The organism is Bradyrhizobium sp. INPA03-11B (assembly GCF_040446015.1).
In the GTDB taxonomy this organism is placed as follows: domain Bacteria; phylum Pseudomonadota; class Alphaproteobacteria; order Rhizobiales; family Xanthobacteraceae; genus Bradyrhizobium; species Bradyrhizobium macuxiense_A.
Map to the genome: position 1 here is coordinate 57,378 of NZ_JASGSR010000006.1, position 55,902 is coordinate 113,279.

General features: G+C 63.8%; 54 protein-coding genes and 2 pseudogenes (2 of these 56 running past the window's edge). 26 read left to right on the top strand and 30 right to left on the bottom strand.

Going from position 1 to position 55,902, the window contains the following annotated elements:
• Positions 1–723: the 5' portion of a c-type cytochrome gene (locus tag QMZ05_RS03875; RefSeq protein ID WP_353699568.1), read on the bottom strand. The gene continues 537 nt to the left of window position 1, outside the view; only the first 723 of its 1,260 coding nucleotides appear in the window; it begins with the start codon at positions 721–723; its stop codon lies off the left edge, out of view.
• A gap of 193 nt (positions 724–916) precedes the next feature.
• On the opposite strand from QMZ05_RS03875, the gene QMZ05_RS03880 reads away from it, so the two are divergent.
• Positions 917–1,156 (top strand): hypothetical protein, encoded by a 240-nt coding sequence (locus QMZ05_RS03880; RefSeq protein ID WP_353699569.1) that lies wholly within the window; start codon positions 917–919, stop codon positions 1,154–1,156.
• A 23-nt stretch (positions 1,157–1,179) separates the two neighbouring features.
• Here QMZ05_RS03880 and QMZ05_RS03885 read toward each other — a convergent pair whose 3' ends face one another.
• The gene (locus QMZ05_RS03885; RefSeq protein ID WP_353699570.1) at positions 1,180–1,398 is read right to left on the bottom strand and encodes a hypothetical protein; all 219 of its coding nucleotides are present in this window, start codon (positions 1,396–1,398) and stop codon (positions 1,180–1,182) included.
• A gap of 257 nt (positions 1,399–1,655) precedes the next feature.
• Between QMZ05_RS03885 and QMZ05_RS03890 the strand changes: the two genes are divergently transcribed.
• Positions 1,656–2,084 (top strand): hypothetical protein, encoded by a 429-nt coding sequence (locus tag QMZ05_RS03890; protein WP_353699571.1) that lies wholly within the window; start codon positions 1,656–1,658, stop codon positions 2,082–2,084.
• A 531-nt stretch (positions 2,085–2,615) separates the two neighbouring features.
• Here the strand turns inward: QMZ05_RS03890 and QMZ05_RS03895 are convergent.
• Both QMZ05_RS03895 and QMZ05_RS03900 read right to left on the bottom strand, forming a co-directional pair.
• The gene (locus tag QMZ05_RS03895; protein WP_353699572.1) at positions 2,616–3,641 is read right to left on the bottom strand and encodes a histone deacetylase family protein; all 1,026 of its coding nucleotides are present in this window, start codon (positions 3,639–3,641) and stop codon (positions 2,616–2,618) included.
• Between the two features lie 70 nt (positions 3,642–3,711).
• Positions 3,712–4,416 (bottom strand): GntR family transcriptional regulator, encoded by a 705-nt coding sequence (locus tag QMZ05_RS03900; RefSeq protein ID WP_353699573.1) that lies wholly within the window; start codon positions 4,414–4,416, stop codon positions 3,712–3,714.
• A gap of 148 nt (positions 4,417–4,564) precedes the next feature.
• On the opposite strand from QMZ05_RS03900, the gene QMZ05_RS03905 reads away from it, so the two are divergent.
• The 10 genes from QMZ05_RS03905 (at position 4,565) to QMZ05_RS03950 (ending at position 14,931) form a co-directional block, all read left to right on the top strand.
• A complete protein-coding gene (locus tag QMZ05_RS03905) occupies positions 4,565–5,338 on the top strand; it encodes a class II aldolase/adducin family protein (protein ID WP_353699574.1) in 774 nt (257 codons plus the stop codon).
• Between the two features lie 55 nt (positions 5,339–5,393).
• Entirely contained in the window at positions 5,394–6,944 is a 1,551-nt protein-coding gene (locus QMZ05_RS03910) for an ABC transporter substrate-binding protein (protein WP_353699575.1), read from the top strand.
• A 72-nt stretch (positions 6,945–7,016) separates the two neighbouring features.
• Positions 7,017–7,988, top strand: a complete 972-nt coding sequence (locus QMZ05_RS03915; RefSeq protein ID WP_353699576.1) for an ABC transporter permease — start codon at positions 7,017–7,019, stop codon at positions 7,986–7,988.
• Complete coding sequence (locus tag QMZ05_RS03920; protein WP_353699577.1) at positions 7,985–8,824, top strand: ABC transporter permease; 840 nt, start codon at positions 7,985–7,987, stop codon at positions 8,822–8,824. The genes QMZ05_RS03915 and QMZ05_RS03920 overlap by 4 nt, the downstream gene beginning before the upstream one ends.
• Before the next feature lie 3 nt (positions 8,825–8,827).
• Positions 8,828–10,447, top strand: coding sequence for an ABC transporter ATP-binding protein (locus QMZ05_RS03925; RefSeq protein ID WP_353699578.1), 1,620 nt, complete (start codon positions 8,828–8,830; stop codon positions 10,445–10,447).
• Between the two features lie 3 nt (positions 10,448–10,450).
• On the top strand, positions 10,451–11,380 hold the full coding sequence (locus QMZ05_RS03930) for a glyoxylate/hydroxypyruvate reductase A (protein ID WP_353699579.1): 930 nt from the start codon (positions 10,451–10,453) through the stop codon (positions 11,378–11,380).
• 22 nt (positions 11,381–11,402) lie between these two features.
• Positions 11,403–12,467 carry a phosphotransferase gene (locus QMZ05_RS03935; RefSeq protein WP_353699580.1) on the top strand — a complete coding sequence of 355 codons (1,065 nt, stop codon included), beginning with the start codon at positions 11,403–11,405 and terminating at the stop codon, positions 12,465–12,467.
• A gap of 4 nt (positions 12,468–12,471) precedes the next feature.
• Complete coding sequence (locus tag QMZ05_RS03940) at positions 12,472–13,743, top strand: aspartate aminotransferase family protein (protein ID WP_353699581.1); 1,272 nt, start codon at positions 12,472–12,474, stop codon at positions 13,741–13,743.
• A 271-nt stretch (positions 13,744–14,014) separates the two neighbouring features.
• On the top strand, positions 14,015–14,209 hold the full coding sequence (locus QMZ05_RS03945) for a hypothetical protein (RefSeq protein ID WP_353699637.1): 195 nt from the start codon (positions 14,015–14,017) through the stop codon (positions 14,207–14,209).
• A 215-nt stretch (positions 14,210–14,424) separates the two neighbouring features.
• The gene (locus tag QMZ05_RS03950) at positions 14,425–14,931 is read left to right on the top strand and encodes a MarR family transcriptional regulator (protein ID WP_353699582.1); all 507 of its coding nucleotides are present in this window, start codon (positions 14,425–14,427) and stop codon (positions 14,929–14,931) included.
• A gap of 115 nt (positions 14,932–15,046) precedes the next feature.
• Here the strand turns inward: QMZ05_RS03950 and QMZ05_RS03955 are convergent, their stop codons facing one another.
• Genes QMZ05_RS03955 through QMZ05_RS03985 form a run of 7 tightly spaced genes read right to left on the bottom strand, consistent with a single transcriptional unit; the run spans position 15,047 to position 21,167 of the window.
• Positions 15,047–16,204, bottom strand: coding sequence for an ABC transporter substrate-binding protein (locus QMZ05_RS03955; RefSeq protein ID WP_353699583.1), 1,158 nt, complete (start codon positions 16,202–16,204; stop codon positions 15,047–15,049).
• Positions 16,205–16,261: 57 nt separating this feature from the next.
• Positions 16,262–17,044 (bottom strand): cyclase family protein, encoded by a 783-nt coding sequence (locus QMZ05_RS03960; protein ID WP_353699584.1) that lies wholly within the window; start codon positions 17,042–17,044, stop codon positions 16,262–16,264.
• A 34-nt stretch (positions 17,045–17,078) separates the two neighbouring features.
• Positions 17,079–18,320: an SDR family NAD(P)-dependent oxidoreductase gene (locus tag QMZ05_RS03965; RefSeq protein ID WP_353699585.1), complete on the bottom strand. Its 1,242-nt coding sequence runs from the start codon at positions 18,318–18,320 to the stop codon at positions 17,079–17,081.
• Positions 18,317–19,495, bottom strand: coding sequence for a thiolase family protein (locus QMZ05_RS03970; protein WP_353699586.1), 1,179 nt, complete (start codon positions 19,493–19,495; stop codon positions 18,317–18,319). Before QMZ05_RS03970 ends, QMZ05_RS03965 begins: the two co-directional genes overlap by 4 nt.
• 24 nt (positions 19,496–19,519) lie before the next feature.
• Entirely contained in the window at positions 19,520–19,948 is a 429-nt protein-coding gene (locus tag QMZ05_RS03975) for an organic hydroperoxide resistance protein (RefSeq protein ID WP_353699587.1), read from the bottom strand.
• Positions 19,949–19,980: 32 nt separating this feature from the next.
• Positions 19,981–20,763, bottom strand: a complete 783-nt coding sequence (locus QMZ05_RS03980) for an aspartate/glutamate racemase family protein (protein ID WP_353699588.1) — start codon at positions 20,761–20,763, stop codon at positions 19,981–19,983.
• A gap of 59 nt (positions 20,764–20,822) precedes the next feature.
• Positions 20,823–21,167 (bottom strand): hypothetical protein, encoded by a 345-nt coding sequence (locus QMZ05_RS03985; protein ID WP_353699589.1) that lies wholly within the window; start codon positions 21,165–21,167, stop codon positions 20,823–20,825.
• A 224-nt stretch (positions 21,168–21,391) separates the two neighbouring features.
• Here QMZ05_RS03985 and QMZ05_RS03990 point away from each other — a divergent pair, with 224 nt between their 5' ends.
• Genes QMZ05_RS03990 through QMZ05_RS04005 form a run of 4 tightly spaced genes read left to right on the top strand, consistent with a single transcriptional unit; the run spans position 21,392 to position 26,106 of the window.
• Positions 21,392–22,543: an ABC transporter substrate-binding protein gene (locus QMZ05_RS03990; protein WP_353699590.1), complete on the top strand. Its 1,152-nt coding sequence runs from the start codon at positions 21,392–21,394 to the stop codon at positions 22,541–22,543.
• 43 nt (positions 22,544–22,586) lie between these two features.
• Positions 22,587–23,630 (top strand): branched-chain amino acid ABC transporter permease, encoded by a 1,044-nt coding sequence (locus tag QMZ05_RS03995; protein WP_353699591.1) that lies wholly within the window; start codon positions 22,587–22,589, stop codon positions 23,628–23,630.
• Positions 23,627–25,396, top strand: coding sequence for a branched-chain amino acid ABC transporter ATP-binding protein/permease (locus QMZ05_RS04000; protein WP_353699592.1), 1,770 nt, complete (start codon positions 23,627–23,629; stop codon positions 25,394–25,396). The genes QMZ05_RS03995 and QMZ05_RS04000 overlap by 4 nt, the downstream gene beginning before the upstream one ends.
• Positions 25,393–26,106, top strand: coding sequence for an ABC transporter ATP-binding protein (locus tag QMZ05_RS04005; RefSeq protein WP_279710749.1), 714 nt, complete (start codon positions 25,393–25,395; stop codon positions 26,104–26,106). Before QMZ05_RS04000 ends, QMZ05_RS04005 begins: the two co-directional genes overlap by 4 nt.
• A 130-nt stretch (positions 26,107–26,236) precedes the next feature.
• Here QMZ05_RS04005 and QMZ05_RS04010 read toward each other — a convergent pair whose 3' ends face one another.
• On the bottom strand, positions 26,237–26,851 hold the full coding sequence (locus tag QMZ05_RS04010) for a LysR family transcriptional regulator (protein ID WP_353699593.1): 615 nt from the start codon (positions 26,849–26,851) through the stop codon (positions 26,237–26,239).
• A 128-nt stretch (positions 26,852–26,979) separates the two neighbouring features.
• Here QMZ05_RS04010 and QMZ05_RS04015 point away from each other — a divergent pair, with 128 nt between their 5' ends.
• A complete protein-coding gene (locus QMZ05_RS04015; RefSeq protein ID WP_353699594.1) occupies positions 26,980–27,372 on the top strand; it encodes a RidA family protein in 393 nt (130 codons plus the stop codon).
• A gap of 50 nt (positions 27,373–27,422) precedes the next feature.
• Positions 27,423–28,136 (top strand): L-2-amino-thiazoline-4-carboxylic acid hydrolase, encoded by a 714-nt coding sequence (locus QMZ05_RS04020; RefSeq protein WP_353699595.1) that lies wholly within the window; start codon positions 27,423–27,425, stop codon positions 28,134–28,136.
• A 112-nt stretch (positions 28,137–28,248) separates the two neighbouring features.
• Here the strand turns inward: QMZ05_RS04020 and QMZ05_RS04025 are convergent, their stop codons facing one another.
• The 4 genes from QMZ05_RS04025 to QMZ05_RS04040 form a co-directional block, all read right to left on the bottom strand.
• Positions 28,249–28,731: a lipocalin-like domain-containing protein gene (locus tag QMZ05_RS04025; protein WP_353699596.1), complete on the bottom strand. Its 483-nt coding sequence runs from the start codon at positions 28,729–28,731 to the stop codon at positions 28,249–28,251.
• A gap of 600 nt (positions 28,732–29,331) precedes the next feature.
• A complete protein-coding gene (locus QMZ05_RS04030) occupies positions 29,332–29,994 on the bottom strand; it encodes a DedA family protein (protein WP_353699597.1) in 663 nt (220 codons plus the stop codon).
• Between the two features lie 161 nt (positions 29,995–30,155).
• On the bottom strand, positions 30,156–30,875 hold the full coding sequence (locus QMZ05_RS04035; RefSeq protein ID WP_353699598.1) for a metallophosphoesterase: 720 nt from the start codon (positions 30,873–30,875) through the stop codon (positions 30,156–30,158).
• On the bottom strand, positions 30,865–31,671 hold the full coding sequence (locus QMZ05_RS04040) for a hypothetical protein (RefSeq protein WP_353699599.1): 807 nt from the start codon (positions 31,669–31,671) through the stop codon (positions 30,865–30,867). The genes QMZ05_RS04035 and QMZ05_RS04040 overlap by 11 nt, the downstream gene beginning before the upstream one ends.
• A 232-nt stretch (positions 31,672–31,903) precedes the next feature.
• Between QMZ05_RS04040 and QMZ05_RS04045 the strand changes: the two genes are divergently transcribed.
• The 3 genes and pseudogenes from QMZ05_RS04045 to QMZ05_RS04055 all read left to right on the top strand — a co-directional run bounded on the left by QMZ05_RS04045 (position 31,904) and on the right by QMZ05_RS04055 (position 33,939).
• Complete coding sequence (locus QMZ05_RS04045; protein WP_353699600.1) at positions 31,904–32,272, top strand: nuclear transport factor 2 family protein; 369 nt, start codon at positions 31,904–31,906, stop codon at positions 32,270–32,272.
• Positions 32,273–32,520: 248 nt separating this feature from the next.
• Positions 32,521–32,787, top strand: a pseudogene (locus QMZ05_RS04050) (transposase); the annotation flags it as partial.
• 171 nt (positions 32,788–32,958) lie between these two features.
• A complete protein-coding gene (locus tag QMZ05_RS04055; protein WP_353699601.1) occupies positions 32,959–33,939 on the top strand; it encodes an ABC transporter substrate-binding protein in 981 nt (326 codons plus the stop codon).
• Between the two features lie 188 nt (positions 33,940–34,127).
• On the opposite strand, the gene QMZ05_RS04060 is transcribed toward QMZ05_RS04055, so the two are convergent.
• The 5 genes from QMZ05_RS04060 to QMZ05_RS04080 all read right to left on the bottom strand — a co-directional run bounded on the left by QMZ05_RS04060 (position 34,128) and on the right by QMZ05_RS04080 (position 38,503).
• On the bottom strand, positions 34,128–34,835 hold the full coding sequence (locus QMZ05_RS04060) for a hypothetical protein (protein WP_353699602.1): 708 nt from the start codon (positions 34,833–34,835) through the stop codon (positions 34,128–34,130).
• A complete protein-coding gene (locus QMZ05_RS04065) occupies positions 34,832–35,263 on the bottom strand; it encodes a thioesterase family protein (RefSeq protein ID WP_353699603.1) in 432 nt (143 codons plus the stop codon). The genes QMZ05_RS04060 and QMZ05_RS04065 overlap by 4 nt, the downstream gene beginning before the upstream one ends.
• Positions 35,263–36,171, bottom strand: coding sequence for a fumarylacetoacetate hydrolase family protein (locus QMZ05_RS04070; protein WP_353699604.1), 909 nt, complete (start codon positions 36,169–36,171; stop codon positions 35,263–35,265). The genes QMZ05_RS04065 and QMZ05_RS04070 overlap by 1 nt, the downstream gene beginning before the upstream one ends.
• A 44-nt stretch (positions 36,172–36,215) precedes the next feature.
• Positions 36,216–37,322 carry a cupin domain-containing protein gene (locus tag QMZ05_RS04075; protein WP_353699605.1) on the bottom strand — a complete coding sequence of 369 codons (1,107 nt, stop codon included), beginning with the start codon at positions 37,320–37,322 and terminating at the stop codon, positions 36,216–36,218.
• Between the two features lie 152 nt (positions 37,323–37,474).
• The gene (locus QMZ05_RS04080) at positions 37,475–38,503 is read right to left on the bottom strand and encodes a carbon-nitrogen hydrolase family protein (RefSeq protein WP_353699606.1); all 1,029 of its coding nucleotides are present in this window, start codon (positions 38,501–38,503) and stop codon (positions 37,475–37,477) included.
• A gap of 127 nt (positions 38,504–38,630) precedes the next feature.
• Here QMZ05_RS04080 and QMZ05_RS04085 point away from each other — a divergent pair, with 127 nt between their 5' ends.
• The 4 genes from QMZ05_RS04085 to QMZ05_RS04100 are packed head-to-tail and all read left to right on the top strand — an operon-like array spanning position 38,631 to position 43,356.
• A complete protein-coding gene (locus QMZ05_RS04085) occupies positions 38,631–40,790 on the top strand; it encodes an indolepyruvate ferredoxin oxidoreductase subunit alpha (RefSeq protein WP_353699607.1) in 2,160 nt (719 codons plus the stop codon).
• A 24-nt stretch (positions 40,791–40,814) separates the two neighbouring features.
• On the top strand, positions 40,815–42,380 hold the full coding sequence (locus tag QMZ05_RS04090; protein WP_353699608.1) for an indolepyruvate oxidoreductase subunit beta family protein: 1,566 nt from the start codon (positions 40,815–40,817) through the stop codon (positions 42,378–42,380).
• Complete coding sequence (locus tag QMZ05_RS04095) at positions 42,377–42,874, top strand: MarR family transcriptional regulator (protein ID WP_353699609.1); 498 nt, start codon at positions 42,377–42,379, stop codon at positions 42,872–42,874. The genes QMZ05_RS04090 and QMZ05_RS04095 overlap by 4 nt, the downstream gene beginning before the upstream one ends.
• The gene (locus QMZ05_RS04100) at positions 42,874–43,356 is read left to right on the top strand and encodes a MarR family winged helix-turn-helix transcriptional regulator (RefSeq protein ID WP_074127410.1); all 483 of its coding nucleotides are present in this window, start codon (positions 42,874–42,876) and stop codon (positions 43,354–43,356) included. Before QMZ05_RS04095 ends, QMZ05_RS04100 begins: the two co-directional genes overlap by 1 nt.
• 30 nt (positions 43,357–43,386) lie before the next feature.
• On the opposite strand, the gene QMZ05_RS04105 is transcribed toward QMZ05_RS04100, so the two are convergent.
• From QMZ05_RS04105 to QMZ05_RS04130, 6 genes are all read right to left on the bottom strand, one after another.
• Entirely contained in the window at positions 43,387–44,115 is a 729-nt protein-coding gene (locus QMZ05_RS04105; protein WP_353699610.1) for an SDR family oxidoreductase, read from the bottom strand.
• A 20-nt stretch (positions 44,116–44,135) separates the two neighbouring features.
• Positions 44,136–45,752, bottom strand: a complete 1,617-nt coding sequence (locus tag QMZ05_RS04110) for an ATP-dependent acyl-CoA ligase (RefSeq protein WP_353699611.1) — start codon at positions 45,750–45,752, stop codon at positions 44,136–44,138.
• 7 nt (positions 45,753–45,759) lie between these two features.
• Positions 45,760–46,236, bottom strand: a complete 477-nt coding sequence (locus tag QMZ05_RS04115) for an aromatic-ring-hydroxylating dioxygenase subunit beta (protein WP_353699612.1) — start codon at positions 46,234–46,236, stop codon at positions 45,760–45,762.
• Positions 46,233–47,573, bottom strand: coding sequence for an aromatic ring-hydroxylating dioxygenase subunit alpha (locus QMZ05_RS04120; RefSeq protein WP_353699613.1), 1,341 nt, complete (start codon positions 47,571–47,573; stop codon positions 46,233–46,235). The genes QMZ05_RS04115 and QMZ05_RS04120 overlap by 4 nt, the downstream gene beginning before the upstream one ends.
• 18 nt (positions 47,574–47,591) lie before the next feature.
• Positions 47,592–48,542 (bottom strand): PDR/VanB family oxidoreductase, encoded by a 951-nt coding sequence (locus QMZ05_RS04125; protein ID WP_353699614.1) that lies wholly within the window; start codon positions 48,540–48,542, stop codon positions 47,592–47,594.
• 373 nt (positions 48,543–48,915) lie between these two features.
• Entirely contained in the window at positions 48,916–49,560 is a 645-nt protein-coding gene (locus tag QMZ05_RS04130; protein WP_353699615.1) for a response regulator transcription factor, read from the bottom strand.
• Between the two features lie 488 nt (positions 49,561–50,048).
• Here QMZ05_RS04130 and QMZ05_RS04135 point away from each other — a divergent pair, with 488 nt between their 5' ends.
• On the top strand, positions 50,049–50,972 hold the full coding sequence (locus QMZ05_RS04135; RefSeq protein ID WP_353699616.1) for a response regulator transcription factor: 924 nt from the start codon (positions 50,049–50,051) through the stop codon (positions 50,970–50,972).
• A gap of 301 nt (positions 50,973–51,273) precedes the next feature.
• Here QMZ05_RS04135 and QMZ05_RS04140 read toward each other — a convergent pair whose 3' ends face one another.
• The 3 genes and pseudogenes from QMZ05_RS04140 to QMZ05_RS04150 all read right to left on the bottom strand — a co-directional run.
• The gene (locus QMZ05_RS04140) at positions 51,274–52,701 is read right to left on the bottom strand and encodes an HlyD family type I secretion periplasmic adaptor subunit (RefSeq protein ID WP_353699617.1); all 1,428 of its coding nucleotides are present in this window, start codon (positions 52,699–52,701) and stop codon (positions 51,274–51,276) included.
• Positions 52,688–55,360: a type I secretion system permease/ATPase gene (locus QMZ05_RS04145; RefSeq protein ID WP_353699618.1), complete on the bottom strand. Its 2,673-nt coding sequence runs from the start codon at positions 55,358–55,360 to the stop codon at positions 52,688–52,690. Before QMZ05_RS04145 ends, QMZ05_RS04140 begins: the two co-directional genes overlap by 14 nt.
• A gap of 161 nt (positions 55,361–55,521) precedes the next feature.
• Positions 55,522–55,902: pseudogene (locus QMZ05_RS04150) on the bottom strand (hypothetical protein) (its annotated part continues 823 nt past the right edge of the window); the annotation flags it as partial.

Sequence of the window (55,902 nt, forward strand, 5' to 3'; positions counted from 1 at the left end):
CGCCACCGACGTGCCGTCCGGAGAGATTGCCAGCGCGACAATAGGCCTCTGCCCAGCTTGCACTTCGCCGCTCTCGTGGCCCTCCATCGTCAGAAAGCGCAGCTTCCCATCGGCACCACCCGCAACGATCTCGCCGTCAGGCGTGACTGCCACGGCGTTAAGAGGTGGTCCCAGCGCAACGACGTTTGGAGTGCCGCCCGCCAATGGCCAGATCCTCAGCTCACGATCGTATCCGACGCTCACCAGAGATCTTCCATCGGGTGTGAATGCGACGCCGTTGACCTGCTGCGAATGCCCTTCCAGCACCTGCTGCGCGCCATCGCCCAGTGACCAGACGCGAACCGTATGGTCCCAGGAGGCGGAAGCCAGTCTTGCGCCGTCCGGCGAGACGGCGAGTGAAACGATCGGCGCGGTGTGGCCCTCGAAAACCTGGTCCGGCTGCTGCCTGCCGGGCGTCCAAATCGCGACCTTCGCATCCGCTCCGGCGGTCACCATTCGCCCATCCTTCAGGAAGGCAACCGCGTTCACCGCATCCGAATGGAAGCGCAGGACCTGCTCGGCGGATTCTGTCTTGAGCGACCATCGGATTGCGGCGGTGTCGAAGCTGCCCGACAGCAGGCTGTTGCCATCGTCGGAGATCGAAATTGCCCGCACCGGCCCGCCATGACCTGCCAATTGCGCCTGCGCCGACGCAGCAACAAGCGCCAGCAGAGCGGCGGTCATGCTCAGACTCGTGGCGGCTCCATGGGCCATTTGCACTCGCCACTCTCGTCAACGTTGGCGGCAGTTGCCCGGTTCAATGCTGCATCGCAGGACGCAACATGCACCTGCTACTCAATGCCGCAACAGTCATTGCCAGCTTGAACCGGATATAGCCTGATCCTATGCTGAGCCGTGACGCGTCAAGGATGACGTCATGCAAATACGACAAAAAACGTATCTGCATCTCATCTCTCTATGGCGATTGCTTCGCAATGCGATCTCGCCACACCGTGAGGGTGTGCCCGCCAAAGCATCGCCGGAGCTCATCTTTACCGCGATCTTGCTGGCGCTTCTCCTCGCCATTCTGGAAATAGACGCGCATCGAGGCGCACTGCAATCGCTTGGTCTGCTGGCGGGCGATCAGTCCGTCCCAGCTGCTTTCTGGAGCCCATAAGGCTTGCTGTGCGTCGTTTCCGATCAGCGTTTGGTTTCCCTCGGAAACACCAATGACCGATCCTCGAAATCCTCGGCCGGCAAATTGTCCATGCTGCGGGCGCTTTGCATGTCATGCAATGTCGATGTGCTTGCTGCACCGGCACGCCCGGTCGTCAAGCCGGAGGGTGATCGCGGGATGCCGGCCAGAGCGGCAAGCAGACCAACGGCAGCGGTGAAAGAAACAATGATCAGAAGCTTCATGCGAAACCTTCCGCTTTGAAATCCAGAAATATCGCGCAGCGATATCCCGCAGTGCTCTGACTAGCGCCAAGCACGGCACCACGGTGTGAACCGCCTCACAGCTCTCGCGATGTTGAGCTGAGCGCTCGCTGGTTCCCGATCTGGAACCGGAGCGGATCACGGGTTGAAATGCTCATGCAGTGAAGGCTCGTCAGGAACGGAGGAAAAATCTCTCCGTTACTTTCCAGGGGCAGAGCATCCGCAGAAGGATGAAGCCCATGAGGAGCCCCATCATTGTCGCCGCATTGGCAATCATGCTTGGCGGCACTACGCTTTCGTCGGCGCAACAGAATGCGCAGGGCGCGGTTGAACTGAGCAACGGCACCAAGGTGCCGCAGAATCCATCGTTACCGAAACTCAGCCTCTCAAACTCCCAGCGCGAGCAGATTCGCAAGGCCGTGCTGACCGAACGCAACGAGGTGGAATTCCGGCTGGCGACCACCAAATCCGCCAAGGACTTCACTCCTGCTGTTGGCGCCAAGATTCCAAAGGGAATTAAGGCCCAATCGTTTCCGACGCCGGTTCTCTCGCAAATGCCCGAGCTGCGTGACTACCTGTACCTGAAGATGAAGGACCAGGTGCTGATCGTGAACGGCATGACCAACAAGATCGTTGATGTGTTCTCGGAGACGCAGCCGCTTTCCTAACTGAATGGTGGCGACCTCTGCGACCCAGGATTCCTTCGCACGCCAACGGCAATCATTGCCTGAATGTCAGAGCTTGCACCGCAAGGCGGGATTAGCCGCGAGCGCCTCGAATCTCCGGACGCCAATTTTCACCGCGACTACAGATTGGGTAGCTCCTCGAAGCGACCGAACACTGAGAGCTCCACGTGAAGCCCTGCACCCTCCACGTCACAGACCAAGCCAAGAGCAACCGCCGACACTTGCACTCGATAGATATTTCTAGATCTCCCAGTGCGACAACCAGCTTGGAATTCGGCGTCCTGGCAGTGCGCCGAAACTCGCCCCTTTGCCCAGTATCTCTCGCCGTCCGGCAGCAAGCCTTGTCCCTCGAGGCGCAACATCCAGTTGATCGGATCGATTCAATCACGACACGCTGGCCGACCAGCAGTCGCCGGACCGGCGCGGAATATGTGGCGCCAACGATGGGATGAAAAGCACGATACCGAACATCCCGCGATATGAATGGCGCGACGCGTCCTTAACGCAATGGCATTAGCGCGCGGCCTCGAATCCGCCGAGCACCGCCGTCAGATTGGCGCCGAGGATGTCGGAGAGATAGCCGCCTTCCTGCACCAGCACCGTCGGCAGGCCGAAGCGGGTGAGCGCCTCGCCGATCCGGCGGAAGCCGTGGGTGGTGACGGCGAGGCCCGCCAGCGGGTCCTTCTCGGAGGCGTCGAGACCGAGCGCGACCACGAGCGCGGTCGGCGCGAAGGAACGGATCGCCTTCTCCGCCAGAGCGAGCGCCTTGATGTAGTCGTCGTCGCCGGTGCCCTTGGCGAGGGGAATGTTGAGATTGGCGCCGAGGCCGGGTCCGGCGCCGCGCTCATGCGCATAGCCCCAGACGAACGGGTAGAAGAACGACGGATCGGCGTGGATCGAGACGGTGAAGACATCCGGCCGCTCGTAGAAGATGCCCTGCGTGCCGTTGCCGTGATGCACGTCGACATCGAGGATCGCGACGCGCTCATGCTTCTGGCGCAGATGCTCGGCCGCGATCGCGCTGTTGTTGAGGAAGCAGAAGCCGCCGGCCATGTCGCGATAGGCATGGTGGCCCGGCGGACGGCACAGCGCATAAACCGCATCCTCGCCGTCGAGCACCATCTGCGCCGCGGTGACCGCGACGTCGCTCGAGGCGCAGGCGCCGGCCCAGGTGCCCTTGCCGATCGGCGCTGCGGTGTCCGCCGTGTGCCAGCCGAGCTTGCCCACGATATGGGTCGGATAGGTGGCGGCGTTGCGCACCGGGTGGATGTTCGCGATCATTTCCGGCCCGGCATCGCCGAGCGCGGACCATTCGTCCCACGCACCTTCGAGAAAGCTCAGATATTCCGGACTGTGCACGCGCGCCCGCGGCCCCTGCCCGAACTTGGTCGGCTCGATCAGCGTGTGCTTGCCGGCTTTCAGGCCCGCCAGCAGGCGGTCGGCGCGCTCGGGCTGCTCGGTGGTGCGCTGGACCACACCGCGGACCAGGAAGAACTGCGGATCATGGCTGCGGTGCAGATCACTGTAGACGGCCTTCACGGGACACTCCTGTTCGATGAATGAGTGAGATGGATCGCGCGACATCGCGCCTGAGCAAGATCACGTGCGTCTATTTCGCCGCCACTGGCCACGCCGGAATCTCACGCACCAGCCGTCCGACTTCGCGCCAGGCATGACCGATGTGATAGTCGACATGCGCGACGATGCGCTCGGGATGACCGGCTTCGATCGCAGCGAGCACCGGTTCATGGGTGCGCGCGATCTCGTGCGGATCGTCATAGAGGCGGCCGATCAGGCCGATCACCATGCGCAGCTCGGAGGCGAGGTCGTCGAACAGCCGCAGCATCCGCCGATTGCCGGCGATCTCGCAGATCAGACGATGGAAGCGATAGTCTTCCTCGACTTGCCGCGCCGGATCGTCGAGATCGGCGGTCTCGTGCAGCACGTCGATCTGCCGGCGCAGCATGTCGCGCGTCTCCGCTGTCAGGTTGCGCGCGGCGAGCACCGCGGCGTGACGCTCGACGCAGAGGCGCAGGTCGTAGATCTCGTCGATATCGTCGGCGGCGAACTGCCGGACGAAGAAGCCGCGGCGCGGATTGGCGACCAGCAAGCCCTGCTGCTCGAGCAGCCGCGCCGCTTCGCGCACCGGCGCCCGGCTCACCCCCAGCTCGCGCGCGATTCCGGCTTCGACCACCTTTGACCCGGGCGGCAGCCGCCCCTGCACGATGGCTTCGGTCAGACGACGGGCGACCTGACCGACCAGGTCCGTCTCGTTGAGGGCCGGCAAGCCGACCGGAGGGGAAATCGTGCGCATCAAAAGGGTCCGTTTCGACCCTTGTACATTATTTAATCGCCGATTGTCGACAGTTTAGACTTGATCAATTCTTAGATTGTCGACAGTTTAGTGACATGGGCATTGCGACGCAACAAAAACGGCCCGCGGACAGGGACTAGCAGCAACGATGACGACGCATGTGCGGCCCGACGCCGTGAAGGACCAGAACCAGCAATTCCGCATCGACCTCGCCGCGGCCTATCGGCTGATCCACCGGCTCGGACTCGATGACAGCATCTACACCCACATCTCGGTGCGGCTGCCCGGCAGCCATGACCGCTTCCTGATCAATCCCTACGGCCTGCGCTTCGAGGAGGTGACGGCCTCGAATCTCGTCACCGTCGATCTCGACGGCGTCGTGATCGACGATCCGCTCGGGCTCGGCATCAATCCGGCCGGCTTCACCATCCACAGCGCGGTGCATGCGGCGCGGCCGGATGTTGCCTGCGTGCTGCACACCCACACGGTGGCCGGCGTCGCGGTGTCCTGCCAGAAGCAGGGACTGCTGCCGCTCAATCAATGGTCGATGCAGTTCACCGGCTGCCTCGCCTATCACGATTACGAAGGCATCGCGCTCGATCTCGACGAACGCGAGCGCCTGGTCGCCGACCTCGGCGACAAGTTCGTGATGGTGCTGCGCAATCACGGCATGCTGACCTGCGGCCGTTCGGTCTCGGAAGCCTTCAAGCTGATGCACAATCTGGAGCGCTCCTGCCGCGCGCAGCTTGCGATCCAGTCCGCCGGCGCCGAGATCGCGCCGCTGTCGGACGCGGTCGCGCACAAGACCGCCGGTCAATACGCAACCTTCTACGACGCCATCGAGACCAACGGCGTGCCCGACACCGAGTGGGCTGCCTTCAAACGCATGCTCGCGCGCACCGATCCGGAGTTCGTGAACTAGTTGCCAGCCGTAGCCCGGAGCTGCCGCCGGGACATTCCAGCAAGAGAGATTGGACATGTTGAAACGAGTGTTTCTGAGTCTTTTGGTGGCGAGTGCCCTGAGCACCGCGGCATTTGCCGAGGAACCGAAATCCGGCGGCGTGATCAACGCGGTGATCCAGCCGGAGCCGCCGGGCCTGATGGTCGGCCTGGTGCAGAACGGGCCGACCCAGATGGTGGCCGGCAACATCTATGAAGGCCTGCTGCGCTATTCGCCCAAGCTCGAGCCGCTGCCAGGTCTCGCCGAAAGCTGGAGCGTCAGCGAAGACGGCAAGATCTATACCTTTAAGCTGCGCAAGGGCGTCACCTGGCACGACAACAAGCCGTTCACCTCGGCCGACGTCGCGTTCTCGATCGACTTCCTCAAGCAGACCCATCCGCGCGCCCGCGGCAACCTCGCCCAGCTCGACAGGGTCGAGACCCCCGACGATTACACTGTCGTGTTCACGCTGAAGCAGCCGTTCGGCCCGTTCCTCGGCATCTTCGAAGTCGGCTCGCTGCCGATGATCCCCAAGCACATCTACGAAGGCACCGACTACAAGACCAACCCCGCGAACAACACTCCGATCGGTACCGGCCCGTTCATGTTCAAGGAATGGCAGAAGGGCTCGTTCATCCGCCTGGTCAAGAATCCGAACTACTACGTCAAGGGCCTCCCCCATCTCGACGAGATCTACTGGCACGTGATCCCCGACGCCGCCGCGCGCGCGGTGGCCTTCGAGACCGGCAAGGTCGACGTGCTGCCCGGCGGCTCGGTCGAGAATTTCGATGTGCCGCGTCTCACCAAGCTGAAGAATGTCTGCGTCACCGGCGCCGGCTGGGAATTCTTCAGCCCGCACTCCTGGCTGTGGCTGAACAACCGACAGGGCCCGACCGCGAACAAGAAGTTCCGCCAGGCGCTGATGTATGCGATCGACCGCAACTTCGCCAAGGACGTGATCTGGAACGGCCTCGCCAAGATTGCGACCGGCCCGTCGGCCTCCACGATCAAATATTACACCGACAAGGTGACCACCTACGACTATGACCCAGCCAAGGCCAAGGCGTTGCTGAAGGAAGCCGGCTACAATGGTGAGAAGGTCCGCCTGCTGCCGCTGCCCTATGGCGAAACCTGGCAGCGCTGGGCCGAAGCGATGAAGCAGAACCTGCAGGACGTCGGCGTCAATGTCGAGATGATCGCAACCGACGTGCCCGGCTGGAACCAGAAGGTCGCCGACTGGGACTACGACATCGCTTTCACCTATCTCTATCAGTATGGCGATCCCGCGCTCGGCGTAGGCCGCAACTACATCTCGAGCCAGATCTCCAAGGGCTCGCCGTTCAACAACGTCGAAGGCTATTCGAACCCCGAGATCGATCAGCTGTTCGCCGACGGCGCCACCGCCTTCCCCGACTCCAAGCGCGAGGAGATCTATCTCAAGGCGCAGAAGATCCTGACCGACGACGTGCCGGTGGCGTGGCAGCTCGAGCTCCAGTTCCCGACCATCACCCGCTGCAACGTCAAGAACCTCATCACGACCGCGATCGGCGTCAACGACGGCTTCCGCGACGCCTGGCTCGACAAGTAACGACGCTTCCCGCCGCGGCGTCATCCAGCGCCGCGGCTTCCGCCAAATCCTCGAACGCACCCGACCTCACCAATGCTCGCATTCATCGCCCAGAGACTTGCCAAGGCCGTCGTCGTGCTGCTCGCGATCGTGGTCTTCAATTTCATGCTGATCCGGATGGCGCCGGGCGACCCGGCGATGGTGATGGCGGGCGAGGCCGGCGCCAGCGACAAGATTTTCGTCACGCAATTGCGCGAGAAGTTCGGGCTCGACCAGCCGCTGCCGGTCCAGCTTTATCGCTACGTCAAGGGCATCGTGACGCTCGACCTCGGCTTCTCGTTCCGCCAGCAGATGCCGGTCGCCAAGCTGATTGCCGAGCGGCTGCCGGCGACGCTGCTGCTGACCGTCACGGCCTTCGTGATTTCGCTGCTGCTCGGCGTCCTGCTCGGCACGCTGGCCGCACGCTTTGCTGGCACCTGGGCCGATACTGCAATCACGATCCTGGCACTGATTTTCTACGCCACGCCGCTGTTCTGGGTGGCGCTGATGGCGATCCTGCTGTTTTCAGTCGCGATGGATTGGCTGCCGAGCTTCGGCTACGAGACCGTCGGCGCCAATTACACCGGTCTCGCCCATGTGTTCGACGTCGGCGCCCATCTGATCTTGCCGGCGACGACGATGGGCCTGTTCTTCATGGCCACCTACGCCCGCATGACCCGCGCCTCGATGCTCGAGGTGAAGCGGCATGACTTCGTCAAGACCGCACGCGCCAAGGGCCTGCGCGACGCCGTGATCCAGCGCCGCCATGTGCTGCGCAACGCATTGCTGCCGGTGGTGACGCTGGCGGGCTTGCAGGCCGGTACGCTGGTCGGCGGCGCCGTGCTTACCGAGACCGTGTTCGCCTGGCCCGGCATCGGCCGGTTGATGTACGAGGCGCTGCTGCAGCGAGACTACAATCTGCTGCTCGGCGTCTTCGTGGTGTGCTCGGCGATGGTGCTGGCCTTCAACCTGATCACCGACCTGATCTACCGCGCGGTCGATCCCCGCATCGAGTTCGCCTCATGAGCAAGTTCTGGCGCACCATGCTGCGCAACCCCGGCGGCGTGATCGGCCTTACGATCCTGCTGCTCGCGATTGCGACCGCGATCTTCGGCCCGCTGCTGTTTCCGACCTCGCCCTGGCGTATGGTGCAGCGGCCGTTCTTGCCGCCGTTCACGGTGCCCGGCCTGCCGCTTGGCACCGATGCGCTCGGCCGCGACGTGCTTGCCGGCATCATCTATGGCGCCCGCGTCTCGCTGCTGGTCGGCCTCGTTTCGACCATGGCCGCGCTCGCGGTCGGGATTCCCGTCGGCGCCCTCGCCGGCTATTTCGGCGGAAAGGTCGGCGACGCCCTGATGCGCTTCACCGAATTCTTCCAGACCGTTCCGAGCTTCGCACTCGCCATCGTGCTGGTCGCGATCCTGCAGCCCTCGATCGTCTCGATCGTGCTGGCGATCGCGATCGTGAGCTGGCCGCCGGTCGCCCGCTTGGTGCGCGGCGAGGTGCTGTCGCTGCGGACGCGCGAATACGTCCAGGCCGCGATCGTCACCGGACAGAGCCACAGCTGGATCATCTGGCGCGAGATCCTGCCCAACGCGCTGTCGCCGGTCATCGTGCTGGCCTCGCTGATGGTCGCTACCGCGATCCTCCTGGAATCCTCGCTCTCCTTTCTCGGCCTTGGCGATCCGAATCTGATGTCCTGGGGCTACATGGTCGGCGCCGGCCGCACCGTGATCCGCCAGGCCTGGTGGATCACGCTGTTCCCCGGCATCGCGATCCTGCTCTCGGTGCTGGCGCTGAACCTGATCGGCGAAGGCCTCAACGACGCGTTCAATCCGCGCCTCAACAAGGAAGGGCGTTGACGCATGTCGGCCACACCCGCCGTCTCGATCAAGAACCTGAAGCTCGCGCTGCCGCCGGGCTCCGACCGCCCCTACGCCGTCGACGGCGTCTCCTTCGATCTCGTTCCCGGCAAGATCCTCTGCGTGGTCGGCGAGTCCGGCTCCGGCAAGTCGATGTGCGCGCATGCGCTGATGGGGCTGTTGCCGGACACCATCATCCGCGAGACCGGCGAGATCGACTATGACGGCCAGAACCTGCTCACCCTTGACGATTCCGGCTGGCTTGCGCTTCGCGGCCGCCATATCGCGATGGTCTTCCAGGAGCCGATGACCGCGCTCAATCCGTTGATGCGGATCGGCGACCAGATCGCCGAGATGTTCGAGGCGCACAATCTGCTGACGCCGCGGCAACGCAAGCAGAAGGCATTGCAGCTGCTGCGCGAGGTTGGCCTGCCGGAGCCCGAGCGTTCAATGAGCGCCTACCCGCATCAATTGTCCGGCGGCCAGCGCCAGCGCGCCATGATCGCGATGGCGCTCGCGCTGGAGCCGGCCGTGCTGGTGGCTGACGAGCCGACCACCGCACTCGACGTCACCACACAGGCCCAGATCCTCGAGCTGATCCGCGACTTGCAGCGCCGGCGCAACATGGCGGTCATGTTCATCACCCACGATTTCGGCGTCGTCTCCGATATCGCCGATCGCGTCGTGGTGCTCCAGCACGGCAAGGTGGTCGAACAAGGCGCGGCCGATGACGTGTTGCGGCGGCCGCAACATACCTACACGCGGGCGCTGCTCACAGCCGTACCCTCGATGCAGCCGCCAACGCGGACACCGCTTGCGGATCGCGCCAGGGCAGTCGAAGTCGTGGGCCTCGACAAGACTTATGTCAGCGGCGGCGGCTGGTTCCAGCCGGAACGCCGCGTCCAGGCTGCCAAGCAAGTCAATTTCGACATCCTGCAAGGCGAGACGGTCGGTCTGGTCGGCGAATCCGGCTCCGGAAAATCCTCGGTTGCCCGGCTGGTGATGCGGCTGATCGAACCCGACCAGGGCACGGTGCGTCTCGGCGACACCGACTTCACCCGCATCGCCGGCCGCGCGCTACGCAAGGAGCGCAGCCGCATCCAGATGATCTTTCAGGATCCGTTCGCTTCGCTCAACCCACGCCGCAAGGTCGGCAACATCATTGCCGACGGGCCGATCGCTCACGGCACCGACCCGGCGGTCGCACGTCAGCGCGCTACGGAGCTGCTTGGCCTTGTTGGTCTGAACGCCAGCGCGATGGAACGCTATCCGCACGAATTCTCAGGTGGCCAGCGCCAGCGCATCGGCATCGCCCGCGCGCTTGCGCTCGAGCCGGAAATCATCGTTGCCGACGAAGCCGTCTCCGCGCTCGATGTCTCCGTGCAGGCGCAAGTGCTGAACTTGCTGGAAGATCTCAAGGCGCGGCTCGGCCTATCGATGCTGTTCATCACCCACGATCTGCGGGTGGCAGCGCAAATCTGCGACCGGATCGCGGTGATGCAGCGCGGCGCGATCGTCGAGCTGAAGCCGACCGCGGCACTGTTCTCGGCCCCCGAACATCCCTACACCCGCGAACTGCTCGCCGCGGTGCCCGGCCAGATCTCCGCGTCGCGAGCGGCCTGAACCATGCGTTGCGTCCTGATCAGCAGCAGCCTCGATCTGCGCGACTATTTCGGTGCTGAACTGGCGCGCATCGCGCCGCGCATCGAGGTCGTCGATCACGCCGGCGGTGCCGCGGATATCCGTCTCGCTTTGGCCTGGCATCCGCCAGACGACGCGTTCGAACGCTATCCCGATCTGCAGGCGGTATGCTCGATCGCCGCCGGCGTCGATAACATCATGGCCTGCCCGAGCCTGCCGCCCAGTGTCCACGTGGTGCGCGTGGTCGATCCCGGGCAGGGGCAAATGATGTCGGGCTTCATCGCCTGGCATGCAATCGGGCATCAGCGCGGCTTTGCTGCCTTCAGCGCCCAGCAGCGCGACCGAGTCTGGCAACGCGGCGTGCAGCGGCGGGCACAGGATGTTCCGGTCGGCATCCTCGGCAATGGCGAAATCGGCCGGCGTGTCGCCGTCGACCTCGCCCATTTCGGCTTTCCCGTGATGTCCTGGAGCCGCACCGCCAAGGCGATTTCATCGGCGAGCCGGAGTTTTCACGGGCCCGCCGGTCTTGCCGCGATGCTCGGCGAGACCGAAGTGCTGGTCAATCTGCTGCCGCTGACACCGGAGACGCGCAACATCCTCAATGGCGATCTGTTCGACCGGATGCGCCGCGGCGGTTACCTGATCCAGGTTGGCCGCGGCGAACATCTGGTGGAAGCCGATCTGCTCGCGGCACTCGACAGCGGTCAGCTGTCGGGCGCGGCACTCGACGTGTTCGCGACCGAACCGTTGCCCGCGGCGCATCCGTTCTGGCGCCATCCGCGGATCGCCATCACGCCGCATGACGCCAGTGACGTCAGCATCAGCGCCGTTGCGACTACGCTTGCCACGACGGCGGACGCGATCCGCTCCGGACGGCGTCCCCCGCATGCGATCGACCGCGCGCGCGGTTATTGATTGCGGCACGCAGGAGTATCAGATGCAAAACTCCCGTTCGTTCGCCGATGCTGCGCACCCGCTCGACGGACTGCGCGCCGCTGGGCCGATTGCGGAGGCGCAGGCACGGACGCTGGTCAGGGAATACTACGGCATCTCGGCCGACATCCGCCGGCTCGACAGCGAGCGTGACCAGAATTTTCGGCTGCATACGCAAGACGGACGCGAATACGTCCTCAAGATCGCCAATCCCGACGAAGATCGCGCCGTCACCAATCTGCAGACCGGGGCGCTGCGGCACGTCGCGGTCCGTGATCCGCTGCTGCCAATTCCGCGCATCGTCTCCGCGCGGAATGGCGCGACCGAGCTCGAGATCGGCTTCGACGACGGCTCGATGAGGGTCGTGCGTCTGCTGACGTTCCTCGCGGGAACGCCGATGCATCAGGCACCAGCGTCGGCGGCGTTGCGCGGTGACGTCGGCCGCTGCGCGGCACGGCTCGCCGTTGCGTTGCGTGACTTCCTTCATCCCGGCGCAGGCCACAGATTGCTCTGGGACATTCAGCATGCCGCGGAGCTGCGGCCGCTGCTCGGCGCGGTGCCATCTGCCCAGCGCGAAATGGTCGAACGCGTCCTCAACCATTTCGAGGCCGACGCCGTTCCTGTGCTGGCGCAGCTTCCGCGGCAACCTCTGCACAACGATCTCAATCCGCATAACATTGTCGTCGACGCCACCTCGCAGGCCCGCGTCTGCGGGATCATCGATTTCGGCGACATGACCGCGACGGCCCGCATCAATGACCTCGCGATCGCAGCAGCCTATCAGGTAACCGACAGCGACGAGCCGCTAGCGCCGGCGCTCGATCTGATAGCGGCCTATCACGCGGTCTCGCCGCTCGAAGCGCGCGAGCGCGCCATCCTGTTCGACCTGATCGCGACCCGCATGGTGATGACGATCGTGATCAGCAATATCAGGGCCGCTCGCTATCCGGAGAACAGCGCGTATATTCTGCGCAACAACAGACAGGCGTCGGCCCGGCTCGCCCGGATCGCGACGCTGACGCGAACACAGGCTGCGCAGCAGATCGAGCGTGCCTGCCAGGGAGAGTGACACAATGCCGGCCGACACCTCGACCCAGCAGCTGATCGCGCGCCGCAACCGTTTGCTCGGGCCTGCCTACAGGTTGTTCTACGAGCAGCCTGTGCATGTGGTGCGTGGCGAAGGTGTCTGGCTGTACGACGCCGCAGGCAACCGATATCTCGACGCCTACAACAACGTCGCCTGCGTCGGCCACTGCCATCCGCATGTCGTCGAGGCCATCGCGCGGCAGGCCGCGGTGCTCAACACCCACACCCGTTATCTGCACAAGACCATCCTTGATTACGCCGAGCGGCTGCTCGCGACCTTTCCGGCCGAGCTCGGCCAGGTGATGTTCACCTGCACCGGCAGCGAGGCCAACGATCTGGCGCTCCGCGTCGCCCGCACTTGCACCGGCGGTACCGGCGTCGTCGTCACCCGGACCGCCTATCACGGCGTCACCGGCGCGCTTGCCGAGTTGTCGCCGTCGCTCGGCCTGCCCGGGCCGACTGCGCCCCATGTCCGTCTGGTGCCCGCGCCGCAATCTGCGGGCGATCAAACGGGGGAGATTTTTGCAAGCCACGTCCGCACAGCGTTCGCCGATATGGCACGCAGCGGCATTCGCCCGACCGCACTGCTGGTCGACACGATCTTCTCCAGCGACGGCGTATTCGCCGATCCGCCGGGCTTCCTGCGGCCGGCGGTGGAGGCCACGCATGCGGCCGGCGCGTTGTTCATCGCCGACGAGGTGCAGCCCGGCTTTGGTCGCTGTGGCGAGGGCATGTGGGGCTTTGCCCGGCACGGCGTGGTCCCCGACATGGTCACGATGGGCAAGCCGATGGGCAACGGCCATCCGATCGCGGCGATGGCGGCGCGACCGGAGTTGCTGAAGGAATTCGGCGCGCGCTCACGCTATTTCAACACCTTTGGCGGCAATCCCGTGTCCGCCGCCGCCGGCATGGCCGTGCTCGACGTAATCGAGCGGCAGAGCCTGGTCGAGAACGCCAGGCGCACCGGCACTTATTTGCGCGAGCGGCTCACCGCGCTGCGCGCGCGGCATGCGCTCGTGGCGGAGGTTCGGGGTGCTGGTCTCTTCATCGGTGTCGAGCTCCGCCGCGGCGACTCAGCCGCCGCGGGTGAGACGACGAAACTGGTCAATGCAATGCGCAGACGGCATGTCCTGATCAGCGCGGCCGGTCCCGGCGCGAATGTGCTGAAGATTCGTCCGCCCCTGACATTCGGCATGGAGCACGGCGATCTACTGGTCGAGGCGCTCGATCTAGCGCTAAAAGAAAATTCGATTGACTGACGGTCTCGCGGATTGCTGGTCTTCGTCGGCAGAGGACAATACCTTCATGCCGCCCTTTCGGCCTTACGCCGCTGATACCGGCCTTGAGCATTTCCGCAACCAATCACACTGCCCGGTCCGTCGCAGCGTCGATCCCGAGGCCACAGCTCATCCTGGATGGGATGAGCTTTTTCTTGATTTCTCGGTCCACACGTCGTGCACATGCGGCCATCTAACCAACTGAAAAACTTGAACTCTCACTCCAATCCATCATGGGGGCCACGGAAAACCGATGCGACAACGTATTGATGTTATTTCGCTTTATCATCCGCCGGAGAGGATTGCTGACAATATCCAGACCAGGTTCGAAAACGGCGCGGCCGACGGCTTCGACGTCATGCCGCCCTGGCTGCCCGGCTGCTTCGATCTCTTCGCCGAGCAGGTCGTGCCGACCCTGCGCGGGCAGCGCGCTCGCTCTTTATTTTAAACATGAAATATCTGCGCCCCCAGGGAACGCTGGAGCGCTCGTCGCGAAACACAGAGATCGCCTTCCGGCAGGCCGTGCACCGCAAAATTCCGTGGACCGCAGAGCCGATCCGCGGCCCCTGAACGAGCCTTGAATTTACTTTTGGCACGAACTATCTTGCAGACGACATCGAGGCCGGCACCTTCAACGGGCCCGGATGCGCCAGGAGATTCGATTTGGCAGTCGCGAAGGCGTCCCCGCCTGTTTCGCCCAAGAACGGGGGTGATCAGGAGGCCGAATACAGGGCTCAGACACGGCTTTGGCTTCGGCTGCTCGCCTGCACAACCCTGATCGAGGGCGAGCTCCGGCGCCGGTTCCGCGAGGAATTCGATTTCACGATGCCTCGCTTCGACGTTCTGGCCCAGCTTGACCGCGAGCCGAGTGGATTGGTGCTGGGCGAGCTGCCGAAGCGCCTGATGGTTTCTGCCGGAAATCTGACGCCGATTGTCGATCGGCTGGTCGAGGACGGCTTCATCACCCGCACGCCTTCAACCCTCGATCGGCGCGTGCAGATCGTTTGCATGACCGTCGAGGGCCGCAAAGCCTTCAGGCGCATGGCCAAGAGCCACGGCTCGTGGCTGGCCGAGCTGCTGGCAGGGTTTCCGGCAGACCGGCTCGATGGGTTGACCCGCGAGCTCGACGAGCTCAAGGGTGCCGTCAAGGACGCGATGCAGAAGCCGTGAGGCGACGTTCCTTTCGGAAAACCGCTCCGCACTTTTCCGGATCAGCCTTTAGCGCCGCACCCAGATGCCCGCGGCGTTTGCCTGCACGTCACTCTCCAACACCGTCCCCGCTCAATCAGGGCAGCAGTCTGTACTTTCCGTCTTCGATCTGAACCAGAATCCGCGAGCGGGCATCGACGCCGTGCCGATCCGCCGGTGTGTAGGTGTAGACGCCCTGTGTCCCCGCCAGCTCCTTGGTGGTGAACAGCGCCTGGCGAAGCGCGGTGCGGAATTCCGGCGAGCCCGGCTTGGCGCCGGTCGCCATCGCGCGCTTGGCGGCATCGACGAACACCAGCCAGCCATCGAAGGAATAGGACGAGAACGAGTCGGTCGGCGGCTCGCCGTTTGCCTTCTCGAAGGCGGCGCGGAAATCCAGCGCAACCTTCTGGATTGGATTGCTGGCCGGAAGCTGCTCGGCCGCAGTCACCGGCCCGGTCGGGCAGATGATGCCGTTGGCGGCCTTGCCGGCGAGCCGCAGGAAGTCGGCGCTGATCAGCCCGTGGTTGCCGTAGAGCGGCCCCTTGTATCCACGTTCGGACAGAGCGATCACCGGAAGCGCGCCCGGCGTTCCCGTGCCGCCGAGCATAATGGCGTCGGGCCGCGCCGCCAACGCGCGTAGCACCTGGGCGGTCACCGACGAGTCCGATCGGGCGTATCGCTCGTTGGCAATGACCTTGATGTCGGCCGCCTTGGCGCTTTGCGACAGCGAGTCGTACATGAGATCGCCGAAGGCATCCGAGAAGCCGATGAACGCGACGGTCTTCAACCCGCGCGCCTTCATGTGATCGACGATGCCCTGGACGAGAAGTGGCGTCGGTTGCGGCGTCTGCACCACCCAGGGCCCGCCATCGCCTGATGGTACCGGTGCGATCGGCGACACCGCGATCATCGGAATCTTCATCTCGATCGCGGCCGTCGCCATCGCCAGCGTCTGCGGCGCACCGGACGTGCCGATCAGGATGTCGACCTTCTCCTGCTCAACGAGCTTGCGCGCGTTGCGCGCCGACGCCGTGGGATCGGAGGCGTCGTCGAGCTGAATGACGCGGAGCTTCTCACCGCCGACTTCGCCGACATAGGCCTCACCAGCCGCGATCCCCTTTGCATTGGGAATCCCGATCGACGACACCGGCCCGCTGAGGCCGGTGACGAATCCGACGAGGATGTCGGCCTGGCCGGCCTGCGGAACGGCGACCAACAACACGGCCGAGGCCAGCAGGGTCTTCATCGAGATCATGGCACCTGTCCTTCTTGACTTGCGTTTCTTCTGTCGGGCAAGCGCCATCCGCTCGCTTCAGTTCGCCGAAACCAACGCGATCACGCGCAGCGGGCTGCCGGAACCGTTCTGGATCTTCAGGGGCGAAGCCACGATGACGGCGCCGGCGGCGGGAAGCTGATCGAGGTTGCAAAGACACTGAAGACCATAGCGGCCGGCGCCGTGCAGGAAGTGATGCGCCGGATAAGGCGGCTCGAAATGGCCGGCCTGCCCCGCGTCGGTGCCGATCGTCTCGGTGCCGAAGCCGATGATGCCGCGCTCCTCGACCAGCCATTTCATCACGGCTGGATTCGGGCCCGGCGTGTGCGCACCGTCATCCCTGAGATTGGCGTAATCGCGCCAGCCCTTCTTCGACCAGTCGGTGCGCAGCAGGACCCAGTGCCGTTCGGGAATCCGTCCGTGCTTTGCCTCCCAGGCTTCGACGAGCGGAACCGTGAGCAGAAAGTCCGGATCCTGCGCAGCGCCCGCCGAGCAGTCGATGACGCAGGCCGGCGCGATCATGTCCTTGGCAGGCATCGTGTCGACGGAATTGTTCGGCAGATCCTTGCCGGTGAACCAGTGAATCGGCGCGTCGAAATGCGTGCCGGTATGCTCGCCGAACGTCACATTGTTCCAGTACCAGGCCGGACCTCGACCGTCATAGCGCGATATCTCCTGGATCCGGACCGGGGCCGCCTGGCCGAACTCCGGCGGCAGCACGATGACCGGAAAATCCGGACTGAGCGTGAAGGTCAGATCGACGACGCGCACGGCGCCGGACGAAATCGCACCGGCCAGCTCCAGGAGATTCTTGCCTTGCATTGTGACGTCCTCCCGTTTTGTTGAGATCCTGATTTTATCTGTCGAGCTCGCGCTCGAGCGCTTTCGGATTGGCGGCAAGACGCTGCCTGATTTCCTCGGCAACGTCCCCGACATACATCTCCTCGAGCCCACCCCTGAGCCCGGACACGATCGCCTGCGCAACGGCGCGCGGCGCGACCTTGGGCGGCGGCACGGTCTGGAACCACTCGATGTCGACCGGCCCCGTGAACAGGTTCATCACCTTGACGCCACCGGGCCGCAGTTCCGCGCGAAGACAATGCGACAGCGACAGGCAGGCGGCCTGCGACGCCGAGTAGGCGCCGAAAGCAGGCCAGTTCGCCAGCGCGTAGACCGACAGGATGTTGACCCAGGCGGCGCTGCTGTTGATGCCATCCGCCCCCCGCATCCGCATCGCAGGACCGAAGGCCTGCGCAAGGTTGATGAAGCCGAGATAGGCCTGGTCGACCTCGTCGCGTGCAATGCTCGTGCCCTTGCGGTCGAGCAGGCCGCCGGGCCGCACATATTCCGTCGTGTTGACGAGGATATCGACCTTGCCCCCGATGTCAGCCGCGAGGTCAGTCGCCGACTTTTCGTCGGCCGCGTCGAGCGTCACGACCTCGATCCCCGCCTGTCCGCGCAACAGCTGCTCGCCAGCGAAAGGCCGCCACGGCTCGGACACGCCGACGAACACCGTCTTCGCGCCCGCGGCCTTCAGCGCCGCCACGGCCTCTTGGCCGATCAGGCTGCGGCCGTTGGTCACCAGCGCACGGCGGAATTTCGGATCGGCCGTCATTTCCCGCCACTGCCTGTCGTCTGCCATGTTGGGAGTCTCCCCCTCGGGTCGGGCAAAGGCCACCGCCTGACCGCTCTTGTCGAGTTGAAACGACATCAGGACGGGCGCGCCCTCGGCACAGTCGGCATGCAGATGCGCCACCATCGTCGGACCGCAGTCCATCCTGACGAGACCGATGCGCCAGGGCGCCCGCTCGCGGAAATAAACGTCGCTCGGCACGCGCGCCGTGGTTTCGGCCAGCAGCGCGCCGCGGCGCGGCGCATCGACGAAGGCAAGATCGGCCGACAGGCAGACCGGGCACGCCTCGCGCGCCGGATAGGCGAAAGCGCCGCAAGCCTCGCAGCGTTGCAGCATGAAGCGTCCTTCGGCGGCGGCGCGCGTGAACCCGTGCGATGTCCTGCTGCGCGGCCGCGGCGGCGACGCCGGAAGCCGGGTCCGGAGCAGCGGGTTCTTGCGCCGGGGTGGCTCAATCGGATCGATCATCGCGCAGGCCCTGCAAAGATCGCGGCAGCGGAGGCCAGGCCGCGGTCATAGTTGATCATACCGAAGCCGGCGGCCAGACCGAGCTTTGCATCATTGACCTGCGTCGGACCGGCTTCTCCGAGGACCTGCCGCAAGCCTTCAACCAGCCCGAGATAGGCGCCGGCGGCGCCGGCCTGCCCTGCGGAGAGCTGGCCGCCCGAGGTGTTGTGCGGGAAGTCGCCGTCTATCGTCAGATCGTGCTGACGCACGAAGGCTGCGCCCTCACCCTTGCTGCAGAAGCCGAGATCCTCGAACTGCATCATCGTGATGACCGGATAGTCGTCATAGGTCTGCACGACATCGAGATCGTCGGGCTTCACGCCGGCCATCGCGTAGAGCTCGCCGACGTCCATCGCCCAGCCGCCGCGTACCTGCATCGGATCGTCGGCGAAGGCATTGTGCCGTTCGATGGTCGACAGCAGTCGCGCGGCCGGCAAGCCCAGCGATGCCGCGGTCTCATCCCGCATCACGAGGAAGGCCTCGGCCCCGGCGCACGGCATCACGCAGTCGAACAGATGAATGGGATCGGAAATCGGACGGGCCGCCAGATACTGCTCGATCGTCAATGGCGTCTTCATCAGTGCATGCGGGTTGCGCAGCGCATTGGCACGCTGGGCGACCGCGATCCTGCCGACATCTTCGCGCGTGACGCCAAAGGTCCGCATATAGTTGCGCGCGATCAGCGCGAAGCTCGCATTGGCGCCGCCTGCACCGTAGGGATAGACCGCGTCCTGGTTGAAGCGCGAGAAATTCTCGAGCGTCAGGCGGAACGAATCGACGTGGTTGGTATCGCCGGCCACGCAGGCCACGATATCGGCATCGCGTGCCTGCACCGCGCGCGCTGCCTTTCGCAACGCCGCGATGGCGCTGGCGCCGCCAAGCGGGATCGTGTCCAGCCACCTGACGCACAGCCCGAAATGCTGCGTCAGTCCAATCCCGCTGTCAGTCCCCATGGTGAAGCTGGAGACGCACAGGCCGTCGACGTCGGACGCCTTGATACCGGCCTTCGCGACCAGCGCGCTCAGCGCGCGTCCAATCCACCATTGCGCGCTCTCGATGGAATAGCGCGCATAGGGGATCGTGACGGGAGCAGCCATCACGATGCCGTCATACGGTGTGCGCAGCGAATTTTTCACGAGCCGCCTGCCTTACCTGCCGCCTCAGATCACCGTCAGCTTCACGTCGATATTGCCACGCGTCGCATTCGAATAGGGGCAGCGCTCGTGCGCGCCCGCGACGATCTCCTCCGCCACCGCCTTCTCGACGCCGGGCAGGCTGACCTTCAGCTCGACCGCGAGCGCATAACCGACAGGGACCGGTCCCATGGCAACCTTCGCGATGACGGACGGTTCGGCAGAGGGCGCGATCTTCCTGGTGCGCGCCACGAGCTTGACCGCGCCAAGAAAGCACGCGGCATAGCCGGCCGCAAAGAGCTGCTCCGGGTTGGTCCCCTCGCCGCCAGGTCCGCCCAGCGATTTCGGCACCGACAGCGACACCGACAGCAGGCCGTCGGCACTTGCGGCCTTGCCGTCGCGGCCTCCCGTCGCCGTCACCTCGGTCTCGTACAGGATCTTCTCGGGTCTCATCATGTCTGGCTCTCCAGAACTCATCGGCGTTCGCGTTAGCGCTTGTTGCGCGTGAGCATCGCCCGGAAATCGTCGCGGGCGAGCGCGCTGGCGCGTTTGAAGCTCGGCCCGCGGCTCGGCTCGGTGCCGTTGAGCTGCCTGAGCTGCACCCACATCTCGGCGCTCTTCAATGCCACCGCCGCGCAGTTCACGACCGGCGCGTGCCCAACCTTCAGGCCATGCTCGCGCCCAATCAGCAGGCCCGGCAGCACGCCGGCGGGGATCACCACGTCGGCGCCACGCTCCACCAGCGGAAGGGCGCAAGCCAGAAAATCCTCGATCATCCGGGCATGGGCCGCCTGGTCGCCTGCGAACGCATCTGCGAAATCCTCCGGCTTGCAACCGAGGCCGGTCACGTGGACGACGCGATCACCAAGTCCATAACGTTCGGCCTGCTCGTAGTGCCAGACCTCGAAGATGGGATCGAGCGTCACGAGGCCGAGGCGCCGGCCGAGCTGCGAGGCCGCCAGCAACGTGGCCTCGCCGGTGCCGATCACGGGAATGTCGAGCGCCGAGCGGAGCTCGTAAAGTCCGGGATCCTGGAAGTGGCCCATCACAAAGGCGTCGAACCCGCTCTCTTCCGCCGCGATACCGTTGTCGATGGCCTGAACCGCACAACGCAATTCGGCGAGCCGGCCGAACTCCCGATCCGGCGGCGAAATGCCCTCGACCTGAACCGTCGTGCCGGGCGCGGCAATGCTGTTTAGATACTCCGACAGCCGCGCCATATAGGGCGCGTTCACGCTCGCATCGACGAAACTCTGCCAGAAGATGCGCATCGCCCTTCTCCTCAAGCGGTGACGGGAGCATCGGCCGTCGGCCTGCCGACGGAGATATTTCAACCATAAACTAATTGACGCGTCAAATGCGCGCGGCGGAGCCCGCCAAGGCGGCCGCTCCATCGCAGCCAGAGGGTCCGTTTTTCGGGACAAAGAAATGAAGGAAAATGGCGCGCGCGGACGAAATTGTATGCAGCAACATTTTTTTCTGACAGCCCCGTGACACGTGTTGACGGCGCCACGGAGAATACTTTAGGCTTTAAGTAATCGACCCCCGGCCGCTGCCGGTGACCATGACGATGATGTTGCAGGGCACCGATTTTGAGAAACTCAATCGCGTGGACTAGCGTCGGGCCGCAACGGCCGGCAGCAGCATCGCCGGTCGCGCGGCGCGACGGCGGCATTCGACTTCCTTCGCCTCGACAGATGTCCGCGGGCTGCAGTCGCCCCGCCCGCTATTCGAGCGGCACGCCTCGCCATGGCCGCTGACGCCCCGGCCCAGCGAAAATTCCCCTCGCCGCGCCCGGCGTCTGGCGCTGCAGCAATGCCTTCAATCGGTTCGTTCGCGGCTCGGGCTCCTGCCTGGCTTCCAGACATTCGTACCCTGCATCAACGGAGGACAACGCAAATGCGGCAAAAGACTCTGGGGTTACTCGCACTCGTCGCGGGCGTCTTCGCGGCACCGGCGGCGCAGGCCGACATCACGATCGGCTTCGTCACCTCGCTGAGCGGCAACGGCGCGTCGATCGGCATCCCCTATGGGCGCGGCATCAATGCCGCCTATGAATACAAGAAGATGATCAACGGCGAGACCATCCGCCTGATCCAGCTCGACGACGGCTCCGATCCGTCGGCCGCGACGCGCAACGCGCGCAAGCTCGTCGAGGAGGAGAAGGTCGACCTCATCATCGGCACCGCGACGACCCCCTCGACCATTGCCATGGCGGCCGTCGCCAGCGAATTGAAAGTGCCGATGATCGCGATCTCGCCCCTCGGCAAGCTTCCGGACTCGCCGGAGCAATGGGTCGTCGCGGTGCCGCAGCCGGCCACACTGCTGGTCAAGATCGTCGCGGACCGGATGAAGCGCGACGGCATGAAGAACATCGGCTATATCGGCTTCTCCGATGCGTGGGGCGACCTCGTCTACAACGGCGCGAAAGCCGCCGAGCCGACCGACGACATCAAGGTGCAGACCAACGAGCGCTATGCCCGCACCGATACCTCGGTGACCGCGCAGATCTTGAAGGTCATGGCCGCACGTCCCGACGCGGTGCTGATCGGCGGCTCCGGCACGCAAGGCGCGCTGCCGCTCATCACGCTCTCCGAACGCGGCTTCAAGGGCAATACCTACGGCACCGTGGCGCTGGTCAATCCGGACTTCGTCACCGTGGGCGGCAAGGCCGCCGAGGGCATTCAGGTCTCCGCCGGCCCCGTGATCGTGGCCGAACAGCTTCCGGACGAGCACTTCGCCAAGAAGATCGCACTCGACTTCCGCGCGGTCTACCAGAAGACCCACAACGTTCCGACCACCGACGGTTTCTCGGCCTACTCCTTCGATGCCTGGCTGATCTTTGCCAACGCCGCGGAGCGGGCGCTGAAGACCGCGAAGCCCGGCACGGCGGAATTCCGTACCGCGCTGCGCGATGCCATCCTCAGCACCAAGGAATTGCCCGGCGTGCATGCCGTCTACAACTTCAAGCCGGGTGCGGTGACCGGCGTCGACGAGCGCTCGCTGGTCGTGGTCCGCCTGACCGGCGGCGCCTGGAAGTACGCGCCGTAAGCGGAAAGATAGCGGGGGGTCAGAACGGGGGAACGGCGTCTCAATGACGAGCGATATCGCGGCCATCCTTGGGATCGACGGGATCGCCACCGGTGCAGTCTACGCGCTGGTGGCGATCGGAACCGTACTCATCTTCACGGTGACCCGGGTCATCTTCATTCCGTTCGGCGACATCGCCGCCTTCACCGCGCTGACGCTTGCGGCGCTCGATGCCAAGCGCTTTCCCGGGACCGGCGCGCTGGTCGTGGTGCTGGCGTGCCTTGCGACCCTGATCGAGATCATCTCGCTCATTCGGAGCGGCGATATCCGCCTGCTGCCACGCGCGCTGCTGTTCTATCTCGCCATTCCCTTGGCGGTGGTCGGCATCGCCTGGCTCACCATGCGCATGGACCCGCCGCTTGCGGTCCGGCTCGTGCTGGCGCTGATGCTGATCACGCCGATCGCTCCTCTGCTCGACAGGATCGTGTTCCGTCCGATCGCCGACGGCACGGTGCTGCTGCTGCTGACGGTCTCCGTGGCGCTGCATTTCGCGCTGGTCGGTCTCGGCCTGCTGTTCTTCGGCCCTGAGGGGGTCCGGACCGAGCCGCTGACCTCGTTCTCGACGGAGTTCGCCGGCGTGCTGATCTCGGGCCAGACCATGCTGATCGTGATCGCCGCGCTCGTCTTCAGCGGCCTGCTCTATCTGTTCTTTGACTTCACGCTGGTCGGCAAATCGCTGCGCGCCACCGCGGTCAACCGCACCGGCTCGCGGCTGATGGGAATCCGGCCGGCGCGGGCCGGCACCATCGCCTATCTCTTGGGCTCGCTGATGGCCGGCGTATCGGGCATCCTGATCGCGCCGGTCAATACCGTGTTCTACGATTCCGGCTTCCTGATCGGCCTGAAAGCGTTCGTCGGCGCCATCGTCGGCGGCATGACGAGCTATCCCGGTGCCGCGATCGGCGCGGTCGGGGTCGGCATCCTGGAAAGCTTCGCATCGTTCCAGAGCAGTGCGCTGAAAGACGTCATCGTATTCTCGCTGCTGATCCCGATCCTGATCTGGCGATCCCTCGCCTCGCTGCATTCCGAGGAGGAGATCGAGGAATGACGCGCCTTCACGTTCAGCTCGCTGCGGCAGCAGCGCTCGCGTGCCTCGCACTCGCACCCCTCGTCCTGAGCCCGTTCAGCGTCACGCTGATGAACTATATCGGCATCTATTCGCTCGTCGCCATCGGCCTTGCGCTGCTCACCGGCGTCGGCGGCATCGTGTCGTTCGGACAGGCTGCGTTCGTCGGCATCGCGGCCTACGCGACGGCGTGGGTCTCGGCCCTCAACGGGCAATCGCCCTGGCTCGGCCTGCTGTTCGGGGTGGTGCTGACCTGCGGTGTCGCGGCCATCCTCGGCGTCGTCACCTTGCGGCTTCAGGGCCATTTCCTGTCGCTGTCGACCGTCGCCTGGGGCCTTGCGATCGGCTTCCTGTTCGGCAACGTCGACGGGCTCGGCCGCTTCAACGGCATCTCGTCGATCCCGCCGATCAGCGTCGGCTCGTTCGCGCTCGTCTCCAGCGGGCAAATCTATTACCTGATCTGGGGCATCGTCGCCCTGGTGCTCCTGCTCGGCTACAATCTCCTGGACTCGCGGCTCGGCCGCGCCATGCGGGCGCTGCGCGGCGGCAATACGCTGGTCGAGAGCCTCGGCATCAACGCCTTCCGGATCAAGCTCGTGACATTTGTGATCGCGGCCTTCCTCGCCTCGCTCTCCGGCTGGCTTTACGCGCATATGAGCCGCTTCATCAGCCCGGGTCCGTTCGATGCCAGCATGGGCATCGAATATCTGATGATGACGATGGTCGGCGGCGCCGGCAGCCTGCTCGGCGGCGTGGTCGGCGCCGCCATCGTCACCCTGCTCAAGAACAGCGTGCAGGATTATCTGCCGCTGATCGCCAAGGGCGCATCCGGGCAGCTCGAGATCGTCGCCTTCTCGGCGCTGTTCATCCTGTTCCTGCAATGGGCGCGGCAGGGCATCGTTCCCTCGATCGCGCGCCACCTGCCGAAGATCCGGCGTGAGCGGCCAAAGCCGGCGCCGCCGCTGCCGCGCCGCCCGCAGCCGACGCCGGGCGAACTGCTTCTGAAGGTCGACGGCGCGGAGCGCCGGTTCGGCGGCCTCGTCGCGGTCAACAATGTCAGCTTCGAGGTAAGATCGGGCGAAATCCTTGCCGTGATCGGCCCGAACGGCGCCGGCAAGAGCACGATGTTCAACTGCCTGACCGGCGCGCTGCGGGTCAGCAAGGGCGACATCGTCTTCGCCGGACGCTCGATCGTGCGCGATCCGCAATCCCGCATCGCCAAGGCCGGCGTCGCCCGGACCTTCCAGCATGTCAAGCTGCGGCCGCGCATGAGCCTGCTGGAGAACGTCATGCTCGGCACCTATGGCCGAACCAGCAGCGGCCTGTTCGCCGGCGCCTTTCGTCTCAATCAACGCGAGGAAGCCAGCGCCCGCCACGAGGCGCTGATGCAGCTCGAGCGCGTCGGGCTCGGCGACAAGCCGTTCGAGCTCGCGGGCAATCTTCCGCTCGGCAACCAGCGCATCCTTGAGATCGCGCGCGCCCTCGCCGCGGATCCCGCGCTGCTGGTGCTGGACGAGCCGGCGGCGGGCCTGCGCCGCCAGGAGAAGCTGCGGCTGGCGGAGCTGCTCCGCTCGCTGCGGGCGGATCACCTGACCATCCTGATCGTCGAGCACGACATGGAGTTCGTGATGTCGCTGGTCGACCGCATCGTGGTGCTCGATTTCGGCTCCAAGCTCTGCGAGGGCGTTCCGAGCGCGATCCGCAGCGACGAGCGGGTGCAAGAGGCCTATCTCGGAGGCGTCGCATGAGCCAGATGTTGTCCATGACCGACGTCACCGTCTGCTACGACAACGTCGAGGCCGTCCGCAACGTCTCACTGTCGGTCGACGAGGGGCAGATCGTCACCGTGATCGGCCCGAACGGCGCCGGCAAGACCACGTTGCTGATGGCTGCCATCGGCCTGCTCGCATCGCGCGGCAGTATGGTGTTCCGCGGCAGCGACATCCGGAAAATGTCGGTCGAGGACCGCGTCGAGCGCAGGCTCTGCCTCGTTCCGGAGAAGCGCGAGCTGTTCTCCGACATGTCGGTTGCCGACAACCTTCTGCTCGGCTCCTACAGCCTGCGCGATCGGTCCGGCGTCCAGAAGACGCTGGACGAGGTCTATGATCGCTTTCCTCGGCTGAGGGAGCGGCAACGTCAGGCCGCTGGCACCCTCTCCGGCGGCGAACGCCAGATGCTGGCGCTGGGACGCGCGCTGATGGCAAAGCCCGCGCTGCTGATGCTCGACGAGCCGAGCCTCGGCCTCGCGCCGCTGATCGTGCGCGAGATCTTTCGCACCATCGCCTCGCTCCGCGACCTCGGCGTGTCGATCCTGCTGGTCGAGCAGAACGCCCGCGCCGCGCTCGAGACGGCCGATTACGGCTACGTACTGGAGACCGGCGAGGTCGTGCAATCAGGCCCCGCCAAGGACCTCATCCACGATCCCCGGCTGATCACCGCCTACCTCGGCGGGCACTGACACCAAAATATCGAAAACAACCCCATGCACAGTAGCCGGCGGGCGTCGAGGGCGAATTCGTTTTTTACGAAATCACCTTGACACGTCGGGCAAATCAGGAGTGTACTGCCATCATCGCAGCGCAAGTCCGCTATCCGACCAGTCGAGAGCGGTGGTTTGCGAGCGGGTTCTCGGCCATCACAGCGCGCAGCCATTCGCGGAAGCTGACGACCTCGGGACAATCTGCGGTGCCTTCAGGCACAATCAGCCAATCGCCCAAGCCGGATCCCTCGTTGACACGGTCGCAGCGATGGCCCGGATGGTGGCCAAGGCCGCGGGCTATCAGCAGGTCGACCTTGCCCTCGGCCAACTCGTGCAAGCCGGCGGGCTGCAGCACCTGCAAACCGATTTCCAGATGCGCGCTGCGAAACTCCGCCAATTTGAGGCGGCGCAGGTCGAAGCTGCCGTGGACCCCCAATTGCAGCAGCACCGCAGCTGCCGGTTTCAATTGCGCGGTCGCGTCCGCGATCTGCCGAAAGCCTTCGGAAACCCCGGCCAGATAGGCCTGACCGGCCGCGGTCAGGATCAGCTGCTTATGCAGCCGCTCGAACAACTGCACGCCGAGGCGCGCCTCCAGCGCTTTCACCTGCTGCCCCACCGCGGCAGGCGTCACGTGCAGCTCGTGCGCGGCGAGTTTGAAGCTGAGATGCCGCGCAGCGGCCTCGAAGGCGCGGAGCGCGTTGAGAGGTGGAAGGGTGTAGGTCATCGCGCGGGAGTTTGACACCGACCGGCCGTAGCCTTGCAATAGATTTTCTTGCCCTGAACCGCAGCAAACATGCTTTGCGCCGCGGCGACGCCGCCGGATACGGTCAGCCCGCAATCCGGAGACACCCGATGCCGCCAGCTCACATCGTCAGCCACAATCCCGCAACGCTCCACCCGCCCGCCGGCGGTTACTGCATGGGACTTGAATTGACGCAGCATCGCCGGCTGCTCTTCATCAGCGGCCAGGTGCCTGAGAGATCAGACGGCACCGTGCCGGATGGTTTTGAGGCCCAATGCGAGCAGGCCTGGCGCAACGTCATGGAGGTGCTCGCCGCCGCAGGCCTTCGCGTCGAGCAACTGGTCAAGGTCACCACGTTCCTGACCGGCCGGGATCAGGTCGTGCCCAACCGCACCATTCGTCGCAAGATGCTCGGCGAGCATCAGCCCGCGCTGACGGTCGTGATCGCCGAGACCGTCGACAGCAAATGGTTGCTGGAGATCGAGGCGATCGCCGCCGAATGAAACCACCAGCTTTCTCAACGTCGCAACGATCCAACCGTGTCAGGTGTCCAATGACTGAGACCATCCATCCGTTTTACGAGTCGCATCGCGGCGCAATGGAGGCCGCCATGCGCCATCGCCTCGACCTTGCCGACGCGATGTTGCGCGATCGCGCGCATCTCGCCGATATCGATCGAGTTCGGCAGGAGGTGATGGACGAATTCCAGATCGTGCTCACCCAGATACCCTATGTCGGAGGCGCGGCAAGTCGCATGAGCGATTTCTTCATGCGCCTCACCGGCTTCATGGCCATCAGCCGGGTGCTCCGGCGGCACGGCGTGCCGGTTTCCATAATCGGCGAAATCGAACGTGAAACCTACAAGGCGCAATTGCTCACGGAGCCCGAGGCGGAACGCCTTGCCTCAGGGCGTCAATTCATGTCGCCTGAGAATCAGGCTTTGCTGCGCGAACAGGCGACAGAAAGCGCTACAGAGAGTCATCGGAACGAGTTTCCCGAAGACTTCGTCTACGATTTCGTCGAACCGAGCCCGGGTGACAAGTTTGAATTCGGAATCAATTACAAGGCTTGCGGCTTTTGCAAATTCGCAGCTCGCCATGGAGACAAGGAAATCCTGCCGAACATTTGCGGGCTTGATTTCGACGCCTATGCGGCGCGAGGCATCCACCTGGAAAGAACGCAAACATTGGCTGGCGGCGCGAGCCACTGCAATTTCCGATTCTCGCGGCTTCGCCCCCGTCACCATGTCGCCAATGCTCTCAATTGACTTCCGCTTCCGGCGGCGCAGCGGACGTGACCGGACTCGCTGCCGGCTCGCCCCAGTCGCGAATGACCCGGAGCGGACTTCCGACGTCAATCTCGACTAGAGAGGCCGTCAGTCATTTGAGCTTTTCCCACACCAAGGTGATCACGCTCATTTTTCCGTCGGCCGAGAACGGCTGCGGCTTCGTTGCGTAGATCAATCGATTGCCGTCTCGCTTAATCTGTCGAATCTCAGTGGTTCCTACTCGTGTCTCGTTGCCCGCTATGTCGATGTGATGTTCAACCGAATCACCGTGGAACGTGTATGTGCCGCCGTATGTGTTCAGCGTGCGGTACTGGTCGGCTCGATCCTGGTCTGTCATGTCCGAACGCGAAGGCTTTGACCGGCCGTCGTGTGTTACTAGTACCAACATTCGGCCGTCCCGCCCGTACATGACGTAACCCTTCGGGTTCTTGCCGTATGCATCTTTAGTCTCGCCGGTTTCGACAACGGTTCGGGTAGCGCTAACAAGCTTGTAGGTGCCCGGAAAGTCATCGTCCGCAAATGCTGGGCCGACCGAAAACGCAATGGCGGTCAACGCTAAGAATAGATTGCGCATTGTAACCCCTTTGGTGAAGCCGAAAAACTTCGCCCCGAATTGCATGCTGCAGGGCCTGAACGGGGCAGAATGCCACGGTACGCCGCCCGTTCGGAGTCCGAAATTGGCCCATCGCGCGAGTGCGCCGCGACGCAGCACCATGGTCACTATCGGAGCGAAGCAGACATGAATCCCCAAGGCAAGACCGGCTGAATCGGTCGAAGATGACCCAAACCGGTGATCCCAGAAAGTCTTATAGTACTAGCTACGAGCAATTTGCCCTGGGAAGTAGCTAGGCAGGGCGCGCGTCGGGACTGTTGGCCAGCGCCTGCGCCACCGCTGCATAGGCGCTGCGGACCGCCTGGTGTTTCCACGCATCGCCGCTTCCTAGGGGTGCTCATTGCTTGTCCGCCCCGGAGTTTTGTGCCGTTCGTCATGTTCCTATCTCAACTGACGGATCATGTCTTGCCGCACCCCCGGATCCACTCCATGCGTTGCAGCGCCGTTGGGTAATCCGCGCATCCCGACACCCCGCACAAACCGCGGCGTGGCCTCCGCGTCGATCCCCTGGTGCCGCAGATCAGCGGCCACCGGAGGGAACGTCTGAGCGCGGCCAAGACGCTAGGTCCTCGGACGACGGTACCGCTGCCGCAATACGGACAAATTGCGTTCTGCCTCCTGGAGCAGTTGTTGCTCATGGTGTTTGTAGTAGCGCCACAGGTAGAAGATAGTGATCCCCGCCGCTGCGAGCGTCAGCCAGCCGAGCGGGCCCGTTACGCGACCGAAGCTGTGGCCCAACAGATACCCGCCGACGCCGAAGACTGCTGCCCAGGTGATCGCGCCCAGTGCGTTGAAGAGCAAGAATCGCCATAGCGGGAAACGATTGGCGCCGGCGAGCACCGCGGCAAACACGCGGAGCACCGCTATGAAGCGTCCGAGAAAGACGATCTTGCCGCCATGGCGCAGGAAGAGATACTCGCCCAGATCGAGCTTGCGCTGGTCCAGGCCGATCCAGTTGCCCCATTTGAGCAGCGCCTTGCGCCCGATCGTGCGGCCCACCCAATAGCCGATATTGTCGCCCAGAATCGCGGCGCCGGCCGCAGTCGCGATGATCCACCGAATATCCAGACCATGATGCGAGCCAGCGTAAATGGACGCCGCGACGAGCGTGGTTTCGCCTGGCAAGGGAACGCCGGCGCTCTCGAGCAGGATGATCGTGAAGATCGCGATGTATCCATAGGACGCGATGAGTTCGTCAGTCGCATGGTTCAGTAGGGGCAGCAAATCCAGAGGCACTCCTTCGATAACCCGGTAGGATACGAGCACGACGCCGAGGCCGGGCTGCGATCGAGGTCTGTGGCAACATGCCCGCGAGCCATCGGGTTGAACACGCAGACCCGCCACTGGCCCGTGGTTGGGTGCAACGCCCTCCGCAAAGCCGACCGCTAGACCGTAATCAGGGCATAAGGCAAGTGATCGGGCTTCTGCACGTGCACGGCGACATTGTACACGCGCGCTCCGGCCGGGGTGCGCCCCTCATACTTGCCGCGGTGTGCATGGCCATGCACCACCGCGCTCACTCTGAAGCGGTCAATGGTCTCGGCAAGGCGCGAGCATCCGAGAAACGGATAGATCTCCAGCGGTTCGCCTTCGACCGTTTCGACGATCGGCGCGTAATGCAGGACGACAACGGCACGCTGACTGTTCACGGTGCGCATCACATTTTCGAGTCGCATCGCTTCGTTCACTGCTTCAGCAACGAACGTCTTGATCGCGAGTTCTCCGAATGAACTGAGCATGCGCGGTCCGAACCCGCCCGCAAAGCCCTTTACTCCCACAAATGCCACACCATTTACTTCGGTCGCCTGCCCGTCCAGCAGGCGTAGGCCCGCATCGCAAAGAATCTGCTTCACCTCGTCGACATGCCCCGACTCGTAATCGTGGTTTCCGAGAACGCCGATCACCGGGACGGTGCACGCACGCAGATCCTCCGCCAGAACGCGCGCCTGACTCGGAGTTCCGGTATCGGTAAGATCGCCGCAAAGAACCAGTGCCCCGGCGCTCTTTGAGATTTGGCGGAATACTTCGCGAAGCGAGCCCGGCTGGCCATCCTTCACATGAAGGTCGCCCATGCTCGCGAATGTGAATGATGTGTCATTGGTCATCGTCGCATTTGCCTTTGGCTTCCAAAAATCCCCACACTTCGACGGCGTTCTGGTAATCGGAGCGCGACAACATTCGACCGCGGCATATCCTGGCTGCTGTTGGCGGAAGTTCGCGCTGCCGATTCAGTCGTTCGAGAAGCTCGTCGAGCAGCCATGACGGAATGGCATCCCGCTCACTCGGGTAAATCCATCGGAAGATCAGCAGATGAGAGAGCAGCACTTCCCAATGAGCATCGAAATAGGCCAGGAGGCGTTGCCAATCGATTCGGCTGCTCTGCTTCAATATGATGTTCGCGATATCCGAGCCATCATGGCGAGATCGCTTTTGGATAAAGGCCTTCGACCAGATGAGCTCGGTGGGATCGATAACCAGTACGCCAAGCCCCAGTACTTGAGCTTCGCGAGCGTGGTGAAACCATCCTTCCTGGACCGGAACCATGCCATTGCTCGATCCGAAGATGACATCCACGAAATACTCGCCGTAGTAGATCTTTCCGAGCCACTTATCGTCGACGATTGACACTCGGCGACCACCGCGATTCAGGTGAGCGAGCAGTCGTTGCAATTCAGCCCTGGTCGTGAAGATGTCCAGGTCCTTCGTCGGGATTCTTGCGCCAGTGTGCGCATTAACGGCGTACCCGCCCCCAACCAGGAACGGAAGCTTGGCGTCAAGCAGTTCCGCGAGAATTTCCCTGTAGAACCGCTCCGCCTGCGCTTGACGAACTCGCCTGTACTCCTTGCTATCCTCTGAAGGCTCCGAAGACCGTCTTGGAATGTAGGGATCTCGGACGCGCACGATCTCTTTTCCAGTCTCTTGGCCGACTACTCATCAATAGATGCCAAGAATAATTGATGCCAAGAACGGAAGTTCCTTCCGGGCGAGGCGCCCAGAGTTCCCGTCCACCGCCCTTGGCACTCACACTCTCGCCAGCCGCGCTACAGGTTCCGGCCGCCGCGGTGCGGTTCAGGCTCAGTTCATGCTGCCATCCTTAGCCTGCGGATGGGGCGATGGCAGAACGAGGTCGGTGATGTCGAACACATCAGAGGTTTTCGATGCTGTAGCGATCGTAGTCGATTGGCTGGACGCTTGCAGACATGTGCGCCTGCCGGACCTGCTCGAACTGTACGATGACGATGCCACGGTGGACTGCGGCGAAGGCGGCCGGTTCGAAGGACGGTGTGCGTTGCGCGCGTACTGGACGCTGAAGCTGCTCGATCAGGGCCCCGGCGCCTTCGAGATCAAGGCAGTCGTGCCGGAAACGAGCGGCGTTTGTCTCGAGTACCGCGCTTGCGGTGGGCAGACCTTTCGGATGCGCTTCCGTTTCAACTCGGCGGGAAAGATCGCTCAAACGACCTGCGATCCGCTGGTCGGCAAAGGTGATGCGTTGGCTGCCTGACGCAGCGATCCGCTGCCGGTAAATGACCCGCGAGCTCCGGTCTGCGTGTGCATTGCGGAGTTTCCAGACCGAATAACCCTGCACGGTCGGACCGAACGCGACGATCAGCGTCGCGCGCTATCTGAGCCAACTTGACACGGCCGACCGACAGGAGCCGAGCGAGGCGCTGGCCGCGAAGGTGACGAGGCTGACCGAGAAGCTAACCAAACTAAAGGAGGAAATGGGCAAGCTTGCTGTCTACGAGAAGCAGATGCTTGCTTCGCCGGGAACACGAGCACCTGCTCGAGGCAGTGCAGCAGCGCCTCGACGCAAAGCCAGAGGCGATGCGCCAGCGTCGAGAGACAGTCGAACACCCATTCGGCACCATGAAGGCCCGCATGGGGGCGACACACTTCCTGACGAAAACGCTTCCAAAAGTAGCCGCCGAGATGGCACTCTCGGTCCTCGCCTATAATCTGACCCGCGTCATGAACATCGTCGGGACCAAGCCACTGATCGCCGCGATCGTGGCCTGAGCCACACTCAGTCCCGGCCCTCCGGATCGTGTCCCGCCGAAGCCGTTTTTACACGGCCAAGACCCAAAGCGGCCCTCGCTGCCGTCTGCCGATCGCGGTACACCAAATTTGCAGGGCGTCGTGGTCAGACAATATGATACCTTGATCCCGCCTCGATAGATGAGGGCGCGAGTGAGGCGACGCGAGTTCATTGCACTTGTTGTTGGTGCTGCGGCGTGGCCGATTGCAGCACGTGCTCAGCTTGCACGGAAGATGGCGCACATCGGAATTGTCAGCATCGGCGGGCCGACTACTGACATGACGGGGCCGCTGCCGCCAAACCGAACCGTACGTGCGTTTCTGCGCGGAATGGCGGAACTGGGTTACGTTTACGGCCGTGATTTCGTGACCGAGCCGCGCGGCACCGACAGCATCGCGGCGGTTGCCGAACTGGCCGGTCTCCAGCTCGATGTCATTGTTGCGACTGGCGGTGGACCGTCGCTCTCCTTACTGAAGCAGGCAACGACGACGATTCCCGTCGTTATGACGGCTGCTTCTGATCCCGTGCGCCAAGGGCTCGTTCAGAGCCTTGCCCACCCGGGTGGAAACTTCACCGGGATGAGCATGCAAACTCTGGAGCTCACGGGAAAACGCCTAGAATTGCTAAAGGAACTCGTTCCAAGCGCAGAGGTTGTGGCGGTATTCTGGGATTCGACGGACGCCGGTTTGTGGCCAGCAGCCGCGGCTGTAGGCCAGGCACTCGGGTGGAAGCTTCTGTCAGTCGAGGTTCGCGATGCAGCCCAAATCGCGGAAGCCTTCAAGACCGCGGCCACGGCGGGAGCTGGCGCACTCCTCATTCCGGCATCGGGCCTTCTCTTTAGCCACGCCAGCCAAATCGTCGAACTGGCCGCGCTGAGCCGCATTCCAACAATGTATGAGCTGAGGTCGTATGTCGATGTCGGTGGCCTCGTCTCCTATGGCGCCAACATCGAGGATATCTGGCGGCGAGCGGCAACCTACGTGGACAAGATATTGAAGGGCGCTAATCCTGCCGAATTGCCAATCGAACAGCCGACCAGTTTTGAGCTTGTGATCAACAAACGAACAGCGGTAGCGCTCGGTCTGAATATGTCGCCCTCTGTCCTGATGCGCGCCGATGAAGTGATTGAGTAGCCGCTCAACAGTTTTCTGCAAATGCTCAGGTCTGCTGTTGGCCCTTCGCGTCATTTAACTGCGCTGCAGAATTTGGTCGCTATCGAGGCATAGCGGACTCTGCAAGCCGTGCGCTGGCAGCTTTATGGGCTCACGGCCTAAGTCAAGGAGCGCATCTCCAGCGCGGCTCGCAACCGGCCTTGATCCCATCATGCTACGGGCCGCACCACCCTCGTCAGCATCGGAAAATGCTTGTTGCCGCCGGCAAACGGCGGAAACTGGACGAAGTCGGCGCGCATGCGCTTGATCACGTCGGAGCCCAGCGCGCGCGCAAGCGCCTGCGGGCTGTCGAACATCAGCCTGTTGCGCTGCATGTACTCGACCCGCCGCGACGGCAGCCGGTCGACCCAATCGATCCGCGTGTAGATCTCGATCTGGCGGACGTCAGGGAAGGTCCGCATGATCGACGGATGATGCTCCAGGTAATGCAGATTCCAGGCATTCATGTCGTCGGCCGGTCCGGGATAATGCACGAGGTAGCTGCACGGCGTCACCGTCCCGTTCGCATGCCTGGCGTCGTCGACCGGAAAGGCGCGCGTCACCATCGCCTGATGCGTCACGTCTAATCCGGCAAGACTCGGCCGTCCGCGACCTGCCGCAAGACCTGCGAGCACGCCGCCGCGATCCATCGCGGCCTCGCACGCAAACAGGTTCGGAAAACGCAGCTGGAGGGTAAAAACCGGCCCGGCCCCGTCGGCCTTGTAGGGATGATCGACCGATTGCTCCAGCGGCGTAAACAGCAGGCCCTCGGCCATCCCCGGAATCGACCCGATCATGGCAACCGCGGCCGCAAGATCGTCCGCATCAATTCGCCGCTCGCCTTTCGGATCGGAGAACGTCATGAACAGCGAGATCATGATGGCACCGCCTCCTCGCCGGCTTGCAGATGCGACATCAGCGCCGCGCGCACGTCATCGGGCCAGGGTATCGCGTGATGATCGGCGAGCGAGGTCGCGGCAAGGATCTGCCGCGCGCGCCAGCGCAGGCCATCTGCGCCCGTGACCACGTGCGACAGATGCAGCGACGCGCGGCCGATCCTGACGATGGACAGGCCGAATGTCAGGCGGTCGCCGAACTTCGACGGCCGTGAGAAGTCGCAGGTCAGGTGCACCGTCGGGGTCCCGATCTTGCGGATCGTGATCAGCTCCGGCCACGGAAAGCCGATCGACGCCCAGAACTCCTCGACCACGCCGTTGAGGATGTTCAGGTAGGACGGGAAATAAGCGATCCCCGACGGATCGCAATCGCCGAACCTCAGCTCGCGATCGAACGAGAACGACGTCATCAGATCGCGACGACCGGGTGGCGGATGACGCCGACGCCATCGACGCCGGCCTCGACCACGTCACCGGGCCACAGCCATTCCTGCGGGCTCATGCCGGCGCCGACGCCTTCGGGCGTTCCGGTCGCGATGATGTCGCCCGGCTCGAGCGTCATGCCGGACGAGATGTCGGCGATCAGGGCCGGAATGTCGAAGATCATGTATTTGGTGCTGGAGTCCTGCTTCATGACGCCGTTCTTGGTCAGCCAGAGCCTGAGATCATGCGGATCGGGAATCTCGTCTGCGGTCACGATGCAGGGGCCGAACGGCGCGTAGGTGTCCATGCCCTTGGAGAAGATCCACTGCCCGGCGCGGCGATTGTCGCGCGCGGAAATGTCGATCATCACGGAATAGCCGAAGACGTGATCCATCGCCTTCGCGACCGGGATGCGGGTCGCGGTCTTGCCGATGATGACGGCGAGCTCGACCTCCCAGTCGAGCTGCTGGGTCATGCCGGCATTGTGCTGGATTGCCGCGCCCGGCCCGATCACCGAGGTCGGCGGCTTGGAGAACACCACCGGCTGCTTCGGCAGATCCTTGTCGGTGTCCAGGCTCCTGGCGGACTCCGCGACATGCGCGCGATAATTCAGCCCAATGCCGAAGATGTTCTTGCGCGGGCGCGGGATCGGTGCCAGCAGCTTCACATCCTCGATCGGAGCGGCTGCACCGGCCGGCAGGCCTCCGTTGGCACTGTCCAGGCATTGCTGCAACGCCGGCAGCAGCGTGACGGCGTTATCGATGAAGGACAGCATGTCGGCCGGCCAGGCAAGGCCGCGTGACGCGCCGAGGCGCTCGACATCGACGACCAATCCGTTGACGACGGCCCCGAGGCGGGCGCCGCTGGAGCCCAAAGTGTAGGTGACAAGACGCATGAAGGCTTGATCGGGTTATTCGGGTTGAATTCTGTGGGGCAATGTCAGGCCGCGACCGGCTGATGGCCGGCATTGTCGCCATAGGCCTCTTCGCGGTAGAGGCCGAGCCCCTCGATGACGGGCAGATCGTTGAAGCAGAACAGGCAGGCATCTTCGCTTTCGGATGCGTTGCCGTGCTCATGCCAGGCCCAGGACGGAACGCAGAAAATGTCGCGCTCCTGCCACTCGAAGCGCTTGCCGCCGATCACGGAATAACCGTGCCCCTTGGCGACCTGGTAGACGAAGCTTCCGGTGTGCCGGTGCGACCTGGTCTTCTCGCCCGGCCGCAGCATCTGCATGCTCGCGCCGATGGTCTGCATCACATGTCCGCCGGTGATCGGATTGACGTAGTTCATCAGGATGCCGTCATAGGGCGAGCCATCGGTCGCGGCGGCATATTTCCCGAGCGACTCGTAAGTCGGCTCCCACTCATATTTGAACATCGGCGAATAGCCGTTCGACCAGCGCGAGTCCGCCGGCCGAAGTCCGGGATTGCCCCAGGTCTTGGTCATGTCGTCGACGGGATAGCCGGACTCCTCCTGCTGGATCTTCGGGTGCACGACGAAGAAATTGGCCTCCAGCGCATTGACGAGCGGAATGTCGAGGCCGTCCTGCCAGATGCAGACCGAGCCGTTTGCCTCGACGCCGTGTTCGTGCCAGGTGCCGTTCGGCGTCAGCACGAAATCCCGCGCGCCGAGCGTCATCTTGTGACCGTCGACAATGGTGTAGGCGCCCGCTCCTTCCATGATGAAGCGCAGCGCGGAGGCCGAATGCGCATGGGCCGACGCCACCTCGCCGGGATGCATCACCTGCAGGCCTGAATAGAGCCAGCCGACCGCGGCCGACACGTCGCGGCGGCCGGGATTGTTGAGGTAGATCACCCGCCGTCCCGCCTTCTCGGGCGAGACCAGCTCGACCGAGCGCAGCACGTGCTCACGCAGATCGCTGTAGCGCCAGAGCACGGGAACGGACGCCGACTGCGGCTGCCACGGCTCGATCTTGTTGGCGACCGTCCACAGCGCGCCGGCTTCGAACTTCTCCAGGTCCTTGTAATAGGCCTTGAGCTCCGGAGTATCCTCGACATTGGCCCGACCGATGATGTTCTCGCCCATGCTGTCCTCCAAGTCTTATCTGATGACGTCTGTCTCACGACGTCGCGTCTCACGCGGTTCTGCCGCCGCATCCACAACTGTCGTCCTGGCGAAACCAGGACGACGCTGAGGAGGGTTCGCGCTTCGTGGCGTCGTTGGATCGACACGTCCGATCACTCCGTCCTGCCGGGAATTGACACGAACCCGGCCTGCTCCGCGGCCTCCGCTGCCGGGCGCTCGCCTTCCGCAAGGCCGAGCGGCGTCTGCGGACGGCGATTGACCCTGAGATCGAAAATGTCGAACCGGTTATAGTGCCCGACGATGTCGTGCATCTGCTTCGGCTGGATGCAGCGCTCGAGATCGATATCGGCATAGACGATGCCTTCATCGTCGATCAGCGGCTCGCCGACGAGACGGCCGTCCGGCCCGATCACGCCGGAGAATGCGCTCGACTTGCGCTGCAGGCGCGCCCGCGCGTCGGGAACGACGGTCTGCATCGCCGCGATGATCTCCTCCGACACGGTCGAGCAAGACACGATCGTGAAGATCTTTCCTTCGAAGGAATGGGCAATGGCGCGCAGCTTGATCGCCTCCGCCATGTCGTAGTCCGGCGGCGCGACGGGCAGCGAGATGTAGCTGGCGACGTGGACCAGTTCGCCCTGCCCGAGCAGCGCAAAGCGCGCGAGCGTGTTGGTGTTCTCGCCGCATGCGAGCCCGCCGAGGCGCCCGATCTCGGTCTCGTAGACGCGCAGGCTCGAGCCGTCGCCGCCGGTCCAGGTCAGCTTCTCTGCCCAGGTCGGCACCAGCTTGCGGTGCTTGCCGAGCAGCGTTCCGTCCGGGCCGATGAAGACCAGCGTGTTGTAGATGGCGCCGAGCGACACCGGGCTGCGCTCGTTCACGCCAAGCACGACATAGCAAGAGGTGTCGCGCGCGGCCTTGCGGACGATGTCGATCTCGGGGCCCGGCACCAGCACCGATGCCTTGACGAGCTTCTCGAACCAGGCGCTTCCGGTGACGGGATCGGTGATCCAGTTCCAATAGGGATAGCCGGGCACGAACACTTCGGGGAATGCGACCAGCCGCGCGCCGTTCGCCGCGGCCTCACGCACCAGTGAGGCGGCCTTGTCGGCAGTCGCGCTGGCATTGAGATATACAGGTGAAGCCTGGACGGCGGCGGCTCTAAAGCGCGGCAGCTTCAGCATTGGCCCTACCCTGTCGCTGGCTCATGATCGCCGTCCGGAGCGGAGATCCGTGAAGTCTGACGGCATGGCGCAGCGTTGACTTACTTTACATGTAAACGTATGCTATCGCATATTTCTGGAGGGTGCAATGGCTGAACGGTCTTTTGCTCGTGAAGTCGAGGATCTCCGGCTCGGCGACGGCGACACCTTCCGCGGCGAAGGCATCCTCGCCATCACCAAGGCGCTGCTGCAATCCGGCGTCGCCTATGTCGGCGGCTATCAGGGCTCGCCGATCTCGCATCTGATGGACGTGCTGGCCGACGCCAAGGACGTGCTCGACGATCTCGGCGTCGTGTTCCAGAGCTCCGCCAATGAAGCTGCGGCTGCGGCGATGCTGTCGGCCTCGGTGATGTATCCGCTGCGCGGCGCGGTCGCGTGGAAGTCGACGGTCGGCACCAATGTCGCCTCCGACGCGCTCGCCAATCTCGCCTCCGGCGGCGTCACCGGCGGCACCATGATCATCGTCGGCGAGGATTACGGCGAGGGCTCCTCGATCATGCAGGAGCGCACCCATGCCTTTGCGATGAAATCGCAGATCTGGCTCTTGGATCCGCGCCCCGATCATGAATGCATCGTCAATCTGATCGAGAAGGGCTTTGAGCTCTCGGAAGTGTCCAACACCCCTGTCATGCTGGAGGTGCGCGTCCGTGCCTGCCACATGCACGGAAGCTTTGCCTGCAAGGACAATGTCAGGCCGGCGCACACCATCAAGGACGCGTTGAACAATCCGAAGCGCGACGTCGGCCGCATCGTGCTGCCGCCGGCGGCCTACGAGCACGAGCAGGAGAAGATCAGGACGCGGCTGCCCGCGGCCATCAACTTCGTCAGGGACAACCGGCTGAACGAATGGATGGGGCCGAAGCAGGGCAAGGTCGGCATCATCATGCAGGGCGGGATGTACAACAACGTCATCCGCGCGCTGCAGTATCTCGGGCTGTCGGATGCCTATGGCAACACCCAGATCCCGCTCTACGTCATGAACGTCACCTACCCCGTGATCGACACCGAGGTCGCGGAGTTCTGCCTCGACAAGGACGCCGTCCTGATCGTCGAGGAAGGCCAGCCGGAATATCTGGAGCAGGCGATCAACACGGTGCTGCGCCGCCGGGATATCCAGGCGCGCGTCCACGGCAAGGACATGCTGCCGATGGGCGGCGACTACACCGCGCAGGTGCTGCTCGGCGGTGTGCGCGAGTTCCTCGAGAAGACCGAGCCGCGGCTGCTCGGCAACCGGCCGCCGGCGCCGGACGCAACCGCTGTGCTGAGCCACCCCGAGATCGAGAAGCTGAAGCAGGTCGTGCCGGCGCGGCCGCCCGGCCTTTGCACCGGCTGTCCGGAGCGGCCGATCTTCGCCGCCATGAAGCTGGTCGAGAGCGAGCTCGGCGAGCACCATGTCTCCGCCGACATCGGCTGTCATTTGTTCTCGATCCTGCCGCCCTTCAACATCGGCGCCACGACGATGGGCTTTGGCCTCGGCCCGGCCTCGACCTCGGCCTTCAACGTCAAGGCCGACAAGCGCTCGATCGCCGTGATGGGCGACGGCGGCTTCTGGCACAATGGGCTGACCAGCGGCATCGGCAACGCCGTCTTCAACAAGCATGACGGCGTCTTCGTCATCGTCGACAACTACTACACTTCGGCGACCGGCGGTCAGGATATCCTGTCGTCGCGGGCGGTCAGCAAGCGGCGCAACACCAACAACTCGATCGTGCAGGCCGTGAAGGGCATCGGCGGGCAATGGGTGCGCCAGATCGACCGCACCTACGATGTCGGCCGGATGCGCGACACGTTGAAGGAGGCGCTGACGACCAAGGAGCAAGGCCCCAAGGTCATCGTCGCCTCCTCCGAATGCATGCTGAACAAGCAGCGCCGCGTGAAGCCGCAGATCAGCAAGGCGATCAAGGACGGCGTTCGCACCGTCAAGGAACGCTTCGGCGTCGACGAGGATGTCTGCACCGGCGACCACGCTTGCATCCGCCTCTCCGGCTGCCCGTCGCTCTCGGTGAAGCAGCTCGACGATCCCCTGCGCGACGATCCCGTTGCGGCCATCGACAATTCCTGCGTCGGTTGCGGCAATTGCGGCGAGGTCGCGGATGCGGCCGTGCTGTGTCCCTCGTTCTATCGCGCCGACGTCATTCACAATCCGACCGGCTGGGACAAGTTCAAGTCGAGGGTCGCGATGACCGTGATCGGCTGGCTGCAGCGGCGGCGCGATCGCCGGCGTCCGGCGCTCGAGGCTTTGGCATGAGATTCTTGGCATGAGAGCTCTGGCATGAGAGACGAAACGGTCCAGCTGGCACTGCCCGCCGCGGGTGATGCGACCGAGCGGCCGATCTCGATCGCGATCGTCGCGATGGGTGGCCAGGGCGGCGGCGTCCTCACCGACTGGATCGTGCAGCTCGCCGAGAACCATGGCTGGGTCGCGCAGTCGACCTCGGTGCCCGGCGTTGCCCAGCGCACCGGCGCCACGATCTACTATATCGAGGCGATGCCACCGCTGGATGGCCGCAAGCCGATCCTGTCGCTGATGCCGACCCCCGGCGACGTCGACGTGGTGATGGCGGCGGAGTTCATGGAAGCCGGCCGCTCGATCCTGCGCGGCCTGGTGACGCCGGACCGCACCACGCTGATCGCATCCAACCACCGGACGTTTGCGATCGGCGAGAAGATCGCGCCGGGCAACGGCATCGCCGACCAGGGCGCGGTGACCGGCGCCATCGGGATCGCCGCCAAGACCGAGATCATCTTCGACATGAATGCGCTGGCGATCGCCAACGGCAGCGTGATCTCGGCCGCGATGTTCGGCGCGCTCGCAGGCGCCGGCGTGCTGAGCTTCAGCCGCGACAGCTATCTCGACGTCATCCGCGCCGGCGACAAGGGCGCGCAGGCCAGCGTCCGCGCGTTCGAGGCCGCGTTTGACCGGGTGCAGTCAAAATCTCCGGAGCCGACCGCACCCGCGCAATCAGAGCTTGCCAAGACGCCCCCCTCTCCGGCTGCTCTGGATCCCCGTCTTGCCGGCCTCGCCGCCCGGCTAACGCAGGAGCTGCCCGAGGCCGCACACGCCATCGGCCGCGCCGGGCTGAAGAAGGTGGTCGATTTCCAGGACGTCGCCTATGGCGGCGAATATCTCGACATCCTCGGCAAGCTCCACGCCGCCGATCGCAGCTCCGGCGGCGCCGAGCGAAATTTTGTTTTCACTCAGGCCGCCGCAAAATATCTCGCCAACGCCATGACCTATGATGACGTCATCCGCGTTGCCGACCTCAAGACCCGATCGGCCCGCCGCGCGCGGATCGAGGGTGAGCTCGAACTGTCCGACGGCCAGGTGCTGCAGACCACCGAGTTCATGCATCCCCGCATGGAGGAGGTCATGGGCATGCTGCCGGCGGGATTTGGCCGCTGGCTTGGCGGAAAGCCGCGCCTGCTCGGCTGGCTCGACCGTCGCGTCAACAAGGGACGACGGGTCAAGACCTACTCGCTGCCCTGGTTCGTCGCGCTCTATGTCGTCGGCGGGCTGCGCGGCATCCGACGCCGCTCGCTGCGTCACGCCATCGAGACGGCGCACCGGAACGAATGGCTCAAGGCCGCGACGGAGGCCGTCCGAACGAACTATCAGTTGGGCGTCGAGATCCTGCAATGCCGGCGCCTGGTCAAAGGCTATTCCGACACCCACAGCCGCGGCCTGTCGAAATTCGACAAGACGCTGGCCGCGATCAAGCTGGTCGCGCCGCGCGAAGATGCCGCCGACTGGGCGCGCCGGCTGCGGGAAGCCGCGCTGAAGGACAGCGCCGGCAAGGAGCTCGACGGCGTGATCCAAACCATCAAGAGCTTCGCATGACGTCGTCAGCCCTCAAGGAGAGCACAGCTCCCGTCTTCGGCCAGATCGAAACCCGGCTTTGGCTGCAACTGCTGTCCCTGCATGGCGAGCTGTTTGCGTCGCTGAATTCCATGCTGAACTCGGAGTTCGGCTTGTCGCTCGCAAAATTCGACGTGCTGGCGCAGCTCGATCGCTACAGGGACGGAATGGCGCTCGGGCAGTTGTCGCAGAACCTGAAAGTGTCGGGCGGCAACGTTTCGGGCCTGGTGCAGCGCCTGCTGGCCGATGACCTCATCAGCAAGGAAATGTCGAGCGAGGATCGCCGCTCGTTCATCGTGCGCCTGACGCCGAAGGGCGAGGCCCTGTTCAGGAAGGCCGCCGACGTGCATAAGAAGCATCTGAGCGAACGGCTCGAAAGCATCCCCGCGCGGGAGCTGGAGACGGCACTGTCGATGCTGCGGTCCCTCTCCTCGAAACTTGGCAGCGAAAGCAAGAAGCAGGGTCGCAGGAAGTAATGGCCAAAGACTCCAGGAGCAGATGGAAATCCGGTCCACCTCGGACGCGGGACCAGCTGCAGAGCTACATTCCCTATCTGTTCAACCGGCTCGCCAACCGCTGGAACCTGGATCAGAACCGCGATCTCAGCGAGCACAACATCAACAACGTCGTATTCCGTACGCTGTCGGTGCTGTTCATCTACAAGACCCTGACCGTCAACGAGATCGCCGTGCTGGCCGTCACCGAGCAGTCGACCGCGAGCCGCATGGTCGAGTCGATGGTGACATCGGGCCTCGTCAAGCGGGAGATCGCGGAAGAAGACCAGCGCCGCCGCGTCGTCGGATTGACCCCGGACGGCGAAGCCCTGTTGCGCAAGATCTGGCCGATCATGGAGAACAACTACGACCGCCTGACCGTCGGCATCGACCCCGACGAGATCGAGGTCTGCGCCCGCGTGCTGGCCAAGATGGTCGAGAACATCCGCCAGAACCAGATCTGATCTGATCTGACCTGATCTAATCTGATGCGATCAGGGACCGAGGCCGACGAGGCTGGTGCCGCCGCAGACATAGAGCACCTGCCCGGTGACGAAGTCCGAACGCTCGTCGAGGAAGAAACTGATCGCGTGCGCGACGTCCTCGCGGGTGCCGAGCCGCCCGACCGGAACGTTGCGCGCCATCTTGTCCTGCTGCTCGGAGCCTTTCGGGACGATGCCCCAGAAATTGTCGGTCAGGATCGGGCCCGGCGCCACAACGTTCACCGTGATGCCGCCCGACGCCAGCTCCAGCGCCCAGGTCCGCGCCATGCCGTGCACGCCGGCCTTGGTCGCCGAATAGGCCGAGCGCGTGGCCGCGCCCATGGCGGCGCGCGAGCTCACGAACACGATCCGGCCGAACCGCCGCGAGCGCATCCCTTCTATCGCCGCCTGGGTCAGCAGCATCGGGGCGCCGAGATGCAGCTGCGCCAGCGCCAGGATGTCCTCCGGCTTCGCATCGGGCAGCAGGTTCGGCAGGATCATGCCCGCATTGTGCACGAGGCAATCGACCGCATGATTGCGGCAGATCTCCTCGGCAATGGCCCGCGTCTCTGCCAGGCTGGTCAGGTCCGCGCGATAGGCGGTGAGCAGGTCATGCGTCCACGCAGGCTTCTCGAGCCCGACCGAGACGACCCGCTGTCCTTCGCCAACGAGCTGCTTCGCCAATGCTTCGCCGATTCCGGAATTGCCTCCGGTGATCAGTGTGGTGCGGGTCTGGCTCATGATCGGCTCCCTGCCACGTGTCACTCCTGCCGCCGCTTGAGGTCGCGAAGGTCGAAGAACGCGCCCTCGCGCATCAGCTTTGCGACGAAATCCTTCAAGCCTGCGCGCTGGATCTTCTCGGTCGCGGTCAGCGGCAGTTTTTCGGCGAAGCAGATCCAGCCCGGTGCCTTGTAATAGGCCATCTGCTCCAGGCTCCAGCGCACGATGTCCTCGGCAAGCGCGCGGTCCGCCCCGGGCTGCTCCGCGATGATGACCGCCGCGACCTCGTCGCCGCGCACCTGGTCGGGCGTTGCCGCGACCGCGGCCTGCCGGATCGCGGGATGACGGTTGAGAACGGACTCGACCTCGACCGCGGCGATGTTCTCGCCGGAGCGGCGGATCACGTTCTTCTTGCGGTCGACGAAATGCAGGTCGCCATCGCTATCGCGCGACACGATATCGCCGGTATGCAGCCAGCCGTCCTTCCAGGCCTCGGCGGTCGCTTCCGAGTTCTTCAGGTACTCCCTGAAGAAGCCGTAGCGGGGATCAGCCCCCGCCCGTCGCACCAGGAGCTCGCCCGGCATTCCCGCCGCCGCATCGTTGCCGCCGTCGTCGACGATCCGCACGTCGACTTCGGGCGCCGGCCGGCCAAAACAGCTGGTGCCGACCTTGCGCGGCTCGGCATTTGCCGCGATCACGCCGCCGCTGCCGGTCTCGGTCATCGCCCAGGCCTCGAGCAGCGGAAAGCCGAAGCGTTCCTCGAACGGCGCGTGCAGCAGCCTGTCGACCCCGGCGCCGAAGCCGAACCGCACGCTGTGTGCACGGTCTTCATCCGACGGTGGCGCGCTCATCAGCATCGAGGGCATGACGCCGAGATAATGCAGGCAGGTCGCGCGGCTGTCGCGCACCGATGCCCACCAGCTGCGCGGATGGAAGCGATCGAGCATCGTCAGGCTGCCGCCGACCGACATCATCGCCATCAGCGACACCGCCATCGCGTTCATGTGGAACAGCGGCAGCGGCGTGATCATGCGCTCGCCATCGCTGCTGAGATCGATCAACCCGCCGACGTCGCGATACCAGTCTCCCGAATACAGGAAGTAGGTGTTGGTCAGCACGCAGCCCTTGGGCTGGCCGGTCGTCCCCGACGTATAGAGCAGCGCGCATTCGCTCGCACCGTCGCCGGCGTTCGCCGGCCGCGCGCCGCCGAACGGGGCCGGAATTTCGCCGCCGTCGGTCACAACGGGAATCGGCCGGCCGGCTTGGCGCGCCGCCGTCTCGACCTCCTCGCGGCGCTTGGCGAGCACGAATGCGGCGTTCATCTCGGAATGCGCGATGATGTATTCGAGCTCGCTGACCCGCAGATCAGGGTTGATCGGCACCACGGAGACACCGAGCGCGTTCAGCGCGAACCACAGCTCGATGAAGACCGGCCTGTTCTGCAACAAGAGCCCGACCCGATGGCCTTGGCCATAGCCGCGGCTCGCAAACGCCGCGCGCCAGCGCTCCACCCGCTCCAGCATGGCCCGGTACGAGATCTCTCCGGCGGCGATGCCGTAGATCTCGGCAGTCTCGGGCAGCACGTTGAGAAAACCGGCTTCCCCCCGGCGGAGCGCGGTCTCGCGGAAACGGGCATAGACTGTGGTCGCTGTGGTCAAGACGCACTCACATGAAGAGCTGGATATTGCCGAACGGCGCGTCGAAATTCACGAGATCGATGCGCTTGAGCTTGATCTTGAGACGGTCGCCGACCTGAACGAGATCGTGCGACGCCCATCCCGAGAACCTCTCCAGCGTGTCGCCGCGCGTCTCGGTGTAGATGAAAGACGTCCGCGCCTTGAAGATGCCGGCCGCCGGATCGCAGGCGACGATCTGCGGTGCCTGCAGCAGATGATGGCAGCGGCTCTTCGGCTTCTGGCTGAACGTGCGTTCGCCGGCCAGCCGCTCGATACGCACTTTCATCAGCAGCAGGTCTTCGTACATCAATGACGGCTGCAGCACCGGATCCTGCTGCTGCCATTCCAGCGGCATCCAGTAGCGCCCCTCCGGGTGAAACAGGTCGAGCCAGGCCTGCCACTGCATCGTGTCGAGCAGGTCGGCTTCCCGATAGACGAAATCGGTGATGGTTTTTTCGCTGATCATTCCGCGGCCTCGACCGGCTCGACCATATCAATGGTCATGAATTTGGCCCAGGCGTGAAACTGGTTCCGCATCTGGCGCTCCGACGTGCCGTTGATGACAGCGGTGACGTCCGCCTCCTCGCCGCTCTCGTAGAGCCGGCGCAGATTGACCCACTGATTGCCGTTCGTTTTCAACCCTTCCTGCGCCCGCTCATACATTTCGAGATCGTCGTGCCCGACGATCGAGGTCGGCGCGTTGATGAAGCGATTGTACATCAGCGCCCGCTCGTAGAGCTTGTCGGGCGCGCCGACCAGACGATAGACCCAGCTCTCCACCAGCGTCCGGTCCACCGCGATCGGGACGAAATTGCGCAGGATCTGCACCGCGCCCTTGACCATGATGTTCGGGAAATAGACCGTGTTGTGCCGGACTTCACCCAGGATCTCGTGCGCTCGCTTCTCGCCATAGGCCGCGACCATCTGGCCGAGATAGCCCTCGATATCAGAATAGTTCGAATGGATGGAATTGGCGACGCCAGTATGGCCATGGCCGTTGGGCCATATCCGGATGCCGCTTTGCTCGTAAAACTCGTACGGGCTCATGAACGGCCCGTAGAGCTGCACCGCCATCGGCGTTTCCTTGGAGTCGCCCTGCTCGCGCTGCCAGACCTTGATGGCGGTGCCGGCCGAGCTCTCATGCGCCACCATCGGATGGCAGGTGTCGGTCTGGTTCTCGACCAGCATCTTCCAATTGCAGGTGTGCATGTAGCGGATCGGCGTGGCCACGACGGCGAGCTTCCCCTCCGGCGAGCGGTCGACCATGTTGTCGATGGTCGAGAGGCTTTCGCCGAAATAATCTTCGAAGCCGACGCCGGTTTCGCTCAGCCGCGCGAAAATGAAATCGCGGTAGACGACGACATTCCTGATCCGCGACAGCCCGTCGTTCGCCTGGGTGTCGGTAAATCCGGTGCCCTCGTAGCCCTTCTTCAGCGGGATCGCCAGCAGCGAGCCGTCGGTCTTGAACGACCAGGCATGGTAGGGACAGCGGAAGAATTTTCCGGTGTTGCCGCACGGCTCGGAGGCGATCTTGACACCCTTGTGCGGACAGCGGTTGTAGAACAGGTGAATCGAGCCGTCGGTATGGCGGCTCGCGACCACCGGCTGCCGGCCGATATTGGCGGTGATGAAATCGCCGGCCTTCGCCAACTGGCTGGCATGCCCGACATAGATCCAGCTATTGGGAAACAGATGCTCCATCTCGAGATCGAATATCTCGGGATCGACATAGACGTCGCGATGCACCTCGGCGTCGCGCACCAGCCCGCCGATCGCGCGGGGATTCTTTCCGTATTTCGCCATGGCGCCTCTTGCCTCCGCTCAGAGATCCAACACCAGCCGCTCCGACTTCGCACGCGACACGCAAATCTGCATGACCTTGTTGGACGCCTTCTCCTCATCGCTGAGAATGACGTCACGATGGTCGGGCACGCCCGCGATCACGCCGCACTGGCAGATGCCGCAGTCGCCGCGCTGGCAATCGTAGAGCACGTCGAACCCCGCCGCTTCCAGCGCCTGGATGATGCTCTGATCGGTCGCGACCGTGATGACCTGCCCGGTCGACTTGAGCTCGACCTCGAACGGCTTGTTCGGCGCACCCGGCTGCTCCGCTTTGAACAGCTCGAAATGGATGCGGTCTGCCGGGATGCCCTTGGCGAGCGCCCCCGCCTTCACCGCGTCAATCATGCCGGCAGGTCCGCAGACATAGACGTGGGCGCCTGCGGGTGCCTCGCCAAGCACTGCTGCGATATCGAGGCGGGATTCATCGCTGTCGTAATGAACCGCCAAACCCTCCGAACAGATTGTCTGCAACTGCGGCAGGAATGCCAGCAGCCCCGGCATTCGCCCGGCATAATGCAGGCGATACGGAAGTCCCTGCGCCTTCAGCGCCGCCGCCATCGACAGGACCGGGGTGACGCCGATGCCGCCGGCAAACAGCAACGCCGGCGCGGCTCCCTCGTGAAGGCCGAAATTGTTGACCGGGACGCTCGCTCGGATGACGTCGCCGACCTGAAGGGCATGCATGAACTGCGAACCGCCGGTCGACGTCTGCTCGCGCAGCACCCCGAGCGCAACGCTGCCCTCGGGCAGGCCCGGCAGCGCCATCAGGGAATACGGCCGGTCGCCTCCGCCCGGCAGCAGCACGCGAATATGCGCGCCCGCTTGCCAATCCGGCACGGCACCGCCCTCCACACCGAACACAACGCTGCGGATGACTGGCGTCTCCGCAACGACCGACTGCACTCTGAGCTTGAGCGGATGCGCGTCCATTCGGGCATCTCATATTATATGAATTTGCATATTTTTATACATGTAATAATTGCCTGTCAATCGTCGAAGCGACGGGACGCCGAGCCTGCCAAAGAAGGCCCGGCGCCCGTGCCACCGCGGCTCTTCCGCGGCGATCATGGCGCGCGCAATCCATTCGGGGGGCAAAACGCCCTCGATCCCTGCCTCGAGAAACAGCGAGATGCGCACGGCGCACGAGCGCGGTCGCAGCGGTTGGTCGGGTTTGCAAGTCTCTGGGATTACGCAAGCAGCCGACACAGTCGACGATCGCGAATGATCGCCATCGATGCATCACCGTTCGAGCGATCGTGACGACATGTCGGCGGTCGGCTTCAGCTGCATGGACGGAAGGTCGCTACGTCCCGCCCGGCCCGGCATACGAGACCGCGAGCGTCGCCAGAACCGTCCGGTTGCTGATCTCAAGCTTGCGGAAGATGTGATGCAGATGAACCTTGATGGTACCGTCGGCCACTTTCAGACGACGGCCAATCTCCTTGTTCGATAGGCCTTCCGACACCAGGTTCATGATCTGACGCTCGCGCTCCGTCAGCATCGCGAGATATTTCTCCGGCATCACGGTTTGCGTGCAGGAGACGGCCTCCTCCCCCGGGGGCGGCGGCAGCATCTTCTGGCCGTCCGCGACCTGTCGCAAAGTTTGTATGAGGGTCTCGGGCTCCTCGTCATGGAGCATGACGCCGTAGGCCCCCGCTGCCGCCAGCATCGCAAGATCGCGATCCTCAACGGAGGTAGCCAGAAAGACGAGGCGCAAGGCAGATGTCTCGCCATTTTCGATGTCGAGCATTGCCTGCTCAAAAATGTCAGGCATCGACATGTCCAAAATGGCTATATCGGGCGCAAGACGCCGTATTGCCTCGAAACAGCTCGCACCATCATTGCAGCGAGCAACAACCTTGAAATCACGTTCTGCTTCGAGCAGGCAGTTGAGACCCAATAAAACAACAGGATATCTGCTAGCAATCACCACACGACTGAAATGCATTTACGACCAACCCTTAAGTCCCTCCAGTTCAGCTCGGCGCCCAATTGAGTAATAAACTACTCCAATATGAAGCTTTTTCGTAAGGATTTGTTGTCGCGGACACCCCGTGAATTTACTGCCTGGGTGTGCCGACAGGCGCATTTCCAGCAACGGGTGATCGCAGCGCCGATCCGACTCACCCCAAGCGAGCGTCCATCAAAAGGCGTCCCGGCTCGCACCCGTGACATCGCCCGCTTCTCATGACGCGCACCATCCGAAGCAATGTCTATAACCAACGGTATATAGGGATATTGGGGATTAGCATCTAAAATTCCTAAATATTTATGAGTGGGCTCGAGGCTTTTTTCGTCCTCAGGCTTGGTTAGTTCGATCGGCCAAACCTGAGAAATGTTTTGCGTACGTGTTCTTTTTAGCTGGGTGGATCAACGAAATGCGCCGGATTCAACCGACCCGCCCATTGTTTCATTGTAGCGTCCGGGAGAGTTTCCATGAGACGGCGATATTCCTTTGCTATTGTGCTTGTTGGTGAAAACAGTCTTCGTAAGGAAGGTCTTGCTAGAATTCTGAACTCGGAGAGTTTTCAAGTCCTGACTTCGATATCCGATGCCGATGATTTGCTCGGCGACGATGCGCCCCGGAAGACCTCAACCAGTTCGGCATTGCTGCTGCTCATCGTTCACACCGGCGATGATTTTCGCCCGACGATCGACCAAATCGAGTCCTTCAAGCGTCGCCACGCCGATGGACGCGTAGCCGTCGTCGCAGATCAATATCGTGTGAGCGACCTGGCTGCCGCACTCCGGGCCGGTGCCACCGGGTACTTCATCGACGTGATGAACTGCGATGCGTTCATCAAGTCCATCGAACTTGTCATGATGGGTGGGACGGTGTTCCCGCCGGCGTTCCTGACGTCCACGCTCGACGCCGAAGAACGCGATACGGACGATGCTGCAACACCCACCGATGACGATCCCGCCGCCGCAGAGGCGGATGACAGGCTCACGCGGCAGCTTTCGCCGCGGGAGATCTCGATCCTGCAGTGTCTGATCGAGGGCGATTCCAACAAGTGTATTGCCCGCAAGATCAATATTGCGGAGGCCACGGTGAAGGTTCACATCAAGGCGATCCTTCGCAAGATTCGGGTTCAGAACAGAACGCAGGCAGCGATCTGGGGCCTCAATCATCGTCCTGCGGCCTGGCCGAAAACCAACGGATCTGCGCATCAGACCGCCGACGCCGAGCGGCCCCTCCCGCCGAAGAGAGAGCTTCCCAAGCTCGCGAGAGCGAGCCGGCCCGCGCCCCTCGGCACAATCGACCACGCGGCCAACTATTTTGAGGTGCCCCTCACCAATGGCCACGCCCGCACGGGCGTGAGCTCAAAGATCGACGGGGCGATCCGGCTTCGGAAGTAGCCGACGCCGTGTTCTCTGACATCCTGCCGGGTAATCCCGGCGGGATGTCGAGCCGTGCCGGATAGATGGATGCGACGCGCCATGGTGGATGCGGGCGGCCGCCTTCCCTAGAGCGTGGTGAGATTAGGTTGAACTGGATCGGCAGCGGAGTCACCTCTCCCTTGGGAGAGGTCGGCGCGCAGCGCCGGGTGAGGGTTTACGGTCCCTCGTTAGAGCTGCGGCCCTCACCCGATTTGCTTCGCAAATCGACCTCTCCCCAACGGGGAGAGGTGAAGCGAGCGCGTGGCCAAAGCGACGCGATCTAGCGTTCCCGCAACGCTTCCTGCTGGTGACTGGCGAGCGGCGAAAGCAGATAGCTGATGATCCTGCGCCTGCCTGTCTTGATTTCGACCGTCACCGCCATGCCGGGACCGAGCTTGACCAGCTTGTCCTCCACCTGCATTTGCGTGCGGTCGAGGGAAACGCGCGCGGCGTATTCCAGCTCCTGCCCTCTGGGCTCGCTGCCGCCCTGCCCGCCTCCCGGCGTCCGATCATTCGACGCGCCTTGGGGTTTGTCGCGGGTAATGGCGTCCGACGATACGCTGAGAACCTCGCCATCGAGCAGCCCGTAGCGCGTAAAATTGAACGTATCGACCTTGATCGCCGCCCGCTGTCCCGGATGAACAAATCCGATATCGCGGTTGGAGAGCATCGCTTCGATCTCGAGGTGGCTGTCGCTCGGCACCACGACCGCCAGTGCCTGCGCAGGCGAAACCACGCCGCCCACCGTATGAACGGCAAGTTGCTGCACGACGCCATCGACCGGCGCGGTCAACTGCTGAAACTTGGTCCGCTGCTCAGCCTTCACCACCTCCTGCGCGGCACTCTTGGCCCTCTGCTCCGCCTTTGCGAGCGCGTCATAGGTGGACCGTCGATATTCAGCATCCGCCCTGTCCCGCGTTTCCTTCAGCAGGGCCATGGCGGCGTCGGCTTCGCGCAGCCGGCTCTGCTGCACGATGAGATCCTGCTGGAGGCCGACCAGGTCCTGATACTCCGACAGATAGGTGACCTTCGAGCCGAGCGCCTTGTCGAGGAGCGTCTTCCGGATTTCGACCCGCTCCGTGAGCACGGGTATGGTCGCCTGGATCTTCGCGACATTGACCGCAATGGTCGACCGTTCCGCCTCCTTCTGGCCTTGCTGGCGTTCGATCTCCGCAACCTTGGCTTGCTGCTCGGCGCGCTGGCTGATCAGAAACTGGCGATGCAGATCGATATCTGCAGCGGTTGCGCCCTGCGGCGGCTGGAATGCCGCGAGCGGATCGCTCGCGAGCGCCGCCCGCAGCCGCGCCACTTCGAGCTCCGCGGCCAAGAGATCGCTCCGGTAGCGCTCCTGGTCGGCTCCGTTCATCGTGGGATCCAATTCGATCAGGACCTCGCCGGCCTTGACGCTCTGGCCGTCGCGGACATGGATGGCGCGCACGACCCCCGTCTCGAACGGCTGGATGAGCTTGGTGCGCCCACCAGGCACGATCTTGCCGCTCGCCGTCGCGACGATATCGACGTGACCAAACCACGACCAGACCAGCGCGAGGCAAAATGCGGCGATAATGCTCGCCCCGATCGCGCGGCCGATCGGTGACGGCGGCGATTCGGTGATTTCGAGGGCCGCCGGGAGAAATGCGATCTCGTGCTGGCGGCGGCGAACCTCGGCCTTCGGAAACGGGATGATGTTTCGACTAGCGAGCGTCATGGAGCCCTGCCTGAAGCTGGTGCAATCTCGCGTACCGTCCATTCGAGCGGATCAACTCATCATGGTTGCCGTCCTCGACGATGCGACCATGCTCGACCGAGATGATCCGGTTTGCGTGACGCACGGTGGAGAGCCGATGCGCGATCACGAAGACCGTGCGGCCGGCGGAAATCCGTTTCATGTTTTGCTGGATCGCGCGCTCGCTTTCGTAGTCGAGGGCGCTGGTGGCCTCGTCGAAAATGAGGATGCGCGGGTCGGTGACAAGCGCCCGGGCAATCGCGATCCGCTGGCGCTGTCCACCGGAAAGGCTGCTGCCGCGCTCTCCAACCACGGTGTCATACCCCTCGGGCAGCTCCAGGATGAAGTCGTGAGCGCCGGCGAGCGAAGCCGCCGCGATGACGCGCTCGATCGGCATCGCCGGATCGGCGAGCGCGATATTGTCGCGAATCGAGCGGTTGAAGAGCACGTTCTCCTGCAACACGACGCCGATCTGGCGCCGCAGCCAGGCGAGATCGACCATCGCAAGATCGACGCCATCGACCAGCACGCGTCCGCTTTCCGGCACGTAGAGACGCTGGATCAGCTTCGCGATGGTGCTCTTGCCCGAACCGGAGGAGCCCACGATGCCGACCACCTGGCCGGGATCGACGCTGAACGATACGTCATGCAGCACTTCGGGACCGTCGATACGATAGCGGAACGTCGCATGCTCGAATGTGACGTGACCGCGGATCTCCGGCAGCGCGGCCCGGCCGGGACCGGAGCCTGGCTCGGGAATGGTGTTGAGGATGTCGCCGAGACGGTCGATCGACAGGCGGGCCTGATGGAAGTCCTGCCAGAGCTGGGCAAGCCGAAGCACCGGCGCGCTCACGCGCGTCGCCAGCATGTTGAATGCGACGAGCTCGCCGACCGTCAACGCGCCGTCGACCACGAGGCGAGCGCCGAAGTAGAGGGTTGCGGCGGCCACCAGCTTGTTGATCATCTGGACCGACTGGCTCGCCGTGTTGTTCAGGCTCAGCACGCGGAAGCTCGCAGCCACATAGGCGGCGAGTTGCTCCTCCCAACGGCGTTGCATTTGCGGCTCGACCGCCATCGCCTTCAGCGTTTCCACGCCGGCGACGCTCTCGACCAGGAACGCCTGGTTCTCCGAGCCGCGATCGAATTTCTCGTCGAGGCGTCGACGGAACAGCGGCGCAGCGCAGGCTGAGATACCGATGTAGAACGGAAATGACGCGAGCACGATGAGCGTCAGCGTCGTCGCGTAGTAGAACATCACCGCCACGAACACGAAGGTGAACACCAGATCGATCACCAGCGTGAGCGCCGAGCTGGTCAGGAACTGACGGATATTCTCGAGCTCGCGAACCCGCGCCACCGAATCGCCGACCCGGCGCGTCTGGAAATAGGCGATCGGCAACGCCATCAGATGATGGAACAGCCGCGCGCCAAGCTCGACGTCGATGCGGTTGGTCGTATGCGCAAACAGATGCACACGCAGCGTGCCGAGAATGGTCTCCAGGACGGTCAATACGACAAGGCCGGTGACCAGCACGTCGAGCGTACTCATGCCGCGGTGCACCAGCACCTTGTCGATCACCACCTGGAAGAACAGCGGCGATACCAGCGCAAATATCTGAAGGAAGAACGATGCGACCAGCACCTCGCTGAGCAGGCGCCGATACTTGTGGACGGCCCCGACGAACCAGCTGATGTCAAAGCGCCGGGAGGTATCGGTCAGGGCAGCGCGACGCGTCATCAGAATGATGTCGCCGTCCCAGATGGCCTCGAGCTCGGCTTGCCCCATCATCTCAGGCTGGGGAACCAACGGGCGCTGAACAAGCAGCTTGTCGTCGACGATCTTGCCGAGGATCAGAAATCCGCCGTCGCGCAGCACGGCGATCCCCGGGAGCGGCGTCACCGCAAGCCGGTTCCAGTCCGTTCGTTGCATCCGGGCCTTCAGCCCGAAATTCCGGGCGCAGCGTATGATGTCAGTCACGCCAAGGCGGTCGGTGCCGGTCCGGTGTCGAATCTGATCCGGATCGGCCGCGATCCCGTGACAACGCAGCAAGACCGCAAGCGCCATTGCGCCGGATTCATCGCCGTCGCCCTGTTCGATCGTGGTCGTCGCGGCGGCAGCTTCGCGTCGTTCGGACCGACGAGCCCGCAGCGAAAGCTTGCTGGCGTACCTGGTCAGCCCGTCGCGCAGATGCTGCAACACATTGCGCCCGCGGGCGCCCAAACCGGTGAAGAGATGAAGCGCCCGGCGCGCGGCGTGCCGCGACTCGGTCGAGATCAGGCGGCCGTCCCAGATCGCCTCGAATTCGGCGCGCGTGAGGCGCTTCGGTTGCGACGAAGCGGGATGCAGCACCAGCGCTTCGTTGCCATCGACCTTTCCGAGCAGCAAGAATCCGCCATCCTGCAAGGCAGCAATTCCGGGCAGCCGGATCTTCGCAAGCTGGGTCCAATCCGTCGTCCACGAGCCCGCCTTGAGGCCGAACTCGCCGGCGCAGCGAAGCATTCCGCGGATGCTGGTCGCCCTGCTCCCGCAAAGATCACGGATTTTGTCCGAATCAGCATTCACACCATGAAGTCGCAAAAACAGGGCCAGGGCTCTGAGCCCGAGCTCTGCGGCATCGGCATTTCCGTTCTGGATCGCCATCAATCAACTCAACCGTTCTACGGTCACACGACCGGCTTCAACAAATTCCCTTTCATGCACTCACAAAGAACGAGGCAGCCTCGTTACCCGGCGATCGAACTTGTCGAAGCTCGAATCCGCGCCGCCGATCGGCGGCGCGGATAGCCGGGTGAACCGTCGCATCAATGCTGCGGCCTGGTCAGCCACGCCTCTTCGCCCCAGCGCCCTCCCTGCGCATTGGTCGCAACGACCTGCCCGCAGGTGCCGTTGTGGCCCGCCAGGTATTGGTTCAGCAGCGCGAAACTCCGATCCGCCGACGAAGCCGTGTGCGTGGTCGTCGCCGGCCGAGGATCCGTCACCGTGATGCTCTGCGAGGTCGACGTCGTGACCGAGCCCGTGGTGGGGTCTTTTCCGCTTGCCGTGAGCGTGAGCGTGGCGACCGGATGGCCGCCTCCCCGGTAGTACGACTGCAACGTCAAGCCGCTGTCGACCTGCGCAGCGGTCAGCGTGATGTTACTTCCCCGGTAGGTGCGGCCATCGAGGTTGTCCGTGATGCTCTCGTA

Excerpts from the sequence above, each read along its gene's own strand:
- QMZ05_RS04005 (WP_279710749.1), top strand. The coding sequence starts at position 25,393 with ATGAGCCAGATGTTGTCCATGACCGACGTCACCGTCTGCTACGACAAC.
- QMZ05_RS04010 (WP_353699593.1), bottom strand. The coding sequence starts at position 26,851 with ATGACCTACACCCTTCCACCTCTCAACGCGCTCCGCGCCTTCGAGGCC.
- QMZ05_RS03930 (WP_353699579.1), top strand. The coding sequence starts at position 10,451 with ATGCGTTGCGTCCTGATCAGCAGCAGCCTCGATCTGCGCGACTATTTC.
- QMZ05_RS04145 (WP_353699618.1), bottom strand. The coding sequence starts at position 55,360 with ATGGCGATCCAGAACGGAAATGCCGATGCCGCAGAGCTCGGGCTCAGA.
- QMZ05_RS03975 (WP_353699587.1), bottom strand. The coding sequence starts at position 19,948 with ATGATGAGACCCGAGAAGATCCTGTACGAGACCGAGGTGACGGCGACG.
- QMZ05_RS03955 (WP_353699583.1), bottom strand. The coding sequence starts at position 16,204 with ATGATCTCGATGAAGACCCTGCTGGCCTCGGCCGTGTTGTTGGTCGCC.
- QMZ05_RS04070 (WP_353699604.1), bottom strand. The coding sequence starts at position 36,171 with ATGCGTCTTGTCACCTACACTTTGGGCTCCAGCGGCGCCCGCCTCGGG.
- QMZ05_RS03940 (WP_353699581.1), top strand. The coding sequence starts at position 12,472 with ATGCCGGCCGACACCTCGACCCAGCAGCTGATCGCGCGCCGCAACCGT.
- QMZ05_RS03980 (WP_353699588.1), bottom strand. The coding sequence starts at position 20,763 with ATGCGCATCTTCTGGCAGAGTTTCGTCGATGCGAGCGTGAACGCGCCC.
- QMZ05_RS04065 (WP_353699603.1), bottom strand. The coding sequence starts at position 35,263 with ATGACGTCGTTCTCGTTCGATCGCGAGCTGAGGTTCGGCGATTGCGAT.
- QMZ05_RS03935 (WP_353699580.1), top strand. The coding sequence starts at position 11,403 with ATGCAAAACTCCCGTTCGTTCGCCGATGCTGCGCACCCGCTCGACGGA.
- QMZ05_RS03880 (WP_353699569.1), top strand. The coding sequence starts at position 917 with ATGCAAATACGACAAAAAACGTATCTGCATCTCATCTCTCTATGGCGA.
- QMZ05_RS04025 (WP_353699596.1), bottom strand. The coding sequence starts at position 28,731 with ATGCGCAATCTATTCTTAGCGTTGACCGCCATTGCGTTTTCGGTCGGC.
- QMZ05_RS03920 (WP_353699577.1), top strand. The coding sequence starts at position 7,985 with ATGAGCAAGTTCTGGCGCACCATGCTGCGCAACCCCGGCGGCGTGATC.
- QMZ05_RS03925 (WP_353699578.1), top strand. The coding sequence starts at position 8,828 with ATGTCGGCCACACCCGCCGTCTCGATCAAGAACCTGAAGCTCGCGCTG.
- QMZ05_RS03885 (WP_353699570.1), bottom strand. The coding sequence starts at position 1,398 with ATGAAGCTTCTGATCATTGTTTCTTTCACCGCTGCCGTTGGTCTGCTT.
- QMZ05_RS04105 (WP_353699610.1), bottom strand. The coding sequence starts at position 44,115 with ATGAGCCAGACCCGCACCACACTGATCACCGGAGGCAATTCCGGAATC.
- QMZ05_RS04130 (WP_353699615.1), bottom strand. The coding sequence starts at position 49,560 with ATGCATTTCAGTCGTGTGGTGATTGCTAGCAGATATCCTGTTGTTTTA.
- QMZ05_RS04080 (WP_353699606.1), bottom strand. The coding sequence starts at position 38,503 with ATGCTGAAGCTGCCGCGCTTTAGAGCCGCCGCCGTCCAGGCTTCACCT.
- QMZ05_RS03960 (WP_353699584.1), bottom strand. The coding sequence starts at position 17,044 with ATGCAAGGCAAGAATCTCCTGGAGCTGGCCGGTGCGATTTCGTCCGGC.
- QMZ05_RS03965 (WP_353699585.1), bottom strand. The coding sequence starts at position 18,320 with ATGATCGATCCGATTGAGCCACCCCGGCGCAAGAACCCGCTGCTCCGG.
- QMZ05_RS04035 (WP_353699598.1), bottom strand. The coding sequence starts at position 30,875 with ATGACCAATGACACATCATTCACATTCGCGAGCATGGGCGACCTTCAT.
- QMZ05_RS04140 (WP_353699617.1), bottom strand. The coding sequence starts at position 52,701 with ATGACGCTCGCTAGTCGAAACATCATCCCGTTTCCGAAGGCCGAGGTT.
- QMZ05_RS04060 (WP_353699602.1), bottom strand. The coding sequence starts at position 34,835 with ATGATCTCGCTGTTCATGACGTTCTCCGATCCGAAAGGCGAGCGGCGA.
- QMZ05_RS03945 (WP_353699637.1), top strand. The coding sequence starts at position 14,015 with ATGCGACAACGTATTGATGTTATTTCGCTTTATCATCCGCCGGAGAGG.
- QMZ05_RS03915 (WP_353699576.1), top strand. The coding sequence starts at position 7,017 with ATGCTCGCATTCATCGCCCAGAGACTTGCCAAGGCCGTCGTCGTGCTG.
- QMZ05_RS04115 (WP_353699612.1), bottom strand. The coding sequence starts at position 46,236 with ATGATCAGCGAAAAAACCATCACCGATTTCGTCTATCGGGAAGCCGAC.
- QMZ05_RS03905 (WP_353699574.1), top strand. The coding sequence starts at position 4,565 with ATGACGACGCATGTGCGGCCCGACGCCGTGAAGGACCAGAACCAGCAA.
- QMZ05_RS03910 (WP_353699575.1), top strand. The coding sequence starts at position 5,394 with ATGTTGAAACGAGTGTTTCTGAGTCTTTTGGTGGCGAGTGCCCTGAGC.
- QMZ05_RS03900 (WP_353699573.1), bottom strand. The coding sequence starts at position 4,416 with ATGCGCACGATTTCCCCTCCGGTCGGCTTGCCGGCCCTCAACGAGACG.
- QMZ05_RS04085 (WP_353699607.1), top strand. The coding sequence starts at position 38,631 with ATGGCTGAACGGTCTTTTGCTCGTGAAGTCGAGGATCTCCGGCTCGGC.
- QMZ05_RS04120 (WP_353699613.1), bottom strand. The coding sequence starts at position 47,573 with ATGGCGAAATACGGAAAGAATCCCCGCGCGATCGGCGGGCTGGTGCGC.
- QMZ05_RS04075 (WP_353699605.1), bottom strand. The coding sequence starts at position 37,322 with ATGGGCGAGAACATCATCGGTCGGGCCAATGTCGAGGATACTCCGGAG.
- QMZ05_RS04125 (WP_353699614.1), bottom strand. The coding sequence starts at position 48,542 with ATGGACGCGCATCCGCTCAAGCTCAGAGTGCAGTCGGTCGTTGCGGAG.
- QMZ05_RS03995 (WP_353699591.1), top strand. The coding sequence starts at position 22,587 with ATGACGAGCGATATCGCGGCCATCCTTGGGATCGACGGGATCGCCACC.
- QMZ05_RS03990 (WP_353699590.1), top strand. The coding sequence starts at position 21,392 with ATGCGGCAAAAGACTCTGGGGTTACTCGCACTCGTCGCGGGCGTCTTC.
- QMZ05_RS04000 (WP_353699592.1), top strand. The coding sequence starts at position 23,627 with ATGACGCGCCTTCACGTTCAGCTCGCTGCGGCAGCAGCGCTCGCGTGC.
- QMZ05_RS04135 (WP_353699616.1), top strand. The coding sequence starts at position 50,049 with ATGAGACGGCGATATTCCTTTGCTATTGTGCTTGTTGGTGAAAACAGT.
- QMZ05_RS04020 (WP_353699595.1), top strand. The coding sequence starts at position 27,423 with ATGACTGAGACCATCCATCCGTTTTACGAGTCGCATCGCGGCGCAATG.
- QMZ05_RS04100 (WP_074127410.1), top strand. The coding sequence starts at position 42,874 with ATGGCCAAAGACTCCAGGAGCAGATGGAAATCCGGTCCACCTCGGACG.
- QMZ05_RS04090 (WP_353699608.1), top strand. The coding sequence starts at position 40,815 with ATGAGAGACGAAACGGTCCAGCTGGCACTGCCCGCCGCGGGTGATGCG.
- QMZ05_RS04045 (WP_353699600.1), top strand. The coding sequence starts at position 31,904 with ATGTCGAACACATCAGAGGTTTTCGATGCTGTAGCGATCGTAGTCGAT.
- QMZ05_RS03890 (WP_353699571.1), top strand. The coding sequence starts at position 1,656 with ATGAGGAGCCCCATCATTGTCGCCGCATTGGCAATCATGCTTGGCGGC.
- QMZ05_RS03985 (WP_353699589.1), bottom strand. The coding sequence starts at position 21,167 with ATGCCGCCGTCGCGCCGCGCGACCGGCGATGCTGCTGCCGGCCGTTGC.
- QMZ05_RS04015 (WP_353699594.1), top strand. The coding sequence starts at position 26,980 with ATGCCGCCAGCTCACATCGTCAGCCACAATCCCGCAACGCTCCACCCG.
- QMZ05_RS04095 (WP_353699609.1), top strand. The coding sequence starts at position 42,377 with ATGACGTCGTCAGCCCTCAAGGAGAGCACAGCTCCCGTCTTCGGCCAG.